This window comes from Pseudomonas sp. NPDC089758 (assembly GCF_044748705.1).
GTDB lineage: Bacteria > Pseudomonadota > Gammaproteobacteria > Pseudomonadales > Pseudomonadaceae > Aquipseudomonas > Aquipseudomonas putida_X.
The window spans coordinates 36,831-92,828 of record NZ_JBIVGN010000017.1 but is presented as its reverse complement, the minus strand read 5'-3'; the positions used below and the strand labels follow the sequence as shown (position 1 = coordinate 92,828).

Below are 55,998 nucleotides of genomic sequence, written 5' to 3'. Positions count from 1 at the left end.
CCTGTCCAAAGAGGACAGCGCCCTCCCCTGCAAACCGCTCAGCTCTGCGAGCAGCGGCGGCAACTCGCGCGACTGGCTGACGCCGCCGTCGAGTTTCTTCGCCAGTTTCTTGAGCGACCGCGTCACGTCACCCGACAACGGCAGGCCTTGCAGCTGCGTCACAAGCGCAGTCAGGGCATCGCTGACCTGGTTCATGCGGGTTTCGCGGCGCTGCTCGGAGTCGAGCACGGCCTTTTCAAGACGCGGGATCAACCCGGCAAGGCCGGCATCCATGTCGTCGCGGCGAATGACCTCACGCATTTCCTTCATGCACTGGTCCACTGCCTTGTCGCTGCCTTCAGCGGCCAAGGTACTGCGCACCAGGCCTCGACGCAGCAGGTCAAGCCGCGCGGCCCATCGCCGCTCCAGCTTCTCCTGCTGTTCGATGCTTTTAAGGTATTTTTCTTTCCAGCGCTCGGCTTCTTCGGTCATGCCTGGATCCGCAACGGGTGATGCATCGGTGGGCTGTGGTTACACGCTGTCGGCGCACGGCGGGAACTCTTGAATGCTCCATGGCCTTTTGCTGATCTAGCTCAGGACCGGAAGCGTATCCACAGTCAATGCATCAGGCAATCGGATCTCTACGGCGACCGGGAGATGGTCGGAAATAGGCTGGGCCAGTACCTCGACCCGCTCAAGGGTCAGGCTCGGGCTGAGCAGGATGTGGTCCAGGCAACGCTGCGGGCGCCAGCTGGGAAAGGTCGCTTCGACCTGCGGGGCGATCAGGCCCAGATCACGCAGGGGGGAATGGTCGAGCAAGTCATTGGCATGGGTGTTCATGTCGCCCATCAGAACCTGGTGGCGGTATCCACCGATCAGTTCACGGATGTAAGCGAGTTGGCGAGCGCGGGTCTTGGCACCCAGCGCAAGATGCATCATGACCACGATCAGGGCGTCCTCGCCTTCACCGAAGCGCACCAGGATCGCACCGCGACCGGAGGGGCCGGGCAGAGGATGATCTTCCAACAGGTGCGGCTTGAGGCGGCTGAGTACGCCATTGCTGTGCTGGGCGAAATGCCCAAGGTTACGGTTGAGCTGTTGGTACCAGTAAGGGAAGCCCCCCAACTGGGCCAGGTGCTCCACCTGGTTGACGTAACCGGACCGAAGGCTGCCGCCATCGACCTCCTGCAAAGCCACCAGGTCGAAATCGTTGAGCAGGTCGCCGATTTTCTGCAGATTGCCGGCGCGCCCGGTGTGCGGCAGCAGGTGCTGCCAGCTACGGGTCAGGTAATGCCGATAGCGCTCGGTACTAATGCCGACCTGGATATTGAAGCTGAGCAGCCGCAGGCGACCATCTTCCGGCAGGCCATTGGCCTGCAGATGATGCTCGTTGACCTGCGGCTGGTGCAGGCCAACACCACGCGCGGTTCTGAACCGGGGCATGGCTTCGCCGCTTACTTAGCGGCGCGCTCCTTGTCGATCAGCTGGTCGGCGACATTCAGCACGCCTTCCGGGCCTTTAGCGGTGCCGAGGTCAAAACGGTATTTGCCGTTCACCACCATGCTAGGTACGCCAGTGATTTCGTACTTTTTCGCCAGTTCCTTGGCCTGATTGACCTGGCCCTTGATGGCGAACGAGTTGAAGGTGGCGAGGAATTTATCCTTGTCGACGCCTTGGGTGGCGAGGAAGTCAGCCATGTCGTCGGGATCGGTCAGGCGCTTGTGCTGGTTCTGGATGGCATCGAACACCGCAGCGTGAACCTTGTGCTCCACGCCCATGGCTTCGAGGGTCAGGAACATCTGGCCGTGGGCATCCCATGGCCCGCCGAACATCGCCGGCACGCGTTTGAAGTTAACGTCCTTCGGCAGTTTTTCAACCCAAGGGTTGATCACCGGCTCGAAGTGGTAGCAATGAGGGCAGCCGTACCAGAACAGCTCGACCACTTCGATCTTGCCGGGAACGGACACCGGAACAGGGTTGCTCAGCTCGAGGTATTCCTTGCCGGCTGTGGCAGGCTCCGCAGCCTGAACGGCGGACATACCGAATACGCTGGCGGCGACCAGCGCAGCGCTGAGAATCAGTTTACGCATGCTTTACTCCTGAGCAGTCTTTGGTCGCCTCTACACGACCTGTATTGAGACAGGTCGGGACGGGCCCGAGTTCTGTAGTGTACCGGCTGCGGACCTAAAAAAGGGCGGTCCGCGCCGCCCTTTCATCTTTAGCGTTGCAGCATTAACCGAATGTTAATGCGCAGCTATCTCAGTGGAGGCCCTGGATATAACTGGCCAACGCTTCGATATCATGGTTGCTCAGCTTGCCGGCTATGGTCCGCATGGTCATGGCATCACCATCATTGGTGCGATTGCCCTCGCGGAAGTCGGTGAGCTGCTTCGTCACGTATTGCGAATGCTGGCCACTCAGGTGCGGGAAGCCGGCCAGCGCGATGCCTGCGCCATTGGGAGAGTGGCAACCGGTGCAGGCAGGCATGCCTTTTTCCAGATCGCCGCCATTGAACAGCGCCCGGCCACGCTCGACCAATTTGGGGTCGGCGGCGCCGACGCTGCCTTTCTGGCTGGCGAAGTAGGCGGCGATGTCGGCCAGGTCCTGATCGTTGAAGTTGGCCAGCATGCCGGTCATCTCCAGCACGGTACGCTTGCCGGACTTTATGTCATGCAACTGTTTTTCGAGATAGCGCTGGCCCTGGCCAGCCAGTTTGGGGAAGTTGGGCGCCAGGCTATTGCCGTCGGGGTTGTGGCAGGCACCACAGATGGCGGTCTTGGCCTGGCCGGCGGCGGCATCGCCTATGATAGGTTCTGCAGCAGTGGCCGCACCTGCGACACCCATGGTCAACAGCAGACTCACGACTAGTTTGTTCATCAGCTAATCCAACACGGCTAAGGGTGAAATGTTATGTATCGGGACTGCCACTCATCCAAAGGATGACCAAACGGTAGTCCTCGGCACTGCAGTCCATGCACAATCCACGCGGCGGCATAGCCTTGAAACCCTGAGTCACATGAGCCGTGAGCACCTCCATGCCTTGCGCCAGCCTTGGCTCCCAAGCTGCCCGGTCACCCTTCCTGGGCGCCTGTGGCAACTGCCCGGCGTGACAGGCCGCACACGTGCGGTTGTACAACGCCTCGGGATCCTGTGTAGCCTGTGCGCTGAAAAACGGCAGGAACATACCGACAGCTAGCAGCCATTTCGCCATGCGAAACGACCTGACAGGGTTGGGGGACGCGCTGCGTTCTGATGCGCGAGCTATTGTTCGACACCCCATGCCCGTTCTCCTTCGCTGGGAGAATGAGCACACAAATACTGGGGCATTATATACTTCCGCCATCCAAACGGAAACGACACCGCTTGCCGGCCTAGGCTTTGGCAACACCCACATCGGATATCCCATGCAAGTCAAGAACCCCATCCTCGGCCTCTGCCAGAAAGCCACCTTCGCCCTCAGCGCTGCCAAGGTCGAACAATGCCCGGACGACCAGGGTTACGAGGTGGCTTTCGCCGGCCGCTCCAACGCCGGCAAATCCAGCGCCCTCAATACCCTGACTCATGCCAGCCTGGCGCGAACCTCGAAAACCCCAGGGCGCACCCAGCTGTTGAATTTCTTCAGTCTGGACGATGAACGGCGTTTGGTCGACCTGCCCGGTTACGGATATGCAAAAGTCCCGATCCCACTCAAGCAGCACTGGCAGCGTCACCTGGAGGCCTACCTGGGCAGCCGCGAGTGCCTGCGCGGCGTCATCCTGATGATGGATGTGCGCCACCCGATGACCGACTTCGACAAGATGATGCTCGACTGGGCCCGGGCAAGCGGCATGCCGATGCACATCCTGCTGACCAAGGCCGACAAGCTGACCCACGGCGCAGGCAAGAACACACTGCTCAAGGTGCAGTCGGAGATCCGCAAAGGTTGGGGGGATGGCGTGACCATCCAACTGTTCTCGGCACCCAAGCGCCTGGGGCTGGAAGAGGCCTACAAAGTGCTGGCGGGCTGGATGGAGCTGGAAGACAAGCCGGTAGCCTGAGGCGACTTCATCGCCGGCAGGCCGGGTTGCTCACCCTGTGGGCGCCGGCTTCCTGGCGAAGGCCGGCATCCCCAGGGCAAATTCCGGGCAAAAAAAACCCCGGACTTCGTATGGGGAGGGGGAAGTTCGGGGTTCAAGTCTGGACCGCTAGGGCGGGGTCCAGGTATCTGCCAACACTTAACACAACATAGGAGCATCGAAGGGCTTCACCAGCCATTCAGTTACTCTGAGTCCCGCTTCACCGGTTTAGTTCCAGAGCCCTCAAAACTATTTGCGATAGTTTCATGAAACCGTGGTACTGATGGCATCGAGCCATGCCAGGATCCGCGTCACTGCAACCCGGATCCTACACAGGTTTCTCTGCTCAATCAGTGAGCTTCGTCCCAATTCGAACCAACGCCAACCTCGACCAGCAGCGGTACATCCAGTTGCGCGGCCTTGCTCATGTGCCCGCGAATTTCATCTTTCACCTGCTCGACCAGATCCTCGCGCACTTCAAGCACCAGTTCGTCGTGGACCTGCAGGATCACCCGCGCATCGAGGCCGCTTTCGCTGAGCCAGTTGTCCACGTTGACCATTGCCCGTTTGATGATGTCGGCGGCGGTACCCTGCATCGGTGCGTTGATCGCCGTGCGCTCGGCGCCCTTGCGCAGGGCCGGGTTCTTGGCGTTGATGTCCGGCAGGTAAAGCCTGCGGCCGAACAAGGTCTCGACGAAGCCTTGCTCGGCAGCCTGGGCCCGGGTGCGTTCCATGTAGGCCAGGACGCCCGGGTAGCGGGCGAAATAGCGGTCGATGTAATCCTGCGACTGCTTGCGGTCTACGCCGATCTGCTTGGCCAGGCCGAAGGCGCTCATACCGTAGATCAGGCCGAAGTTGATGGCTTTCGCGCTACGACGCTGATCGGTGGTCACCGCTTCCAGGGCCACGCCAAAAACTTCCGCCGCCGTGGCACGGTGCACATCCAGATTGTTGCGGAAGGCATGCAGCAGGCCTTCGTCCTTGGCCAGATGGGCCATGATGCGCAGTTCGATCTGCGAATAGTCCGCGGCCAGCAACTTGTAGCCCGGGCTGGCGATGAACGCCTGGCGGATACGCCGGCCTTCGGCGGTACGGATAGGGATATTCTGCAGGTTAGGGTCGCTGGACGACAGGCGCCCGGTGGCGGCCACGGCCTGCTGGTAGGACGTATGGATACGCCCGGTTCGCGGGTTGATCTGGCCCGGCAACTTGTCGGTGTAAGTGCTCTTGAGCTTGCTCAGGCTGCGGTACTGCATCAGTACCTCCGGCAACGGGTAGCCTTGCTCGGCCAACTCGTCCAGTACCGCTTCGGCCGTGGATGGCTGGCCCTTGGCGGTCTTGCTCAACACCGGCATGCCGAGCTTGTCATAGAGGATCGAGCCGAGCTGTTTGGGCGAACCGAGGTTGAACTCCTCACCCGCCAACTCATAGGCCCGACGCTCGAGGTCGGCCATTTTGACGCCCAACTCCCCGCTCTGAATCTGTAACAGGGCAGCATCGACCAGCGCGCCCTGGCGCTCGATCTTGGCCAGTACCGGCACAAGCGGCATCTCGATATCCATCAGCACCGGCTGCACGCTCGGGGTCTGCGCAAGGCGGGCCTGCAGCGCCTGATGCAGGCGCAGGGTAATGTCGGCGTCTTCGGCAGCGTAAGGGCCGGCCTTGTCCAGGTGGATCTGGTTGAAGGTCAGCTGTTTGGCGCCTTTGCCGGCGATGTCTTCGAAAGCGATGGTGGCGTGGTCGAGGTACTTCTGCGCCAGGCTGTCCATATCATGACGGGTCGCAGTGGAGTTGAGCACATACGATTCAAGCATGGTGTCATAGGCCACGCCCTGCATGTGGATCGCCGGCGAGCCATTGGCAAGGATGTTGATATCGTACTTGGCGTTCTGCCCTACCTTTGCCTTGGCCGGGTCTTGCAGAAGCGGCTGCAACGCCAGCAACACGGCTTCGCGATCCAGCTGCAGCGGCGCGCCTTCGTAGTCGTGAGCCAACGGTACGTAAGCCGCTTCATGGGGTTCGACAGCGAAGGACAGGCCGACCAGCTGTGCCTTTTGCGCATCGAGGCTGGTGGTCTCGGTGTCGAAGGCGAACAGCGGTGCCTGACGCAGCTTCTCCAGCCAGGCGTCGAAGCGAGCCTGATCGAGGATGGTTTCGTAGTTGGGCTCGACCTTGGCCGCAGGCGCCTGCACGGGTGCAACTTCATCGCCGGCCCTGGCCGCGTCCCGCTGCACGTCGGCGATCCAGCTCTTGAATTCCATCTCGGTATAAAGCGCCAGCAGTGCTTCACGGTCCGGCTCGCCGCACACTAGCGCATCTACCTCGATATCCAGCGGCACGTCGACTTTGATGGTCGCCAGTTCGTAGGACAGGAACGCCGCATCACGGTGCTCTTCGAGCTTGGCCGGCAGGGTCTTGGCGCCACGGATCGCCAGCGCCGGCACCTTGTCCAGGTTGGCGTACAGGTCGCTGAGGCCGCCACCGATGCCGGTCAGCAGCCCAACGGCGGTTTTTTCACCGACCCCAGGTACGCCCGGGATGTTGTCGACCTTATCGCCCATCAGGGCGAGGAAGTCGATGATGTGCTCCGGGCCGACGCCAAACTTCTCGTGCACGCCAGCTACATCCAGCACACTGCCGGTCATGGTGTTGACCAGGGTAACGTGGCCGTCTACCAGCTGCGCCATGTCCTTGTCACCGGTCGAGATGATCACTGGGCGCCCCTTTGCCGCACTGCTGCGCGCCAGCGTGCCGATCACGTCGTCGGCCTCGACCCCCTCGACGCACAGCAGCGGGTAACCCAAAGCCTTGACGCTGGCATGCAGCGGCTCCACCTGTACCCGCAGGTCGTCTGGCATGCTGGGGCGGTTGGCCTTGTACTCGGCGAACATGGCATCGCGGAAGGTACCGCCCTTGGCATCGAACACCACGGCGAACAGGCTGTCGGGGTATTGCTTGCGCAGGCTCTTGAGCATGTTCAGCACACCCTTGACCGCGCCGGTGGGCATGCCCTTGGAAGTGGTCAACGGCGGCAGCGCGTGGAAGGCGCGGTAAAGGTAGGAGGAACCGTCCACCAGGACGAGGGGCGCTTGGCTCATGAGCAGAATCAACCTTTTCGGCGGGTCCGGAGCTAGAATAGCCGGATCAATGACGACAAAGGGACAAGGTTATCATGCGTACACTCAATCGCCTGTTACTGCTCGGCCTGTTGGCAACCATGCCTGTCGTCACCCTGGCAGCGGATGACGCTCCCTCGGCAGATCCCGAGGTAACCATTCGCACCGAAGGCGATAAAACCATCCAGGAATACCGGCAAAACGGCTTCCTGTATGCGATCAAGATCACGCCGAAAAACGGCAAGCCTTATTTTCTGGTACGCGCCGATGGCTCTGATGGCAATTTCATTCGTTCCGACCAACCGGACATGCTGATCCCGTCCTGGAAGATCTTCGAGTGGTAATCTGACGCGTATCGTTCACATCAACCTGGCACTTCCCGGCGGAAGTGCCCGTATGGGCATTCTTTCATCATGTCAGTCTTCACCCCCGTGACCCGGCCTGAGCTGGAAACCTTTCTGGCGCCGTATCAGCTGGGCCGTCTGCTCGACTTCCAGGGCATTGCCGCCGGCACCGAAAACAGCAATTTCTTCGTCAGCCTCGAACAGGGGGAGTTCGTCCTGACGCTGATCGAGCGCGGCCCCAGCGAGGACATGCCGTTCTTCATCGAGCTGCTCGACACGCTGCACGCCGCCGATATGCCGGTGCCTTACGCCCTACGTGACCGTGACGGCAATGGCCTGCGCGAGCTGTGCGGCAAGCCGGCACTGCTGCAGCCGAGGCTGTCGGGCAAGCACATCAAGGCGCCGAACAACCAGCACTGCGCCCAGGTAGGTGAGCTGCTGGCGCACATCCACCTGGCCACCCGCGAGCACGTCATCGAGCGCAAGACCGATCGCGGCCTGGACTGGATGCTCGCCAACGGTGCCGAGCTGATGCCACGGCTCTCGGCAGACCAGGTTGCCTTGCTGCAGCCCGCGCTGGACGAAATCATCGCGCACAAAGCGCAGATCCTGGCATTGCCCCGGGCCAACCTGCATGCCGACCTGTTCCGCGACAACGTGATGTTCGAAGGCACCCACCTGACCGGCGTCATCGACTTCTACAATGCCTGCTCAGGGCCGATGCTGTACGACATCGCCATCACCGTGAATGACTGGTGCCTGGATGAAACCGGTGCGATCGATATGCCGCGTGCCCAGGCCCTGCTGGCGGCCTATGCCGCGCTACGGCCGTTCACGGCAGCCGAGGCCGAGCTCTGGCCGCAGATGTTGCGGGTAGGGTGCGTACGTTTCTGGCTGTCGCGTTTGATCGCGGCCGAGTCGTTTGCCGGGATGGATGTGATGATCCATGACCCTGCCGAGTTCGAGGTGCGTCTGGCGCAGCGCCAGCAAGTGGCCTTGCACCTGCCGTTCGCACTCTGATCTCAGTGCCCTGACGCTGGCAAGCCAGCCCCACAGGTGCCGCACAGCGCTTGAATGCCATGCGGTCGAAGTGGGGCTGGCTTGCCGACGACAGGCCAGTACAGGCGCTAGAGCTGCTCCAGGCACCCTGCCAGGTCACCGCCCAGCTTTTCCAGCAAACGCTCGTAGCCCTGGGCATCCACTGGGTCATTCCCGCCCAATGCATCCAGCTCCGCCAAGCGCACCGGCAGCCCGGCCGTCAGCGTTTCAGCCAAGCGCGGCCGCAGCGGCGGCTCACTGAACACGCAGGTTTTGCCCACTTCCTGCAGGCGCTTGCGCATGGCCGCGACATGCTGCGCGCCAGGCTGCACCTCGGCGGCCACACTGAACACACCCGTGTGCTTGAGCCCATAAGCAGACTCGAAGTAGTCAAAGGCTTCGTGGAACACGAAGTAGGGCTTGTCGGCAACACCCGCCACCCGCGCCTTGATGCGTGCATCCAGGCTATCGAGGCGCCCGGTGAAGGCTTTCAGGTTGCTCTGGTAGCGCGCAGCGTTGGCCGGGTCCGCAGACGCCAGGTCCGCTGCCATCTTCGCCGCAATCACCCTGGCGTTGACTGACGACAACCACAGATGCGCGTCCAGGCTGCCCGGACGATGATCATGGTCATGATCGTCATGCGCTGCTTCATCGTGTGAATGGCTGTCCTCGCCAAAGTGACGCAGGTGCATACCCGGTAACGACTGAACAGCGACGACAGGTTTGCTGCGGCTGCCCAGCACCCGCGGCAGGAAGCCTTCCATGTCGGGGCCGATCCAGTACAGCAGATCGGCATCGCCGACGCGGCGCACGTCGGATGGGCGCAGGGCGTAGTGGTGTGGCGAAGCACCCGGAGGCAGCAGCACTTCGGGGGTGCCTACCCCGTCCTGCACAGCGGCGGCAATCTGCTGCAACGGTTTGATACTGGTCAGCACACGGACGTCGGCTTGCGCCGAACAGGCGATAAAAGCGACAAAAAGCACAAGCAATCGGGGCACGGTGAATACTCGAATCGATAGAAACGGGTAACATAATAACGTCTCTGTCCAGAACCGTCGCTGCCCATGTCCATCACGCCGCTGGCCCACCGCCCCCACGATCACTCTCACTGCGTGCACAGCGCCCTGACCGAGGCTGAGGTGCTGTGCACGCGCCTGGGCCTGCGCCTGACCGCCCTGCGCCGGCGTGTGCTGGAGCTGGTGTGGCAGAGCCACAAGCCGCTGGGCGCCTACGACATCCTCGCCGTGCTCAGCGAACAGGATGGCCGTCGTGCTGCGCCACCTACCGTTTATCGGGCGCTGGATTTCCTGCTGGAAAACGGCCTGGTACACCGCATCGCCTCACTCAATGCCTTCATCGGTTGCAGCCACCCAGAGCACGTGCACCAAGGCCAGTTCCTGATCTGCCGCGAATGCCACATCGCCATCGAACTGGAGCAGGACAGCATCAGCGATGCGATCCTCGCCAGCGCCAAGGGCGTTGGCTTCAGCGTAGAAACGCAGACGGTAGAAATTGTCGGCCTGTGCGGCAATTGCCGGGGCGCGGCATGAGTGACGCGCTGATCCGCCTGGAGCAGGTTGGCGTCACGTTTGGCGGCGAGGCCGTGCTCGACAGCATCGACCTGTCGGTGGCGCCCGGCCAGATCGTTACGCTGATCGGGCCCAACGGCGCAGGCAAGACCACCCTGGTACGTGCTGTGCTCGGGCTGCTCAAGCCGCATCGCGGCACCGTCTGGCGCAAGCCGAAGCTGCGTATCGGCTACATGCCGCAAAAAATCCAGGTGGACGCGACCCTGCCGTTGTCAGTGCTGAGCTTTCTGCGCCTGGTACCCGGTGTTGGCCGGCAGGCCGCGTTGTCGGCACTGCAGGAAGTGGGCGCCGAACAGGTCATCGACAGCCCGATCCAGACCATCTCCGGCGGCGAGATGCAGCGTGTGCTGCTGGCCAGGGCGCTGCTGCGCGAGCCCCAGCTGCTGGTACTGGATGAGCCGGTACAAGGCGTGGACGTGGTCGGCCAGACCGAGTTGTACAACCTCATCACCCGCCTGCGCGACCGCCATGGTTGCGGCGTATTGATGGTCTCGCACGACTTGCACCTGGTCATGAGCGCCACCGACCAGGTGGTCTGCCTCAACCGCCATGTCTGCTGCTCCGGCCACCCAGAGCAGGTCAGCAACGACCCAGCCTTCGTCGAACTGTTCGGCCAGAACGCACCGAGCCTGGCCGTCTATCACCACCACCATGATCACAGCCACGACCTGCATGGCTCGGTGGTCGCCCCTGGCCCACATGTACACGGAGACCACTGCAAGCATGGCTGATTTTCTTCTTTACGCCCTGCTCGCGGGTCTTTCCCTGGCACTGGTGGCGGGCCCGCTGGGCTCTTTCGTGGTGTGGCGGCGCATGGCCTACTTCGGCGATACCTTGTCCCACGCAGCGCTGCTGGGCGTGGCCATGGGCTTCGTGTTGGACGTCAGCCCGGCGCTGGCGGTAACCGTGGGGTGCCTGTTGCTGGCGATCCTTCTGGTGACCTTGCAGCAACGCCAACCATTGGCCTCTGACACGCTGCTCGGCATTCTCGCCCCCAGTACGTTGTCGCTGGGCCTGGTGGTGCTGAGCTTCATGCACGATGTACGCATCGACCTGATGGCCTACCTGTTCGGCGACTTGCTGGCCATCAGTACCACTGACCTGGCCTGGATCCTGGCCGGCAGCGCGCTGGTGCTGGTGCTGCTGGCAGTCCTTTGGCGACCGTTGCTGGCGGTTACCGTTCACGAAGAGCTGGCGATGGTCGAAGGCCTGCCAGTCGCAGGCCTGCGCCTGGCGCTGATGCTGCTGATTGCCGTCGTCATCGCCGTCGCCATGAAGATCGTCGGCGTGCTGTTGATCACCTCTTTGCTGATCATCCCTGCCGCTGCGGCGCAGCGCCATGCGCGCTCGCCAGAGCAGATGGCATTGGGGGCCAGCCTGCTGGGCGTCACGGCCGTCTGCGGTGGCCTGGCCATGTCCTGGTTCAAGGACACACCGGCCGGCCCGTCGATCGTGGTCTGCGCGGCAGTGCTATTCTTGCTGAGCCTGGCCCTGCCCAAACGTTGAACTCCAGGGTGCGCCATGGCACACCCTGCAACCTTTTCGCGGGTAAAGGGTCTGTAAGACTTGTTTTCGAGCGTGCGCACCTGGGTGTAGACTTGCTCGCTTTTTGCGCAAATAGAGAGTCGCAGGAATGAAGCCGTTCGCATCCCGTTATCTGCTTGTTGCCGCGTTTTCCCTGTTCCTGGCCGCTTGTTCGAGCGCGCCGGTCGAGCAGACAGGTGCACCTGCCCAAGCCGATGCCTGGCAGCAGCTGCAGCAAAGCATCAACAGCAATGAATTGGCCACAGCCGAAGATCAGCTTGCCTCGCTGCAGGCTCAATCGCCAGACGATGGCCGCCTGGAGCACTACCAGCGGCAACTGGCTGAGGCTTACCTCAAACGCAGCCAGATCGTCCTTCAGAAGGGCGACGTAAACGCTGCCGCAACCGCTCTGGCACGCGCCCGCGCCCTGATGCCACAGGCCCCTGCCGTGACTGGCGGTGACGCGGTCTCGCAGGCACGCAAGGCTGAGCTGGAAAAAGCCGAGGCTGCCTTGAAAGCTGCCGAGGCCAGGCCCAAGGCGCGGGTGATTGACCCGGCTGCGCCCAGCACGGTCATTGCGCTGAATACCACGGACATCCGTGCCATGCGCCGACAGCTCGATGAGATTGCCACTGATGTGGTGAATTATCAGTGCGAAGTGGTGTTCCAGGTACCTCGCACCGAAGATGCACCTTGGTTGAAGACCTTGCTGGAAAAGCGGGTTCGCAAGATCGACAGCGGGTTCGAACTCCAGCAAAAACACGAGATTCAGCGCACGTTGCCCGCTCAGGTGGTGTTGGTACCCCATCAGCGTTGATACTTCAGGGCCCCATCGCCGGCAACCGGCGATGGGTATCGATGCGGCGCCCTACGCAGGAATCGCTTCTGCAGCGGCCTCCCGCTCCCAGACCCGATGCCCTTCCACGGCTTTGACGAAGGCATCCACTGTCTTCTGATCATCCCCTAGCAGCAGGCCCTTGTCCTCTTTCAGGCCCAAGCTGCCGACCAACGCTTTGGCCTCTTTGGCCAACACCATCGCCTTCAAATGCTTGTAACCCTCGAGCAGGAAGTGCTTGGCGACGCCACTGCCGCTCAAGGCATCGATTGAAGCCTTACCTCCCGGTACCACTATCGCGTCGAACATGACCGACGGCATACCCTCGATCGAAGCGTCCACCGGCAGTGGCTTGCCATCGGCGCTCTTCACCGGCGCCGAAGATGGCCCCAGGAGCATGGGCCGCGCGCTTTGGGCTTCGAGCGCTTTGACCAGTTTGTCGACGCTCGCGGAGTCCACGCCATCGGCGACCACAAGGGCAATCTTGCGTCCCTTGATGCCCACATCTCCAGGGTGGTTCATCTGGCTCAAGGCCTTGGACTGCGCAAGCTTGCTTGCTTTGACCTGAACCGTACCCTGCTTGGGCGCCGGCAAACCGAGGTTGGCCGCCACTGCCGCTGCCAGCTTCAAATCGATATTGGCCAGAATCTCATTGACCTCACGCGCGCGGATTGCTTCGCGCTCCACCTTGCCCAATTCGAAGCTGTAAGCCTTGATGATGTGCTGCTGCTCGGTCGGGCTCATGCTCTGGAAGAACAGCCGCGCCTGCGAAAAGTGATCGCCGAACGACTCGCTGCGCTGGCGGATCTTGTGTGCCTCGATGCGCTCCTGATAGCTCTCGAAGCCACCATCTTGCGCCGCCGGCGGCGTTTCCCGCGGCCAGCCGCCATCGATCGAGTTGGGCTCGTAGGAAGCACGGCCCTTGTCGATGGTCATGCGATGCATGGCATCACGCTGGCCACTGTGGTTCGGCGCTACCGGCCGGTTGATCGGGATCTCGTGGAAGTTAGGCCCGCCAAGGCGGCTGATCTGGGTGTCGGTATAGGAGAACAGGCGGCCCTGCAGCAGCGGGTCGTTGCTGAAGTCGATGCCCGGCACGATATGGCCAGGGCAGAACGCCACCTGCTCGGTCTCGGCGAAGAAGTTGTCCGGGTTGCGGTTGAGCACCATCTTGCCAAGCGGCGTCACCGGCACAAGCTCCTCGGGGATCAGCTTGGTCGGATCCAGCAGGTCGAAATCGAACTTGTGCTCATCAGCTTCCGGAACGATCTGCACACCCAGTTCCCACTCGGGGTAATCGCCCGTCTCGATCGCTTCCCACAGGTCACGGCGATGGTAGTCAGTGTCTTTGCCTGCCAGCTTCTGGGCTTCGTCCCACAGTACCGAATGCACGCCCTGGCGTGGCTTCCAGTGGAACTTGACGAAGCTGGCCACGCCTTGGGCATTGATCAGGCGGAAAGTATGCACGCCAAAGCCCTCCATCATCCGCAGGCTGCGCGGGATGGCGCGGTCGGACATGGCCCAGATGACCATGTGCGCCGACTCTGGTACCAGCGAGACAAAATCCCAGAACGTGTCGTGGGCCGAGCCGCCGGTGGGAATTTCGTTGTGCGGTTCAGGTTTGACCGCGTGTACGAAGTCGGGAAACTTGATGGCATCCTGAATGAAAAATACCGGCATGTTGTTGCCAACGAGGTCGAAATTGCCCTCATCGGTGTAAAACTTGACGGCGAAACCACGCACGTCGCGTACGGTGTCACCCGAGCCACGTGGCCCCTGCACGGTAGAGAACCGCACGAAGACCGGGGTGATCTTTTCCGGGTCCTGGAGGAAACCGGCCTTGGTCAGTTCGCTATGGTTGCCGTAGCTCTGGAAGTAACCGTGGGCACCGGTACCCCGGGCGTGGACGATACGCTCGGGAATGCGCTCGTGGTCGAAGTGGGTGATCTTCTCGCGCATGATGAAGTCTTCGAGCAGCGAGGGCCCGCGAGCACCAGCTTTCAGGCTGTTCTGGTTGTCGGCTACCTTCACACCCTGGTTGGTACGCAAGGCCTGGCCAGTGGCATCGCTGCGAAACGCCTCCAGGCTCTGCAGCTTGGCGTTGGTATTGGCGCGGTCGGGGGTCTGCGTGCCGGCGGCCTCACTGTGCTTGGGCGCGTCCGTTTTCTTGCTGGTCATGGTCGGCTTTCCTCATCAGTCTTCAGGCTTGCCCTGTTCGGGCTGGTTCAAGTAGTGACTAGAGGGCTTTGACGAGCGTTCAATCGGGATTACCAGTTGTCGCGTTATGCCTGATGGATTGGTCCATTACGAAATAAATGCTAAGAACACCTATTGGAAAAGGCTAAAATGCGCCACCCCAGCCAACCGCTGACCCAAATTCCATGCGCCCCACAAGGTTCGCTACGTGATCGAGTTCCAACATGTACACAAGACCTACCGCGTCGCCGGTAGGGAAATCCCCGCTCTGAACCCAACCACCCTGACCATCGAAGACGGCCAGGTGTTCGGCCTGATCGGCCACTCCGGCGCAGGCAAAAGCACCATGCTGCGCCTGATCAACCGGCTGGAAGAGCCCTCGGGCGGGAAGATCATCGTCGACGGTGAAGACGTCACCGCCTTCAACGCCACCCAGCTGCGCGGCTTCCGCCAGCAGGTCGGGATGATCTTCCAGCACTTCAACCTGCTGGCCTCCAAGACCGTCGCCGACAATGTCGCCCTGCCGCTGACGCTGGCGGGCGAGCTGTCGCGGGCCGAAATCGACAAGCGCGTCACGCAGCTGCTGGCCCGGGTGGGCCTGTCGGATCACGCCAAAAAGTACCCGGCACAGCTCTCCGGCGGGCAGAAGCAGCGCGTCGGCATCGCCCGCGCCCTGTCGACCAACCCCAAGATTCTGCTGTGCGACGAAGCCACCAGCGCCCTCGACCCGCAGACCACCGCATCGGTGCTGCAGTTGCTGGCCGAGATCAACCGTGAGCTGAAGCTGACCATCGTGCTGATCACCCACGAGATGGACGTGATCCGCCGGGTCTGCGACCGCGTCGCGGTCATGGATGCCGGCCACATAGTCGAGCAAGGCTCGGTGGCCGACGTGTTCCTGCACCCGCAGCACCCCACCACCAAACGCTTTGTCCAGGAAGACGAGCAGGTCGATGAAGGTGAACAGCGTGACGATTTTGCCCACGTCCCGGGCCGTATCGTGCGCCTGACCTTCCAGGGCGACGCCACCTACGCGCCGCTGCTGGGTACCGTGGCCCGCGAAACCGGCGTGGACTACAGCATCCTCGCCGGGCGTATCGACCGCATCAAGGATGTGCCCTATGGGCAGCTGACCCTGGCCGTCACCGGCGGCGACATGCAAGCCGCGTTCGACCGCTTCTCGGCAGCTGACGTACATATGGAGGTACTGCGTTGATGGACGCCCTGAATTTCTTCGCCAACGTCGACTGGGCCGAAATCTGGCTGGCCACCATCGACACCATGATCATGCTGTTCGGTTCGCTGTTCTTCACCGTGCTGCTGGGCCTGCCACTGGGCGTGCTGCTGTTCCTCTGCGGGCCGAAGCAGATGTTCGAACAGCGGGGTGTGTATGCGCTGCTGTCGCTGGTGGTCAACATTCTGCGCTCGCTGCCGTTCATCATCCTGCTGATCGTGATGATCCCGGTCACCGTGCTGATCACTGGCACCTCGCTGGGCGTTGCCGGCGCCATTCCCCCGCTGGTAGTGGGTGCCACGCCGTTCTTCGCCCGCCTGGTGGAAACCGCCCTGCGTGAAGTGGACCGCGGCATCATCGAGGCCACCCAGTCGATGGGCGCCACCACCCGCCAGATCATCACCAGTGCGTTGTTGCCAGAGGCCCGCCCGGGCATCTTCGCGGCTATTACCGTCACTGCCATCACCTTGGTGTCGTACACCGCCATGGCCGGCGTGGTCGGCGCTGGCGGCCTTGGCGACCTGGCCATCCGCTTCGGCTACCAGCGTTTCCAGACCGATGTAATGGTAGTCACCGTGGTACTGCTGCTGGTTCTGGTTCAAGTCCTGCAGAGCGTGGGCGACAAACTGGTCGTGCATTTTTCCCGTAAGTAACCCCAATGGGGTCGGCCTGGCCGACCCGTTCGGGGGCCGTCGCGGCCCTCACAAGGAGTGATTCATGAAGAAGCTGCTTGCTGTCGCTGCCGCTGTCGCGGCGTTTTCGGCCCACGCCGGTGACTTGACCGTCGCCGCTACCCCGGTGCCGCACGCCGAAATTCTCAACTTCGTCAAACCGCAGCTGGAGAAAGAGGGTGTAAACCTGAAGGTGAAAGAATTCACCGACTACATCCAGCCAAACGTACAAGTCGCCGAAAAGCGCCTGGATGCCAACTTCTTCCAGCACCAGCCGTACCTGGATGAGTTCAACAAAGCCAAGGGTACCGACCTGGTCAGCGTTGCCGGCGTGCACATCGAGCCGCTGGGCGTCTACTCGACCAAGATCAAGAAGCTCGACGAACTGCCTACCGGCGCCACCGTGGTCATCCCCAACGACGCCACCAATGGCGGCCGTGCCTTGCTGCTGCTGGACAAGGCCGGGGTCATCAAGCTCAAGGACAACAGCAATATCCTGTCGACCGTGAAGGACGTTGTCGGTAACCCGAAGAACGTGAAGTTCCGTGAGCTCGAAGCGGCCACCATCCCGCGTGTACTGACCCAGGTCGATGCTGCCCTGATCAATACCAACTACGCGCTGGAAGCCAAACTGAACCCGGAAAAAGACGCTCTGGCCATCGAAGGCAGCGACTCACCGTACGTGAACATCCTCGTTGCCCGCCCGGACAACAAGGATTCGCAAGACATGAAGAAACTGGCGGCTGCACTGCACTCGCCTGAGGTGAAGCAGTTCATCACCGAGAAATACAAAGGCGCTGTGGTTCCGGCGTTCTGATCAGCCCCCCGGGCCGCTTTGCGGCCGACGGCGTGAGCAGCATGCAACACTGCGAGGCCCGCTTTGCGGGCCGTTCGCGATTCCAGGCGGGGTTTATCTCCAAGCCTTGCGCAAGCGCCTCAACGCCTCGGCAATCTCCCCTTCTGGTACTGCCGCAAACCCAAGCACCAGCCCCGCACGTTTATCCACAGGCACCTCACTGTCCTCAAGCCAGTAACTGCTAAGTGGATTCACCTCCACACCCACCGCCTCGGCCTTGGCCACCAGCTCTTGCTCGCGCGCAAAGTTATCCACATCGACCTTCACATGCAGCCCCGCTGCAACGTCCGGCATCGCCGCCAGCCCCGACACATCACCAGGCCACCCGGCCTTCAGCACGTTGCGCCGGCTCAGCGCCGCACGGCGCATGCGGCGTACGTGCCGCTGAAAATGCCCCTGAGCCATGAACTCAGCCATCACGCACTGGGTTCCCACTTCTGAATGCCGCACTGCCAGCGCCCTGCCCTGGCTGAAAGCCTGCACCAACCGCTCCGGCAATACCAAGTAGCCAAGGCGCAGCGCTGGGAAAGCGATCTTGCCGAAGGTACCGACATACAGCACTCGCCCTTGCCGGTCCAAAGCCGCCAACGGGGCCAGCGGTGCCCCGTTGTAACGGTATTCACCGTCGTAGTCATCTTCGATGATCCAGCCATCCTGGCGCTCGGCCCAGGCCAGCAACGCCAAGCGGCGGGCAAGGCTCATGGTTACCCCCGTCGGATACTGGTGCGCTGGGGTGACGTAAACCAAGCGACAGTCGCCGGCGTGGGCTAGCCTGGCGCAGTCGAGGCCCTCTTCATCTACCGGCACGCCTCTCACCCGCCCGCCCGCCACGGCAAAGGCATGCCCGGCGGCACGATACCCGGGGTTTTCCACAGCCACCTCATCCCCCGGTTGCATCAACAGCTGTGCACAAAGGCTTATGGCCTCCTGCGCACCATTGGTGATCACAATTTGTCCAGCCGTGCACGACATGCCCCGTGACCGACGTAGATACGCAGCGATCAACTCACGCAACAATGGCTCGCCCGCCGGGTCGCCATAACCAAGCTGCGCTGGATCTGGGTTTCGCCAGAAGCCCGCTTGCAGCTTGGCCCAGACGTTGAAAGGGAACAGGTCGAACGCTGGAACACCTACTCGAAATGCCCGTGACGGGCCGGCTTTTGGGGATGGCAGATGGTTATTTTTCAGACGCTCCAGGCGCTCGCTGGAGCGTTCACACCTGGATAAATCCTCAGTGCTTTCCGGGCATTTTGTGGATAACCCTGTTGATAAGCCATGGGATAACCCTGTGGACAGTTGTGTGGATAGTTTTGGCAGATGACAAACGTAGGTGCCGTCTCCTACCCGGCTTTCTATGTAGCCCTCGGCGTAAAGCTGGTCATAGGCCCGTACCACGCTGTTGCGCGAGAGCGAGAGCATGCTTGCCAGGTCTCGTGTCGCCGGCAGGCGCGTGCCGCTGCTCAAGCGTCCATCCAGCACCCGAGCACGCAGCGCTTTATACAGCTGCTGACTCAACCCTCGGCGCTGGTCGAGGACGATCCCGGCAGGATCGAATGGCAATACCAAAGGGTGCTCGCTCATCGCATTGGACCTATCAAAATCATCGTGAATGGCTCTTAACCTGAACCAATAGCCTGCCTACGATGGAGCCAATCGACAAGGATCGGCCCATGTACAACAGCAAACCGCACCAGGAACACAACCTTGAGTGCCTGCATCAACAGATGCGCGAAACCCGCCTGGCCCTGCTCGTCACCCACGGCGAACCCGGCCTGCTGGCCAGTCACATACCCGTGTTGATCGATGCCAGCGAAGGTGAGTTGGGCACCGTTTACGGCCATCTGGCCCGTGCCAACCCTCAGTGGCAGGCCTTGGAGCAAGGTGTAGAAGCCTTGTTGGTATTCACCGGCCCAGACGCTTATGTCAGCCCCAGCTACTACCCGAGCAAGCTCGACAACCCCAAGGTGGTACCCACCTGGAACTACCTGGCGGTGCATGCCTACGGCGCCGCTGAGGTGGTGCAAGGCGGCCCCGGCCTGCTGGATATCGTCAGCCGCCTGACCGACCTGCACGAACAAGGGCGCAGCGCCCCATGGAAAGTCACCGATGCACCCAGCGATTACATCGAAGGCATGCTGCGCGCCATCGTCGGCTTCCGTCTGCCCATCGCACGGCTGCAGGGTGCACGCAAACTCAGCCAGAACCGCTCGACGCAGGACATGGAAGGTGTGCGCCAAGGCCTGGCCAGCAGTACCGACCCGCTCAACAATCAACTGGCAGCGCAGATGCGTACGCCCTGAAGGAACATCCCCATGCCGAACATCATCCTGCGCCCCGTCAGCGCCAACGACCATGCTGCATGGCTGCACCTGTGGCAGGCCTACCTGCGCTTTTATCAAACCGAACTGGCCGATGAAGTCAGCGCCGTGACATGGCAACGCATCCTCGACCCACAGGAGCCGACCCACTCGGCACTGGCCTGGCTCGATGGCAAGGCGGTAGGCATGGTCAACTGGATCTATCATCGAACCAACTGGAGCATTGGTAACGCCTGCTACCTGCAGGACCTGTACGTTGACAGCGAGCAGCGCGGCCTGGGCGTTGGTCGCCAACTGATCGAACGGGTCAACGCCAGTGCCAAAGCGGCCGGCTGCTGCAAGGTGCACTGGCTGACGCATGAAACCAACACGACCGCCATCGGCTTGTACGAGCAGGTCGCAGAGCGACCCGGCTTCATCCAATTTCGCCAAACGTTGTGAGACGGGAGCAACGCATGAGTCAACCAAGTAACTGGCAACCTGCAGCCCTGCCCCAGGCCGAGTCGCTTGAAGGGCGTTTCATCCGTCTGGAGAAGCTCGACCCGGCGCGGCATGCCGACGATCTCTGGGAAGTGCTGCAAGGTCCGCACTGCGATCCCGCACTGTGGGACTACCTGCCCTATGGCCCGTTCGCCGAGCGTGGTCCGTTCGATCAATGGCTTGCAGACAATGCTGCCAGCCGCGATCCGCTTTTTTACAGCGTCATCGACCGCAGCAGCGGCCAGGTACAAGGCATGCTCAGCCTGATGTCGATCGTGCCTGCCCATGGCCGCATCGAGATCGGGCATATCGCCTTCGGTGCAGCCATGCAACGCTCCCCCAAAGGCACCGAGGCGGTATACCTGCTGGGCAAGCTAGGGTTTGAACTGGGTAATCGCCGGCTGGAATGGAAGTGCAACAACGCCAATGCCCGCTCCAAGCGCGCAGCAGAGCGCTTTGGCTTCACCTACGAGGGTGTGTTCCGCAATCACATGGTGATCAAGGGCCAGAACCGCGACACGGCCTGGTACTCGATTATCGATGAGGAGTGGCCTGCCGTGGCGGCGGCTTTCGAGCGCTGGCTGAGTGCCGACAACCAGCGCCCCGAAGGTCAGTCGAAAACGCTGGAAGCCTGTCGCGAGCAGGGCTGAAGTTCAGCTCAGGTTACGCTTGAGCTCAGCGATGTGCTCTGGGCCGATGCCACAGCATCCGCCAAGCAGGCTGGCACCACGCTGGCGCCAGTCCTGGGCCCAGCTCAGGTAACCCGGCGGGTCGAGGTCTTCGCGCAACTCATCCAGGCCATCGTTGGCGGTGGCGTCCTTGGGTTGCGGCGGGAACGCGTTGGCATAGGCGCCGATGGCGATGTCCACACCCTGGCGCTCGAACACTTCGCGTGCAGCGTCGATGGCAGCACCGATCACTTCCGGCTGGCTGCAGTTGAACAGCATGGCTTTGACGCCCAGCGTTACCACCGCTTCGGCAGCTGCGCTCACAGTTTCACCAGAGCGCAGCATCGGTACGTCGCCGACCTCTTCATCCTGCAAGGTGAACGACACCCACAGCGGCTTGCCGTCTGCAGGCAGCTGGGCGGCAATTGCCTGCACTTCTGCGATCGCACTCTGGGTCTCGGCCAGCCACAGATCCACATACGGTGCCAAGCCCACCACCAATGGGAGCAGGACCTCGGCCACACGCTGCGGCTCGAACAGGTCAGGGCGGTAGGAGCCGAACAGCGGTGGCAATGAACCAGCGACTCGCACTGGCCGTGGGCTGGCATCCGCCGCCGTACGCGCCAGCTGACCAGCGGTGGCGGCCAGGGCGAAGCCTTCATCGGCGAAGCGGTCTTCACCAATGTGGAATGGCACCACTGCATAACTGTTGCTGGTGATCACCCCGGCACCGGCTTCGATATAAGCGGCATGCACCGCCACTACGGCGTCCGGCGCTTCGCTCAGTGCAAGTGCCGACCACTCCGGCTGGCGGAACGGCGCGCCTCGGCGCTGCAGCTCCCGACCCATACCGCCATCAAGAATTTCCAACGTCCAGTCGCCCATATAACTTCCGCTTATATTGATATGAATAATATTCACTGGTGGCTTTAAGCTTATAACTATTAAATATCGAAATCTGTTTTTTTAACAACTTTTTCAGGTGTCTTCATGCGTTTGCCCTCCTTGCTTTGCGCAGGCCTTCTGGCCCTCAGCGCCACCTCTGCAGCCTTTGCCGGTGCCACACTGGACCGCGTCGAGTCGCGCAAGGAAGTCGTCAACGTATTGATGGAGAGCTACCCACCGTTCTCCTTCCTCAATGACCAGAACCAGCTCGATGGTTTTGACGTCGATGTCGCCAAGGCGGTCGCGGCCAAGCTCGGCGTAAAGCTGCGGCTGGAAACGCCCTCCTGGGATGTCATTGCTGCGGGCCGCTGGAGTGGTCGCTACGACCTGTGCATCTGTTCGATGACGCCGAGCAAAGCCCGCGCCCAGGTGTTCGATTTCCCGGTCGAGTACTACGCTTCGCCTGCGGTGATCGTGGTCAATGCCAAGGATGAGCGGATTCACTCGGCCAAGGACCTCAACGGCCTCAAGGTCGGCCTGACCAGTGCCTCTAGCTACGAGAGCTACCTGAACAAGAACCTGGTGATCGAAGGCGCGGAAGACAAGAAAATCGAGTACCCCTTCGATTTTGTCCAGATTGCCCCCTATGACACCGACAACGTCGCCTTCCAGGACCTCGGCCTGGGAGCAGGCGTGCGCCTGGATGCGATCCTGACCAACCTGGTGACCGCGCAACCACGCCTGAATCAGGACAAGCGCTTCAAACTGGCAGGCGAGCCGCTGTACGAAGAGCCCAACGCGGTCGCCATCGAGAAAGGCGACCCGGAGTGGGACGCCAAGCTGCGCCAGGTGTTCGCCGAGCTGAAGGCCGATGGCACGCTGGCCAAGCTGTCGCAGAAGTGGATCGGCGCCGACATCAGTAAATGAGCGCCCATCAACCTGCCCCCAAACCCGTCGCCGCCTCGACGGGTTCAAGCCTTTTCGGCTTTCGCACCCGTCTGTACCTGACGTGGCTGGTGTTGCTGCTGCTGTTCGTGGGCTTCTTTCTCAGTTTTGATCTGAATTTCTCGATCATCGTCGAGAAATTCCCCAACCTGGCGGGCTTCAAGCTAGGGCCCAACGGGTTCCTCCAGGGCGCTGCGCTGACCCTGTTCCTGTGCTTGTGCTCCATGGTGATATCGGTGCTGCTGGGCTTTGCCGCCGCCCTGGCGCGGTTGTCAAACAGCGCGCTACTGTTCGGCGTGGCCAGCTTCTACACCTCGTTCTTCCGCGGCACGCCACTGCTGATCCAGATCCTGTTGATCTACCTCGGCTTGCCCCAAGTGGGCCTGGTGCCAGGTGCAATCGCAGCGGGCATCATCGCCCTGTCGCTCAACTATGGTGCTTACCTGAGCGAAATCTTCCGGGCCGGCATCATTGGCGTTGCCGTGGGCCAGCGCCAGGCAGCGCTCGCCCTGGGCATGCGCCCGGTGGCGATCTTCTGGCACATCACCCTGCCGCAGGCCATGCGCACCATCATCCCGCCGACCGCCAACCAGTTCATCTCGATGCTCAAGGACTCGTCGCTGATTTCGGTGATGGGTGTTTGGGAAGTGATGTTCCTGGCCCAGTCGTATGGCCGCTCAAGCTATCGCTACCTGGAGATGCTGACGACAGCTGCGGTGATCTACTGGGTGTTGTCGATCCTGCTCGAACTGGCCCAGGCCAGGCTGGAGCGGCATTTTGGCAAGGGCTATCAGCGCTAGGCCCAGCTGCGCCGAGTGATGCGTGAGCTGGCCTTCAGATCGAGCGCCGCGCGCTTCGCCAAGGGCCTGACAGCCACGCAAAAAAAGGGGAGCATCCGCTCCCCAGAGGTTAACCGCTTGTAGATGAGGGCTTATGTCAGCCCTCGATCTCGATCAGGATCTCGCCCGGCGTCACGCGATCGCCCTTGGCCACATGGATGGCTACGACCTTGCCGGCGATGGCCGCCTGCACTTCGGTTTCCATCTTCATCGCTTCGGTGATCAGCACCGCCTGGCCGGCCTTGACGGTGTCGCCTTCCTTGACCAGCACATCGACGATGTTGCCCGGCATGGTCGTGCTGACGTGGCCTGGCGCGCTGGCCTGCTTGCGCTTGCTGCTGCCGCCGCCGACAAATTCGTTGAGGGGCTCGAACACCACTTCTTCCGGCATGCCGTCGATCGACAGGTAGAAGTGGCGTTTGCCTTCTGCCTTGACGCCAACGCCAGTGATGTCGACGCGGTAGGTTTCACCGTGCACGTCGATGACGAACTCGGTCGGCACGCCTTCACCACCCGGGGCGGCGACTGCACCGGCTTCCGGGATCGGCAGCAGCGCTTCGGGCGTCAGGGTGCCGGCTTCACGCTCCTCGAGGAACTTACGGCCGATATCCGGGAACATGGCGAAGGTAAGCACATCTTCCTCGCTGCGCGCCAAGGCGCCGATATCGGCACGCAGTTTGGTCATTTCCGGCTTGAGAAGATCGGCCGGGCGCACATCGATCACGTCTTCGCTGCCGATCGCCTGGCGGCGCAGTTGCTCGTTGACCACACCCGGCGCTTTGCCATAACCGCCCTGCAGGTACAGCTTCACTTCGTTGGTGATGGTCTTGTAGCGTTCGCCGGCCAGTACGTTGAAGAACGCCTGGGTACCGACGATCTGCGAGGTCGGGGTCACCAGCGGTGGGAAGCCCAGGTCTTCCCGCACCCGTGGGATTTCGGCCAGCACTTCGTTCATGCGGTTGAGTGCGCCCTGCTCCTTGAGCTGGTTGGCAAGGTTGGAAATCATCCCGCCTGGCACCTGGTTGACCTGCACGCGGGTGTCCACCGCAGTGAACTCGCTTTCGAACTGGTGGTACTTCTTGCGCACGGCATAGAAGTACAGGCCGATTTCCTGCAGCAGTTCCAGGTCCAGACCGGTATCGAACTCGCTGCCCTTGAGCGCGGCGACCATCGATTCGGTACCCGGGTGGCTGGTGCCCCAGGCGAAGCTCGAAATGGCGGTGTCGATATGGTCTGCACCGTTTTCCACAGCCTTGAGCTGGCACATGGCGGCCAGGCCTGCAGTATCGTGGGAATGGATGAACACCGGCAGCGACTGCTCGGCCTTCAGCGCCTTGACCAGCTCGCCGGTGGCATACGGGGTCAGAAGGCCAGCCATGTCCTTGATCGCTACCGAGTCGCAACCCATGGCTTCCATCTGCTTGGCCTGGTTCACGAAGGCTTCGATGGTGTGCACGGGGCTGGTGGTGTAAGCGATGGTACCTTGGGCGTGCTTACCAGCAGCCTTGACCGCCTCGATGGCCACGCGCAGGTTGCGCACGTCGTTCATGGCATCGAAGATGCGGAACACATCGATACCGTTGACCGCCGCTTTGGCGACGAACGCCTTGACCACGTCATCGCTGTAGTGGCGGTAGCCCAGCAGGTTCTGCCCGCGCAGCAGCATCTGCAAGCGGGTGTTGGGCAGCGCATTGCGCAGTTTGCGCAGGCGCTCCCACGGGTCTTCCTTGAGGAAACGCACGCAGGCATCGAACGTGGCGCCGCCCCAGACTTCCAGCGACCAGTAGCCGACCTTGTCGAGCTTGTCGCAGATCGGCAGCATGTCTTCGGTACGCATGCGGGTAGCCAGCAGGGACTGGTGGGCGTCACGCAGGATTGTGTCGGTAACAAAGATCTTCTTGGACATTCTTATCTCCTCATGGCGGCAAGCTTCAAGCTACAGGCCGCAAGATGAAGCCGATTCGCTTCAACTTGCAGCGGGTCGCTCACAGCTTGCAGCTGCATTCATAGGCCTGCGTGGGCGGCGATGGCGGCGGCGATGGCCAGGGCCAGCTCTTCGGGTTTGCGCTTGATCGAGTAGTTGGTCAGTTCAGGGTGGCTTTCGACGAAGCTGGTGTTGAACTGGCCGCTACGGAATTCCGGATTGCGCAGGATTTCCTGGTAGTACGCGGCGGTGGTCTTCACCCCTTGCACGCGCATGTCGTCAAGGGCCCGCAGACCGCGATCCATGGCTTCTTCCCAGGTCAACGCCCATACCACCAGTTTCAGGCACATGGAGTCATAGAACGGTGGGATGGTGTAACCGGTGTAGATCGCTGTATCGGTGCGCACACCCGGGCCGCCTGGGGCGTAGTAGCGGGTGATCTTGCCGAAGCTGGGCAGAAAATTGTTCTTCGGATCTTCAGCGTTGATGCGGAACTGCAACGCGTAGCCGCGGTGCTGAATGTCTTCCTGCTTGACCGACAGCGGCAGGCCCGAGGCGATACGGATCTGCTCGCGAACCACATCGATACCGGTAATTTCTTCGGTAATGGTGTGCTCGACCTGCACGCGAGTGTTCATTTCCATGAAGTACACCTCGCCATCGGCGAGCAGGAACTCCACAGTACCGGCGTTCTCGTAGTTCACAGCCTTGGCTGCACGGACCGCCAGGTCACCGATGTAGGCACGTTGTTCGGGCGTGAGTTGAGGGCTTGGGGCAATTTCGATGAGCTTCTGGTTGCGGCGCTGGATCGAGCAATCACGCTCGAACAGGTGCACCACATTGCCGAAGCTGTCGCCCAGGATCTGCGCCTCGATGTGCTTGGGGTTGACGATGCACTTTTCCAGGAACACTTCCGCAGAACCAAAGGCCTTGGTAGCTTCGGAGATGACGCGGGGGAAGTTCTGCTCCAGCTCTTCACGGCTATTGCAACGGCGAATGCCCCGACCGCCACCGCCGGAGGTGGCCTTGAGCATCACCGGGTAACCGATACGCTCGCCTTCGCTCAGCGCTTCGTGTATGTCGGCAACGTTGCCTTCGGTGCCTGGGGTCACGGGCACGCCGGCCTGAATCATGGTGCGGCGCGCTTCTGTCTTGTCGCCCATCCGGCGAATGACTTCAGCGGCAGGGCCGATGAACTTGATACCGCGCTCGGCGCAGATCTCTGCCAGCTCCGCGTTTTCCGACAGGAAACCGTAGCCCGGGTGCAGGGCATCACAGCCGGTTTCCACAGCGAGGTTCACCAGCTTGCGCGGGTTCAGGTAGCCCGCCAGCGGCTCGGCACCAATGCTGTAGGCCTCGTCAGCGCGCTTGACGTGCAAAGCGTGACGGTCGGCGTCGGAATAGATCGCGACAGAGCGAATGCCCATCTCGGCGCAGGCACGCACGATGCGAACTGCGATTTCACCCCGGTTGGCGATCAGGATTTTTTTTATCACTGGAGTCTTCCCAAAGCCGTAGGAACAATCGAGCCGGTTCTACCGGTCGGCGCGTGACCAAGTGTCGTTGGCCAGTCGCATATTCACCCTAGCGCTGTAGGTCGATAAACAAAAATCAATATTTGTTAGGGACTGTATTAGCAAAAGCTTATAGTTAGGTAACAAGGTTTTACCGGAGCCCATAATAAAAATGCGTAAGTCCTTGATGCGTATGACATTACGTCAGCTACAGGTCTTCAATGAGGTGTGCGATTTGCGCTCGTACAGCCGCGCCGCCGAAGAAATGGCGCTGACGCAACCCGCCGTTAGTCTGCAAATTCGTCAGCTGGAAGAGCTGGTGGGCCAGCCGCTGTTCGAATACGTCGGCAAGAAGCTTTACCTGACCGAAGCCGCCGAGGCGCTGCAGCGCGCCAGTCGGGATATTTTCGGGCGCCTGGAAAGCCTCGACATGCAGCTTTCGGACATGCAGGGCTCACTGCAAGGGCAACTGAAACTGGCGATCGAATCCAGTGCCAAATACTTCGTTCCTCACCTGTTCGCCGCCTTCAAGCAACGTCACCCTGAGGTCAACCTGACCCTTACCGTCGTCAACCGCGCCCAAGCGATCCGGCGCCTTTCCGATAACCGTGACGACCTGATCATCATGTCTATGGTGCCGCAGGACATGGGCCTGGAGTTTCTGCCGTTTCTCAACAACCCGATCATCGCCGTGGCGCCGCCGGACCATGCGTTGTGCAAACTCGAGCACTTGCGCCTGCAGGACCTGGAGCCTCATACCCTGCTGGTCCGTGAACAGGGCTCAGGCACCCGCAAAGCCTGTGAAGAGTACTTCAAGGACAAGCGTGTGCACTTCACCCAGACGCTGGAGGTCGCCTCTGCCGATGCCCAGCGCGAATGCGTCATCGCCGGCCTAGGCATTGCCTTGCTGACCCGCCATGCCGTGAACATGGAACTGGCCATGGGCGTGCTGAAAGAGTTGCCGGTGGAGGAACTGCCGCTGTACCGCAGCTGGTGTGTGGTGCAGGCAAAGGCCAAGCGGCAGTCACCGGTAGCCTTGGCCTTTTTGGCATTCATCCGCAGCGAACGTGCGCTGATCAGCGCGCTTGTTGAGCGCTTTTCGGGGAACTTGCAGCTGAAGCCTGCCACACTGTAAGTACTTCCAACTCGGGGTAATCCGCCAAGTCGCGGAGAAGTTGTCGTTGGTCGCAATAGCTTTCGATCGCGCGGCGGTACTCCATGCGGCGCTGATCCTTTTCCTGCTGTTTACGGGCTTTGGCGTTAGGTTGGTACGAGCCATCGAAGTCACGAGCCATGTCTGTCTCCCTGATCGAGTGCGGGGAGCTTCAGACTGACGTCGTTTTTTTACTGTTTAGCGCAGAAAGCGTGACCAACGTGTGAACTTTTTACTGATACTCGGCACTTCCAGTGACTTGGCAAGCATTTCCAAATGCTTATCAAACAATCGTATTGAAATACTGAAGTTGCACAAAAGGTGCAACAACAGGAGAAACAAATGAACGACAACATCTCTTTTGAAGCCTTCCATGAAACTAACGCAGACGAGGCCAGCGTTCTATACATCGCGGGAGCGATTTCAGTGCTCAATGCCGCAGATTACCCGGTGATGGTGCCTCGAACAGCCCATAGTGAAGCCGATGTGCTGGAAGTGGACCTCATGATGGAAACCAGGGAATACCCGCAAAATACCAAGGGCTTGAGGAAACTCCTCAAATTGACGAAGGTGCCAGGGTATACCGGTGAACAAATTGCTGTGCAGCTTTACCTGCACAACGTGCTGGTCGCCACTGCCACCATTCGTCCTGGCATAGTCGCAACTATCGATAACTGACGATTAACCGCAATCGATACAAATGTCGGGGAAGAAGGCTCAGTCATCCATCGCCTTGATCGACTTGGGCGACAAGCGCAGGCTTCGCAAGCTGCGCTTCACGCTCTTGAGGTGGTTGACCAGGCTCGGGCCGCGGGCCATTGCTACACCCATGGCCAGCACGTCGATCACCACCAGGTGGGCGATACGAGAAGTCAGCGGGGTATAGATTTCCGTGTCTTCGTGCACATCGATCGCCAGGTTGACGGTCGAAAGCTCGGCCAGCGGGGTCTGGCTGGGGCACAGGGTGATCAGGTTGGCGCCGCTCTCACGCACGAGGTTGGCGGTGATCAAAAGGTCTTTGGAACGCCCGGACTGGGAAATGCACACCGCCACGTCACCCGGCTTGAGAGTCACCGCCGACATGGCCTGCATGTGCGGGTCGGAGTAGGCGGCGGCACTGAGCAACAGGCGGAAAAACTTGTGCTGCGCGTCGGCAGCAACCGCGCCGGATGCACCAAAACCATAGAACTCCACACGTTGCGCCTGCGCCATGGCACTCACTGCCTGCTGCAACGCGTGCGGGTCGAGGTGCTCTCGCACTTCCATCAGGGTGTGCAAGGTCGTGTCGAAAATCTTCAGGCTGTAATCGGCAACCGAGTCGTCCTCATGGATGGCGAACTGCCCGAAGCTGGCGCCGGCAGCCAGGCTCTGCGCCAGCTTGAGCTTGAGGTCCTGAAAACCTGAACAGCCGATCGCCCGGCAAAACCGCACGATGGTCGGCTCGCTGATACCCACGCTGTGTGCAAGGTCCGCCATCGAACTGTGCATGACGGCGGCCGGGTCCAGCAGCACGTGGTCGGCCACTTTCAGTTCCGATTTGCGCAGCAGGTGGCGCGATTGGGCGATATGTTGCAACAGATTCACGGGCTGGACTCGGTTATGATCGGCTGGCCGGGATGTAGCTTTCTTGTAGTTATACTACATGGACGCCAACCCGCCCAGTTAAACGAACGTGGAGAGTGGTGGTTTGACTATTCCTTGCGACATTCTGGTATTCGGTGGCACTGGCGATCTGGCCCTGCACAAACTGCTACCGGCGCTCTATCACCTGTATCGCGAGGCACGTCTGAACATTGCCGTGCGCATCATTGCCCTGGCCCGTCGCAACCTGTCGCGCAACGACTATTTGAAGCTCGCCGAACGCCATTGCCGGGCGCAGATCGCCCGGAGTGAGTTCGACGAAGAGGTGTGGCAACGCTTTTGCGCACGCCTTGACTACTTTCCCATGGACGCCGCGCAAAGCGCCGACTTCGGACGCCTGGCCCGCTACCTCGGCGAGCCCGGCGGGCTGACCCGCATCTATTACCTGGCCACAGCGCCCAATCTGTTCGTGCCGATTGCCAACCACCTGCGGGTGGCGGGGCTGGCCGACCACGAGGCACGCATCGTGCTGGAGAAGCCGATCGGCCATTCGCTTGAGTCAGCCACCGCCATCAACGAAGCGATCGGCGCGGTGTTCGAGGAATCGCAGGTGTTTCGCATCGATCACTACCTGGGCAAGGAGACCGTGCAGAATCTCATGGCCCTGCGGTTCGCCAACGCGTTGCTGGAGCCGGTATGGCGCAACGGTCAGGTCGATCATGTGCAGATCAGTGTGTGTGAAACCCTCGGTGTAGAAAACAGAGGCGGCTACTACGACCGGGCCGGTGCCACCCGCGACATGCTGCAGAACCACCTGTTGCAGCTGCTGTGCCTGGTAGCCATGGAGCCGCCCGCGCAGTTCGAGGCCGAGGCGGTCCGCGACGAGAAGGTCAAGATTCTGCGCGCTCTCAAGCCGATCAGCGGCCAGGACGTTCAGGACAAGACCGTGCGCGGTCAGTACGGTGCCGGGCACATCGGCGGCCAGGAGGTGCCCGCCTACTACTTCGAGAAGGACGTGGACAATGACAGCGACACTGAAACATTCGTCGCCGTCCACGCCCACATCGACAATTGGCGCTGGGCTGGCGTGCCTTTCTATCTGCGCACCGGTAAACGCATGGCACGGCGCTCGTCGCAGATCGTCATTCAGTTCAAGCCCGTGCCGCATGAGCTGTTCAGCGGTGGCCAGGTCAACCAGCTACTGATCCAGTTGCAGCCAGACGAGCGCATCAGCCTGCGCATGATGACCAAGAGCCCGGGCAAGGGCATGCGCCTGGAGCCGGTCGACCTCGACCTGAACCTGGCGCAGGTGTTCGGCCAGACCCGTCGCTGGGAGGCCTACGAGCGCTTGCTGCTGGATGTACTCGAGGGGGACTCTACCCTGTTCATGCGGCGCGACGAAGTTGAAGCGGCATGGGCCTGGATAGACCCGATCATCCAGGGTTGGGAGGATCATTTTCAAGCACCCCGCCACTATGCTGCAGGTAGCACAGGCCCGGATCAAGCCAACAGCCTGCTGGCACACCAGGGCAGAACCTGGCACAGCTGAAGCCATTGCCGATTTCACCCAAGCATGAAGGTGGCGGCAAATGTTGGCACAGAAGAACGCCGTCCCCGTTCAAATGCTCCCTTGTAGTGGAGAAAGTTGCATTGCGCCATTGGGCGCAAACTCAACTGACAAGGATCCATCATGAGCAAAATCGAAAACCTGCAAGCGTACAACATTGAAGCGCCAGGCCAACCAGCCTGCTTTGAAGTGCGGGGAACGGTGACCGTTGGCCACCCGGGTATTGTGCCTGTGCTGATAGAACCCAGGGTACGTCACCGAGGTGGCTGGGAAGTGCTTGAGCTGCATCTGGTGGACAACGGGGAGATCAACCTGCAGGTCCTTACCGAGAAACCAGTATTTTTCCGGCGCGAACGTGCGAGCTCGTGGACAAGGCTGGAAATCATCAAGGACGACGGTCCGCAAATGTTCGAGATCGGGCACCGTGTAGTCAACGACTGAGCCTGACAATGCCAGACCGCTGCGAGCGGTTTGGCATTGTGCTGTAGCCAGAACCCGATGAGCGACAGCCCTCGAAGGTGAATATTTATACAGTAGGCGTTTGCCCCGTAACCGGCCTGCCCCTAGAATGGCCGGATGCACACAGATGACCTCTCCCTCCTGCTGAACTCCCTCAACGATGCCCAACGCCAGGCCGTCGCGGCCTCGCTCGGGCGTCAGCTGGTGCTTGCTGGCGCCGGTTCCGGTAAAACCCGCGTGCTGGTGCATCGCATCGCCTGGCTGATCCAGGTCGAGCAGGCCTCACCGCACTCGATCCTGTCGGTGACCTTCACCAACAAGGCCGCCGCTGAAATGCGCCAGCGCATCGAGCAATTGCTGGGCATCAACCCGGCCGGCATGTGGGTGGGGACCTTCCACGGCCTGGCGCACCGCTTGTTGCGCGCCCATTGGCAGGAAGCGCGCCTGGTACAAAACTTCCAGATCCTCGACAGTGACGACCAGCAGCGCTTGGTCAAGCGGGTGATCCGCGAGCTGGGTCTGGACGAGCAGCGCTGGCCCGCGCGCCAGGCACAGTGGTTCATCAACGGGCAGAAGGACGAAGGCCTGCGGCCGCAGCATATCCAGGCCGGCGGCGATCTGTTCCTGGGGACCATGCGTAGCATCTATGAAGCCTACGAACAGGCCTGCGAACGCGCCGGGGTGATCGACTTCTCCGAACTGCTGCTGCGTGCCTTGGACTTGTGGCGCGACCACCCGAGCCTGCTCGAACACTACCAGCGGCGCTTCCGCCACCTGCTGGTGGACGAGTTCCAGGACACCAACGCCGTGCAGTACGCCTGGCTACGACTGCTGGCTGGCAAGGACGGCGGCAGCTTGATGGCGGTGGGCGACGACGACCAGTCGATTTACGGCTGGCGCGGCGCCAAGATTGAAAACATCCACCAGTACACGGCTGACTTCCCTGACGCCGAGATGATCCGCCTGGAGCAGAACTACCGCTCCACAGGGGGCATTCTCAAAGCTGCCAACGCGCTGATCGCAAACAACAGCGGCCGCTTGGGCAAAGAGCTGTGGACCGACCTGGGCGAGGGAGAGCCTCTGACCCTCTATGCGGCTTACAACGAGCATGACGAAGCGCGCTACGTGGTCGAGACCATCGAGAGCCTGATCAAGCAAGGCCATTCGCGTAGCGAGATCGCCATCCTGTATCGCTCCAACGCCCAGTCGCGGGTGCTGGAAGAAGCCCTGTTGCGCGAGCGCATCCCCTACCGCATCTACGGTGGCCAGCGCTTCTTCGAGCGCGCCGAGATCAAGAACGCCATGGCATACCTGCGCTTGATAGAAGGCCGTGGCAACGACGCCGCCCTCGAAAGGGTAATCAATGTGCCACCGCGTGGCATCGGCGAGAAAACTGTCGAGGCCATTCGTGAACATGCTCGCCACAGTCAACTGTCGATGTGGGGAGCCATGTGCCAACTGCTCGCCGCCAAGGCCCTCAAAGGCCGGGCGGCCAGTGCGCTGGGCGCGTTCATCGAGCTGATTGAAAGCCTGGCTGGAAAAGTCGCGGACATGCCCCTGCATACCATGACGCAGACAGTCGTCGAGCAGTCCGGTCTGATCATCTACCACCAGGAAGAAAAGGGTGAAAAGGGCCAGGCACGGGTAGAAAACCTTGAGGAGCTGGTAAGCGCCGCTCGCAACTTCGAAGCCACTGACGATGACGCCGACCTTTCGCCTCTGTCGGCCTTCCTCGGTCATGCTTCGCTTGAAGCCGGCGAGGCCCAGGCTGACGAGCACGAAGACAGCATTCAGCTGATGACATTGCACAGCGCCAAAGGCCTGGAGTTCCCCTACGTGTTCCTGGTGGGCATGGAAGAAGGCCTGTTCCCGCACAAGATGAGCCTGGAAGAGCCAGGCCGCCTGGAAGAAGAACGCCGCCTGGCGTACGTGGGCATTACCCGTGCCATGCGCCAGCTCTTCATGACCTATGCCGAAACGCGTCGGCTGTATGGCAGTGAGACCTACAACAAAGTGTCACGATTCGTCCGGGAGATTCCACCAGGCCTGGTTCAGGAAGTGCGTCTTTCGAACAGCGTCAGCCGCCCGTTCGGCGGTGCCAAGAGCACCAGCGCCAGCAGCATGTTCGCCAATGCCAACATTCCACAGACCGCTTTCAATCTAGGCCAGCGGGTACAGCATTCGGTATTCGGTGAAGGCGTTATCCTCAACTTCGAGGGTTCCGGCGCACAGGCCCGTGTGCAGGTGAACTTTGCCGAGGGCAGCAAGTGGCTGATGCTCGGCTATGCCAAGCTCGAAGCTATCTGAGGCCTTCAGGGCGCGCTGAAATATTTAGGCAAAAGCTGGAAACATTATGTCGCTGGTCATGTGCACAGGAACCTGTGCAACATGACGCGCGTGCAATCCACAACAGGGGAAATCCCATTTATGCAACGTTTTCTTAGCATCGCACTGGCGCTTTGCGTCGGCCTGACGCTGAGCCTGGACGCCAACGCCAAGCGCTTCGGCGGCGGCAAGAGCTCGGGCTCCGCGCCAATCCACCAGACCCGCCAGGCTACGCCAACCACGCCTGCCGCCGCACCGACCGCTCCTGGCCGTGCCCCGGCCGCCGCCAGCGGTGCTTCGCGCTGGCTGGGCCCATTGGCCGGCCTCGCCGCCGGTGGCCTGCTGGCCTCCATGTTCATGGGTGACGGCTTCGAGGGCCTGCAGATCATGGACTTCCTGATCGTCGCCCTGATCGCGTTCCTGGTGTTCCGCTTCATCGCCGCACGGCGCCGCCAGCAGCAGCCGCAAATGGCCGCTCCGGGCCATGCGCCGTTCCAGCGTGAAGCCCATGGCCAGCCTGCCCAGCCGTCGATCTTCGGTGGCTCGGCTGCACCTGCAGCGCCAGCCGCACCGGCCATCAATGGCCCGGCCTGGTTCAACGAGCAGAGCTTCCTGGCTGCAGCCCGTAGCCACTTCCAGGCGCTGCAGCAGCACTGGGATGCCAACGAGATGGACAAGATCGCCGAGTTCGTCACGCCGCAGATGCTGGAGTTCCTCAAGCGTGAGCGTGCTGACCTGGGTGATGGTTTCCAGGCGACCTACATCGATAACCTCGATGTGCAACTGGACGGTGTCGACGATCGCGCCGACCGTACCGACGCCACCCTGACCTTCCGTGGCGTGTCGAAGACCTCGCGCTTCGACCAGGGCGAACCGTTCAGCGAAAGCTGGCACATGGTTCGTGCCCAGGGCGAGAACCAGCCTTGGCTGGTCGCCGGTATCCGCCAAAACGGTTAACCGTCGCACGTTGCACAAAAAACCCCGGGCTAGCCCCGGGGTTTTTGCTTTTGCCAGACCGCCCTACTAGGGTATAACGCGCAGCGATGACATCAAGGTTGGAGGAAATGAACCGTGGAAGAAGTGATCGAACAACTCCGTGAAGCCAATGAACCGGTGCCGGTACCTTTGGAGCTTCCCGACGAGGACCAACTGGTCGAGATCGAGGAACAACTGTTCATCAACATTCCGTTCGTGTTCAAAGAGTTCCTCTTGACCGTCAGTGACGTGGTGTACGGCTCTCTGGAGCCGGTGACCGTCACCGATCCCCAGTCCCATACCTACCTGCCCGATGTGGCGGCCAATGCCTGGGACGCCGGCGTACCGCGGGACCTGATCCCGCTATGCCAGGACGGTGACAACTTCTACTGCGTCGAGGAAGACGGCACGGTAGTGCTGTGGGATGGCGACGAGGAAGGGGTTGGCGAAGACAGCTGGGAATCGGTCTGGCACTGGGCACGGGACGTCTGGCTGGAAAGCTGATCAGTCACACAGTCGCCAGGCTTCGTGGCCTGGCGACATCATTACCGCTCCTTTGCGCAGGTTGCCGCAATCCCGCGCACAGAGCCCTCAGTGCGTATTTTCCCGGCTGTTTTCCAGCGTCTCCAGCAAGGCGATCTGCATCCGCGAATGCACACGGATGAACCATCGCCACAGCACCGCCACTACCATCGCGGCCACCACGGCGATGATCAGCAGTAATTCACTGGTCGGCAGGATGCTTGCCGACAACGCCGACAGCAGCAGGAAGATGACCAGCAGTGACAGCAGCGGGATCACTTCGGCCACTACACGGCGAACGCGCTGGGTGTGGCGCCCTGCCATTTCCGGCTTGACGCCCATCTCCGCCAACAACATCGACAACGCCTTGAGCTTGCGATAGGCAGCGATAAGGAAGGGCAGCGACAACAACAGCGCGGCCCCCCAGATTAGCGCCTTTTGCTGGCTGACATCACTGACCCACTCATTGAGCCAGGCACCGATGCGTACGGCGAAATACCCGCCGCTGAAGAAAATCGCGATCACCAGTGCCAGGTTCACACCAACCTGCAGCAGGATGCGCCGGATCATCGCAGCCAGCATCGCGCTCTCACCTTGCGGCTGGATACTGCGCAGCCACTCGCCATACAGTGAAAGCACGCGTGACAGCCGGCTGGGCATGACGTTGCCAAGCTTCAGCGACAACGGGTCGGCCGCGCGGATCAGATACGGTGTAAGCAGCGTGGTGATGGCCGAAACCGCCACCGCAACCGGATAAAGGAAGTCGCTGGTAACTTGCAGCGTCATACCCAAGGCCGCAATGATGAAAGAGAACTCGCCGATCTGGGATAGCCCCATGCCCACCCGCAGCGAGGTACGGCCATCGTTGCCGGCAATGAACGCACCCATACCGCAAGAAAGCATCTTGCCCAGCACCACGGCAACGGTGATGACCATGATCGGCCAGGCATAGTCGAGCAGCACGTTCGGGTCGATCATCAGGCCGATGGCGACGAAGAAAATGGCGCTGAACAAATCACGCACCGGCTCTATCAGCCGTTCGATCTTCAGCAACTGGCGGGATTCGGCCATGATCGCACCGATCAGGAACGCCCCCAGCACCATGCTGTACTCGAGTTTGACCACCAGCAGGCAGAAGCCGAAACACAGGCCCAGCACGGTGATCAGAAGCATCTCGTTGCTCTCGAATTTCGCAACGTAGGCCAGTAATCGCGGCACCAGCAAAATGCCGATGACCAGCGCCACGATCATGAACAGCGAAAGCTTGCCGACGGTGGAAAAGACTTCCCCGGAACTGACCGTACCGCTGACCGCAATGCCAGACAGCAGGGCGATGATGCCGATGCCGAGAATATCCTCGACGATCAGCACGCCAAAGATGAGTTGGGCGAAACGCTCGTTTTTCATCTTCAGGTCATTGAGTGCCTTGACGATGATGGTGGTCGAGGAAATCGCCAGGATCGCGCCGAGGAACAGCGAATCCATGGTGCTCCACCCAAACCAGCGGCCGATCTCGAAACCGATCCAGATCATCAGGACGATTTCCAGGAACGCTGCAATGAACGCCGTGGCCCCCACCTTGAACAGCTTGCGCAGGCTGAACTCAAGGCCCAGGCAGAACATCAGGAAGATAACGCCCAGTTCGGCGAGGGTCTTGATGGTGTCTTCATCGTGAATCAGGCCGAACGGCGGGGTGTGTGGGCCGATGATGAAACCGGCGACGATGTAGCCCAGCACCACTGGCTGTTTGAAGCGATGAAAGAGAATCGTCACTACCCCGGCGACCAGCATGATCACTGCCAGATCCTGGATGAAGCTGATGGCATGCATGGCGCGATACTCCTTTTCGATGCCCGGGCAAACCGCCCCTCTGCCAAGGCATACCCGAGCGAGCGGCAAGTACACGCTGTATTGAATGCAGCAATGCCCATGTTGCATGGGCGTACTCAGGTTAACATCGCACCCCGCCGCATATTGCTGATGCAATATGTAGAAACAGATCGGCCGGTCAACGGCCGCTGATGGCATGATCGGCGTGACGACGGAGCGTCAGTCAACGTCCCGTATCAGGAAGGCAAACTTCAAGAGGGGAAACAGAAAGTGTCAGCAGATACCCGCCCCGATTCAGCGCAACCTCACCGTGAGCACACTATGGAACCTGGAAACGCCCAGCTGAGCATGACCGTACTGATGACCCCGGACATGGCCAACTTTTCGGGCAACGTACATGGCGGCACCTTGCTCAAGTATCTCGATGAAGTGGCCTACGCCTGCGCTAGCCGCTATGCCGGCAGCTATGTGGTAACCCTGTCGGTCGATCAGGTGATTTTCCGCGAGCCGGTGCACGTGGGCGAGCTCGTCACGTTCCTGGCATCGGTGAACTACACCGGCACTACCTCCATGGAGGTGGGCATCAAGGTCGTCACCGAGAACATTCGCGAACGCTCGGTGCGTCATTCCAACAGCTGTTTTTTCACCATGGTCGCGGTCGACGACAACCGCCGCCCGGTCCCGGTCCCTGCGCGTCAGCCGCAGTCCAGTGAAGAAAAGCGCCGCTTCCTCCAGGGCCAGCAACGCCGGCAGATCCGTCAGGAACTGGAAAAGCGTTACCAGGATTTGAAGACCGACGCCCTTTAAAGCGCCAGGCGTTGCGCCTCGAAGCGCACACGCGGGTGAGCGATGCGGTCCTGGGCCCGCACCAGCTGCAGTTCGTAACTGGCGCAGGCCTGGGTTTCCAGCAGCACCTCATGCACAGCTGCCGCTGTGTACTCAAAGGCTTGTACCCAGCTGTCGCCCAACAGCACTCGGGCCAGGAACAGCCCTGAGGTCAAGTCCCCCACCCCGACCGGCTGGCGAGGGAAAGCCAGCAGCGGGCGGCGCAGGTGCCAGCTGTGATCACGGGTGACCAACAACATTTCGAACGTGTCTGGGCAACGCCCCGGGTAGGCCAGGTGCTTGACCAGCACAGCCTGCGGGCCGCGCTCAAGAAGGCCGCGTGCCATGTGCACGCAATCTTCCAGGCTTTGCGCGCGCCGGCCACAAAAACTGTCCAGCTCCAGCTGGTTGGGGCACAGAATGTCAGCCTGGGCAACCGCATCGTCCAGCAGGAACTCGCTCACCTCCTGTGGCACGATGCACCCTTTCTCCGAATGCCCCATGACCGGGTCGCACAGATACAGCGCCTTTGGGTTGACGGCCTTGATCCGCTCGACACCCGCCAGTATCGCCCGCCCCTGCTCGGCGCTACCCAGATAGCCCGAGAGGACGGCATCGCAATGCCCCAGTTCACCGATGTTGGAAATGCCTTCCACCAACGCAGGAATTTGCGCTGGAGCAAGCACTTCGCCCGCCCACTGGCCATACTGAGTGTGGTTGGAGAACTGCACGGTATTGAGCGGCCAGACATTGACCCCGATACGCTGCATTGGAAACACCGCGGCGCTGTTGCCGGCGTGGCCGAACATCACGTGGGACTGAATGGCGAGCAGGTGCGGGGTACGTTTCATGCGGGCGTTTTCCAAAGCTGTTTCAGGGATTGTGCGTCGCGCAGTATGAACTCGATTGCCACCTGTACGACAGACCAGGGACGCAGTTAAGCTGGATCGACCTGTTTGGAGCATACGTAAATGTTGACCCTGGAGAATCTCTTCGTCCTGATGCTGGTGGCCACGGCAGGCGCTTGGTTATGGCACAACCACGGGCTACGCGAGAAAGCCTTGGAACGGGTCAAACAGCATTGTGCAAAGCTGGATCTGGAGCTGCTCGACGACGCCGTCGCGCTCAAGCGCATTGCATTTTTGCGCGATGCCAAGGGCAGAAAGCGCCTGGCCCGCGTGTATGCCTTCGAGTTCACAGTCACCGGCGAACAGCGCCACCCAGGCACGGTGACTCAGTTTGGCGCTCATAGCGTGCAGATCGAACTGGCGCCCTACCCGTTCGAGATCAATACGCCGCCACGGGCCGACAACGTGATCGAAATGAAGCAATGGCGCCAGGAACATAATCGCTGGCACAACTGATCATCTCAGCCGACAGCCCTCCAGCGCGGCCTGCAGCGCTGGCAGGTCTTGGGGCTGGTCGAAAATCAGTTCGATGCGCGTATCCTTGCGCCACTCACTCGGCTGCCAAGCCGGCAGGTTGCCGTCAAGGCCGTTGAAAGACTGCCAACCCTCCGGGCTGTGGATAACACCCTTGGCCCGGCGCCATGAATAAGCGTCGAGCATGCCACGCAAGGCTTGTGGATCGAATTGCTGGCTGGGGTGCCAACGCCAGCCGACACTCCAGCCACCTTCGCCTTGCTGTGCATGACAGATGGGTTGACGAGGGTCTACCCACAGGGTGCCGAGGGCCGGCTGGCGATTATCCACAATGGCCTTATCCACAGAACTCTCGCCCACTGCATCTATGGAGGAACGAGGAAGGCTCGATACAGCTAACAAGCCCTGCTCTGTCCAAACGCCCTGTTTCGCTGATATTTCCTTACTTATCAACAACCTGCGATTTTCATTCACAGCCGCGCTCTTGTTGAAAACCACCAGGCCGACAGCTTGCAGAGCCTGCAATTGAGCATCGGGTAACGGCTCACCTCGCGCCAGCGCTTGAGCATCCAAGACCATCACCATTGGCTGCAGCGCCAGAACCCCAACCCAAGGTGCCTGATTCAATTGGGTCATCAGCTGCAGGGGGTGACCAAGCCCAGAGGGTTCAATGAACAACCGGTCGGGTTGGGCCTTGCGCAATAGACGCCCCAGCCCGACCTGGAACGGTGTGCCATTGACGCAGCACAGGCACCCACCCGCCACTTCGGCAATGGCAACACCATCTTCATCACAGCTGAGCAGCGCTGCATCCAGGCCGACTTGGCCAAACTCGTTGACCAGCACCGCCCAACGCTCGTCGGCAGGGCGCTGAGCCATCAGCTGGCGGATGAGGCTGGTCTTGCCTGCACCCAAGGGGCCAGCGATGACGTGAGTAGGAATATTCTGCAGCATGCGCTTACTTCAGGTCGGAATTCACCCCACTATGCCCCGTCACGCCAACCAGTCAAGGCTGAGCAACAAGCGCGTGCCAGGGCCAGCGGGCGAGCGATGGATCAGGCCTGCTCCTTCGTTGCCTGACCATTTTTCGCCCTTCAGCAGCGCGACATCACCCGCTTGCAACCGCTGGATGTTATCCACAGGTGCCGGTGCGAGCTGCAACCCCGCTCGTTCGATGGCACCTTCGGGCAGCCATTCGCTGCCGCAGCCCACATAGGTCGTGAGCAGGCGCACAGGCACGTTATCCACATGGAAGCGCGGGCACATCGCATTGTGCAGCACCCGCAGGCGCAGACCGACGCGCCGGGCACCCACCAGACATGTATATGCCGAAACCAGCCAGCACACATCCGCAACGAAACTCTCATAGCCCTGCAGATCGGCCGCTTCCCGCAACAAATCTGGTAGCACTGGCGGCTCATGCTCATTCACATCGACGACCCGCTGGTCCGCGAACGGTTGGCCGAGGCTGACTACCAATGCCGCGAAGTCTTCAACCTGGGCAGGCAAGCGTCGCTGCCAGACTGCCAGGTTGACACCGTCTTGCAGAATGTCGGTGAGCACCCGAGGCGATTCACCATGGACTTGGCGGATATCCACACGCTGAGCCGCGGGCGTCATGCTGCCTCCTCGGCGTGCCAGGGCCCGAAGGGATCCGGCAAGTCCCGCCAGGCCGCCTGGCCCATTTCCATTTCATCATCGGTCAACAAACAGGCATCCAGGTCTGTGGATAACTGGACGAAGTCGATGTTCTGCCCAATGAACACCAGTTCCTGGCGGCAGTCGCCACTCTCAGGCACCCAGTGTTTGAGAATTTCTGCAGAGCTCTGTTCGTCCTGCGGCCAATGTTCTTTCGGCACGAATCGCCACCACCGGCCGGCCAACCCATAGCGCATCATGCCGCCAGCCTGCGACCAGCTGCCGGCCTCCTGAAACCTGCTGGCCAGCCAGAAAAAGCCTTTGGAGCGCAGTAGCCGGCCATTGGTCCATTGCTTGTGGATGAAATCAAAAAAGCGTTGCGGGTGCAGCGGCCTGCGAGCTTGCCAGGTGGTAGCGGCAATGCCGTATTCCTCGGTTTCTGGCACATGCTCACCGCGCAATTCCTGAAGCCATCCAGGTGCCTGCGCAGCCTGTTCGAAATCGAAAAGGCCGGTATCCAGGATCTGTGCCAGCGGCACTTGGCCCATGACCATCGGCAAAATCTTCGCTCGGGCATTGAGGCTGCGCAAAATCGCGATGAGCTCCTCGCGCTCATGCTGGCTGATCAGGTCGATCTTGCTCAGCAGCAGCACATCCGCGAACTCCACCTGTTCGATCAACAGGTCGCTGATGGAACGCTCATCGTCATCGCCCAAGGTTTCACCACGGCTGGCCAGGCTATCGGCGGCCTGGTAATCGCGCAGGAAGTTCAAGCCGTCGACAACCGTCACCATGGTGTCCAACCGTGCCATGTCGCTAAGGCTACGGCCCTGCTCATCGCGGAAGGTGAACGTCTCTGCAACGGGCAGCGGCTCGGAGATGCCCGTCGACTCGATCAGCAGATAATCGAACCGGCCTTCATCCGCCAACCGTGCGACTTCCTCCAACAGGTCCTCGCGCAGGGTGCAGCAGATGCAGCCGTTGCTCATCTCAACCAGCTTTTCTTCCGCCCGGTTTAGGCTGACATTACGCTGGACCTCACTGGCATCAATGTTGATTTCGCTCATGTCATTGACGATGACGGCGACACGCAGGTTGTCGCGATTACGCAGCACATGGTTGAGCAAGGTGCTTTTACCGGCACCCAAAAAGCCGGAAAGTACAGTGACAGGAAGTCGATTGGTCATGGCGGATCCTCTACAGGCGGACGCATTCGAAACGATGCATTGCACAACGTTATAAAGTAACAATACAATTTCGCCAAGCCGTTCTCGTCGGACGGTTACCCGGGAAGGAAAATGAACCTGTCACCCGCAGTACTGTTATTGCTGCTCGCTGCGCCAACACCGTTGCTTGCGATACCTCAGCAGAACGCGCAGGCGTCATGCACGAGGAGCGCGACGCTGGTGGCCTGTAAAGACGCCACTGGCAGTTACTACAGCGTGCGTACCGAGGGCAGCCACATCTACCTACGCGGCTTCGATAGTGCGACGCACCGCGTATGGGCGCAAACCAACAGCCGCTATGGAGCGCTGACATTCTTCACCGGCCTGGCCAGCGATGGTGAAGCCTGGGTTGGCTATAGCCGCCGAGTTGGTTGGACCTCCCTGACCCGCGTTTCCAGCTCCAACGGCGAACGTTTCAGTCTGCGTTGCAGCCTGGTCGGTGGCTGCCAGTGATCGTTCGTTTGCCTGACATTGACGCTGATCTAGCCCGACGCTAGCGATTTCCGCGCAGATACACATCGCGCCAATGGCCTGGGTGGGCATCATCGGTCTCTTATAGAGAAGGCAGGCGCTCCTCAGCCCACCATTCGCGGCATGAAGGGGTAAGCGATAAGCGTGGCTGCCAGGATTGGAATGGAATGTTCCACGTGGAACTATCAGTTCGCTTGGCTTATAGGCCGACCTGCTAGTGCTGAGGACAATTCACCGAACCCAGCCGGTACCGAACTGCGCGTGGTACATGCAGAAGCCTGCATGCCCACGACGCAGTAGCCGCCAAGGATTGGCAAGGGGCAGCCCGTCAGGTGCGCGGCTTTACTGTTCCACAGTCATTGCCCAACCATACCGCCCGGGTATTCATACTGCCGCGCTGTTGCACACCCGACGCATTGAATGTCCCGTTGACTTGGGTAGTGAACTCCTTGTCACTAAGGAAGGTTGCCTGGCCGGCACCTTGGGCTTTGGGGCAGCTGAACTGAAACTTCCAGACATTGCCGTTCCGCTCGGTAATCTTTTGCGTGCAGCCTGACTGAGGGTCCTGCAAGGGAATATCGTTGGTTTTCACCTGCTCCGGCGTCAGGCATGAACGCACGCCATTGCCTGCTACCGCGATGCCCTGCTTGGCCAGTGCCCCTTCCATCATGGCCCTCTGCTCGGGCGGCAGGTTCTTCAGTTGGCCGAGCATGAACTGCATATCCGGCAATGGCTTACCGTCGACCTGCATGTTGCTGGTGGTGAGCTCCCACAGGCCAGGCTGCAACATCTGCGCATGTACAAGTGGGCTGGCCAGGCCAAAAGCCAGGGCCAGCAGTGGCAGACGAATCTTCATGGACGAACGCTCCTCAAAAGAACCGACTCAATGGCCGGGCACAGGCTTAGACGGCAAATCCGCTTTCAGGTTGCAAGGCGGCCCTGGAAGTGTTCTGTTATCTGCTGTGTATTTGCCAAGCAGGATGCGTATGGATTACCACAGCCCCTACTTCTTCGGCTATGTGCTCGGGCTCGTTCACTTGCTTGGCATAATCGCCGCGCTGCATGCGGTGTTTACCGTGCGTACGGCCCAAGGGGCCATTGCCTGGGCCATGTCGCTGTTCTTCATTCCCTACTTCACACTCATTCCCTACCTGGTGTTCGGTGCCCGCTCCTTCAACGCCTACATCAAGGCTCGGCGCCAGGCCAACCAGGAAATGCACGTGGCCATGGCCAACCTCAACTGGCGGCCTTGGGTAGAGGAAGCGCTCACAGCTCGGGAGTCGCAGAGCTACACCGCCTTGCGTGCCATGCCAAAACTTGGGCGAATGCCGTGCCTGGCCAATAACCAAGTAAAGCTGCTGATCGATGGCCAAGCCACCTTCGACGCCATCTTCGCTGCTATCGAACAAGCACGAGAAGTGGTGTTGGTACAGTTCTTCATCATCCACAACGACACCATCGGCAAAGCGCTGCAGCAACTGTTGCTGCGCAAAGCGGCCGAGGGCGTGAAGGTGTTCGTGCTGTATGACAGGGTTGGCAGCCATGCCTTGCCCGCCAGCTATAGCCAGAGCCTCAGAGACGGTGGGGTGCAGACCCACGCCTTCGCCACCCGCCGCGGCTGGTTCAATCGCTTCCAGGTGAACTTCCGTAACCACCGCAAGATTGTCGTGGTCGATGGGGTTACCGGCTTCATCGGCGGGCACAACGTCGGTGATGAATACCTGGGCGGCAACCCTCACCTCTCGCCCTGGCGTGATACCCATGTACAGATCGGCGGCCCGGTGCTGGCTTGCCTACAGGAGTCCTTCGCCGAAGACTGGTACTGGGCAACGCGCCAGCTACCGCCACTGATCCTGCCCGACACCTATCCGGACAACGGTGTGCTTTGCCAGGCGCTGGCCAGCGGGCCGGCAGATCCGCAAGAGACCTGCGCGCTGTTTTTCATCGAAGCCATCCATTCCGCGACTCGCCGCGTGTGGATCACAAGCCCCTACTTCATTCCCGACGAGGCCGTGTTCGCCGCGCTGCGCCTGGCCGTGCTGCGCGGCGTGGATGTGCGCATCCTGATCCCAGCTCGTCCCGACCATCGGGTCGTTTACGCCGCCTCCAGTTTGTTCGCCTTCGAGGCGGTGCGGGCGGGGGTACGCATGTACCGCTATCAGCCAGGATTCCTTCATCAGAAGGTGGTGTTGGTGGACGATGAGGTCAGTGCTATTGGTAGTGCCAACCTGGACAACCGCTCATTCCGGCTGAACTTCGAAATCACCCTGCTGACAGTGGATCGGGATTTCGCCGATCAGGTAGAGAAGATGTTGACCACCGACTTCGAGCAGGCCAGGGAAATTACACCTGAGGACAGCAGCAAAACCCACCGTCTTCAACAGCTGGGGATGCGTGTAGCGCGGTTGATTTCACCGATCCTCTGATGGGTGACCGGGGCCGCCTGAAGCGCGCCCCGGGTGAATCAGCGATACAAGTCTTCACGTGTCCAGGGCAGGTCATGATGCCCATCGGCGTAAGGCTTGACGGCAAGGATCTGGTGCAGGTTTATCCAGCCCTTCTGGAATGCATAGGCGCAGCCAGCGAGATACAGGCGCCAAATGCGCAGGGTTTTTTCCGGTACCAGTGCAGCAGCCTTGTGCAGCTGGTTCTCCAGGTTATCGCTCCAATGGTGCAAGGTCTTGGCGTAATGCATGCGCAAGCTCTCGACATCGACGACCTCCAGCCCCGCAGCACACAGGCTCGCGCTGATCATCGACAGGTGCGGCAGCTCACCGTTGGGGAACACATAATGGTCGATGAATTCACCCGCCCCTCGCCCCACCGGACGACCATCGACGTGCTTGGCGGTGATGCCATGGTTCATCACCAGGCCACCCTCGCGCACAGCGCCGAACAGTTTCTGGCTGTACAGCGCCAGGTTGGCGTGCCCGACATGCTCGAACATGCCGACGCTGACGACCTTGTCGAAGCGGCCATCCTGAGGGAGGTCGCGGTAGTCGAGGATCTGCAGCTCGACCTTGTCAGCCAGGCCCTCTGCCTTGACGCGCTGCCGCGCCAGCTTGAGCTGTTCCTTGCTCAAGGTGATGCCGAACACCTTGGCACCGTACTCGCGTGCGGCGAAGCGTGACAGCCCACCCCAACCGCAGCCGACATCCAGCAGGTAGTCATCGGCCTGCAGCCGCAGCTTGCGGCACAGATGGTCAAACTTGTCCTGCTGTGCCTGATCGAGGGTATTGTCCGGCTCACGGAAGTAGGCACACGAATACGCCATGTCCTGATCGAGCCAGAGTTGATAGAACGCGTTGGACACGTCGTAGTGGTAGGAGATGGACTCGGCGTCTGTGCGCTTGTCGTGAGCCACACGTGGTGGCGGTGCCTTATCGTCCTCCGTCAGCAAGGCCTCGCTCAGCTCATCGCACACCCGAATGGCTTCCCCGATGTCGCCCTCCAACTCCAGCTTGCCTTCCACGAAAGCAGCACCCAGCTGGTGCATGCTTGGATGGGTCAGCTGGGCGATCAGCTGAGGCTCCTTGACCAGGATAGTGACCTGCGGACTGGGCCCCAGGTCGAACTGGTTGCCGTCCCACAGCTTCAGACGAAGTGGCAAGTGCAGGCTCTGCAGCGCCGGCGGAAGTTGCGCAAGCATGAACGACCCTCCTTCTGGGCTCGATACATGAAATTTCGAACACCACCGAAACAGGGTAGTTCAACCGTGCGAAATTTCCGCTGAACGAGACCAAGGTCTACAACTAACTGATCTATGAATATTTCAGATTGTATACAATTTGTCGTTCTCAGCTTAACCTTGTGTCCCTCTCGCGCTTCCTCATCTGGAGTAGAAACCCATGAAATCCTATGACGTGGTGATCATCGGCGGTGGCCCCGGCGGCTACAACGCGGCGATTCGTGCTGGGCAACTGGGCTTGAGTGTCGCCTGTGTGGAAGGCCGCTCGACCCTTGGCGGCACCTGCCTCAATGTGGGCTGCATGCCGTCCAAGGCATTGCTGCATGCCTCCGAATTGTATGAGGCCGCCAGCGGTGACGAGTTTGCCCACCTGGGCATCGAGGTGAAGCCAACCCTGAACCTCGCCCAGATGATGAAACAGAAGGACGAGAGCGTGACTGGCCTGACCAAGGGCATCGAGTACCTGTTTCGCAAGAACAAGGTCGAGTGGATCAAAGGCTGGGGCCGCCTGGATGGCGCCGGCAAGGTTATCGTCAAAGCCGAGGACGGCAGCGAGACCGCGTTGCAGGCCAAGGACATCGTCATCGCTACCGGCTCCGAGCCCACTCCCCTGCCCGGCGTGACTATCGATAACCAACGCATCATCGACTCCACGGGCGCCCTGGCCCTCCCCGAGGTGCCCAAGCACCTGATCGTGATCGGCGCTGGTGTGATCGGCCTGGAGCTGGGTTCGGTGTGGCGCCGCCTGGGCAGCCAGGTCACCGTCATCGAATACCTGGACCGCATCTGCCCCGGTACTGATGAGGAAACGGCAAAGACCCTGCAAAAGGCACTGGCCAAGCAAGGCATGGCCTTCAAGCTCGGCAGCAAGGTGACCCAAGCGACGGCCTCACCCGACGGCGTGAGCCTGACGCTGGAGCCCGCCGCAGGCGGTACTGCAGAAACGCTGCAAGCCGACTACGTGCTGGTTGCCATCGGCCGTCGTCCTTATACCCAAGGCCTGAATCTGGAAAGCGTCGGGCTGCGAACCGATAAACGCGGCATGCTCACCAACGAGCACCATCGCACCTCGGTGCCGGGGGTGTGGGTGATTGGCGACGTCACCTCCGGCCCGATGCTGGCGCACAAGGCCGAAGATGAAGCCGTCGCCTGCATCGAGCGCATCGCCGGCAAACCCCACGAGGTCAATTACAACCTGATCCCCGGGGTGATCTATACCCGCCCCGAGTTGGCCAGCGTCGGCAAGACCGAAGAGCAGCTCAAGGCAGAAGGCCGCGCCTACAAAGTGGGCAAGTTCCCCTTCACCGCCAACAGCCGCGCGAAGATCAACCATGAAACCGAAGGCTTCGCCAAAGTCATCGCCGATGCCAACACCGATGAGGTATTGGGCGTGCATCTGGTCGGCCCAAGCGTCAGCGAGATGATCGGCGAATTCTGCGTGGCAATGGAGTTCTCCGCCTCTGCTGAAGACATCGCCCTCACCTGCCACCCGCACCCCACCCGCTCCGAGGCCTTGCGCCAGGCGGCGATGAACGTGGATGGGATGGCGATGCAGATCTGAGGTTCGACACTCCGCAACAACCGCCTCCCCACTGGGGTTGCCACTGTGAATTCAGTGAACTGAAGAGTGTTTGCGGGAATTGGTGTAAATCATCAGGGGGCTGCCTAATACAGCATGACTGAGAATACTCATCAGGCTGAATCAGGAGCATGACGCTGAGGACGGGTGAGCCGCCGGTAGAGGGAGGTGGGCGTTTCCCTCTACCGGCGACAGTTTGAATCTTCGAAGACAGTTTTAACTCAACGGCAGTAAAAAATTGTCGGTCGCTGCCGCCCTCATTCCACCGTCACCGACTTAGCCAGGTTACGCGGTTGGTCGACATCCGTACCCTTGAGCACCGCCACGTAATACGACAGCAACTGCAGCGGGATGGTGTACAGGATCGGTGCCAGTGCGTCAGCGATGTGCGGCACCTTGATCACATGAGTACCTTCGCCGTTGCTCATACCGGCGTGCTCATCGGCGAACACCACCAGCTCACCACCCCGGGCGCGGACTTCCTGCAGGTTCGACTTGAGCTTCTCCAGCAGCTCGTTGTTCGGCGCCACAGTCACCACCGGCATGTCGTTATCCACAAGCGCCAGCGGGCCATGCTTGAGCTCACCTGCCGGGTACGCTTCGGCGTGGATGTAGGAAATCTCTTTGAGCTTGAGCGCACCCTCCATCGCTACCGGGTACTGCGCACCCCGGCCCAGGAACAGCGTGTGGTGCTTGTCGGCGAACAGCTCGGCGATCTTTTCGACGGTGTGGTCCATAGCCAGGGCTTCGCCCAGGCGTGCCGGGAGGCGACGCAGCTCTTCGACCAGCTCCGCTTCCACACCAGCCTCGAGGGTGCCACGCACCTGGCCCAGGGCCAGGGTCAGCAGCATCAGCGATACCAGCTGGGTCGTGAACGCCTTAGTCGATGCCACGCCGATTTCCGGGCCTGCCAGTGTCAGCAGGGTCAGGTCGGATTCGCGTACCAGCGAGCTGATACCCACGTTGCAGATGGCCAGGCTGCCGAGGAAGCCCAGTTCCTTGGCATTACGCAGGGCCGCGAGGGTGTCGGCAGTTTCGCCAGATTGGGAAATCGAAACGAACAGGGTGTCTGGCTGGACCACCACCTTGCGGTAGCGGAACTCACTGGCGACTTCGACCTGGCAAGGGATACCGGCCAGGCTTTCCAGCCAATAACGGGCAACCATACCGGCGTGGTAGCTGGTACCACAGGCTACGATCTGCACGTTGCGCACCTTGGCGAACAGCTCCGCGGCCTGTGGGCCAAAGGCCTGGACCAGCACATGGTCCTTGCCCAGGCGGCCTTCCAGCGTGCGCTGGACCACGCTTGGCTGCTCGTGAATCTCCTTGAGCATGAAGTGGCGGTATGCGCCCTTGTCGGCGGCTTCGGCGCCTTCGTGATACTGCACGGTTTCGCGCTGTACCGCGTTGCCGGCCTGGTCCCAGACCTTGACCTGGTCACGGCGGATCTCGGCGATGTCGCCCTCTTCCAGGTACATGAAGCGGTCAGTGACCTGGCGCAGCGCCAACTGGTCGGACGCCAGGAAATTCTCACCATGGCCGAGGCCAATTACCAAGGGGCTGCCACTGCGCGCAGCAACCAGGCGATCAGGTTGTTTCACGCTGATCAGTGCCAGGCCATAGGCCCCATGCAGGCGCTTGACCGCAGACTTCAGTGCATCCGCCAAGTCCGGGATGGCCTTGAGGGTGTGGTGGATCAGGTGGACGATGACCTCGGTATCGGTTTGCGAATTGAACACATAACCCAGGCCTTTGAGCTCCTCGCGCAGCTCTTCATGGTTCTCGATGATACCGTTGTGTACAACCGCCACTTCTTCACCCGAGAAATGCGGGTGGGCATTGCCTTCGGTCGGCGCGCCGTGGGTGGCCCAACGGGTGTGTGCAATGCCCAACTGGCCGATCAACGGGTCGGCAGTGTTGGCAGCTTCCAGTTCAGCCACTTTGCCGATGCGGCGTCGGCGCTGCAGTTCACCCTGCTGGGTATAAACAGCAAGGCCAGCGCTATCGTACCCGCGGTACTCAAGCCGCTTCAGGCCTTCGATGAGAATGGCGGTGATGTTGCGTTCGGCGACGGCGCCAACGATTCCACACATGATTATTTCTCCTGGCTGATCGCGGCGCAGATCAGGTTGACGCCGCGGGCTTGAATCTGTTCGCGTGCCACAGCTGGCAGGCGTTCGTCTGTAATGAGGGTGCTGACACTGCCCCAGGGCAGTTCAAGATTAGGGATCTTGCGCCCGACCTTGTCCGATTCGACCATCACGATCACCTCGCGGGCCACCTCGGCCATGACTCGGCTCAGGCCCAGCAGCTCATTGAACGTCGTGGTACCGCGGTTGAGGTCGATGCCATCGGCGCCGATGAACAACTGGTCGAAATCGTATGAGCGCAGTACCTGCTCGGCGACCTGGCCCTGGAAAGACTCGGAATGCGGGTCCCAGGTGCCGCCGGTCATCAGCAGCACCGGTTCATGCTCAAGCTCGCTGATGGCGCGGGCCACGTTCAACGAGTTGGTCATCACCACCAGGCCTGGCTGGCGACCGAGCTCCGGGATCATCGCGGCGGTGGTACTGCCACTGTCGATGATGATCCGAGCGTGTTCACGAATACGGCCGACGGCAGCACGGGCGATGGCTTTCTTATAAGCCGACACCGGCTGCGCAGTTTCACCAAGCATTTCCTGCGGAACCGGTACCGCGCCGCCGTAGCGACGCAGCAGCAAGCCATTGGCCTCAAGGGCAGCGAGGTCCTTGCGAATAGTGACTTCCGAGGTTTCAAAGCGCTTGGCCAATGCGTCCACACTGACCTCGCCTTGCTCACTGAGCATGGCCAGGATGTTGTGACGGCGCTGGGGGGTGTTTCGTTTCGACATGGGCGCTTAAGTTTCGATTCGAAAGATAATGATTGCAATCAAAACCTATCGAAGAGGATTCGTCAAGGCTGCCAATCCGAAAAAATACTGGCTTGTGGATAAATGATTGCGGCCTTGGTTTTCGAGCGCCGACCACCGCGCCCCCCTCTGATGTCATTTATGCAGCCACAAAAAAGCCGACTTATCCACATAAGTCGGCTTTTGATCGAAACAGCTGTGGATAATCAGCTCTTCTTAATCTTCTCCGGCCGCTTCCAGCCATCGATGTTGCGTTGACGCGCACGTCCCACGGCAAGTTGGCCAGCCTCGACGGTCTGGGTAATCGTCGAACCCGCCGCGGTCGTGGCCCCCGCCTTGATATCCACAGGCGCAACCAACGAGTTGTTGGAACCGATGAATACATCCTCGCCCATCACGGTCTTGAACTTGTTGGCGCCATCGTAGTTGCACGTGATGGTGCCGGCTCCGATGTTGGTTCGTGCACCGATCTCGGCATCACCCAGATAGCTCAAATGACCCGCCTTGGCGCTTTCACCCAGGTGGGCATTCTTAAGCTCGACAAAGTTACCCACATGGGCCTTGGCATCCAGCACGCTGCCTGGGCGCAGACGCGCGAACGGGCCAGCATCGCTACCCTCGCCCATCACGGCGCCTTCGATATGGCTGTTGGCCTTGACCACCACGCCTTTGCGCAGGGTGCTGTCCTTGATCACGCAGTTAGGGCCAATCTGAACATCGTCCTCGATCACGACCTTGCCTTCGAGGATGACGTTGATGTCGATCAGCACATCGCGGCCAACGGTCACTTCACCACGCACGTCGAAGCGAGCCGGGTCACGCAGGGTCACGCCCTGGGCCATCAGTCGACGGCCTTCGCGCAATTGATAGTGGCGCTCGAGTTCGGACAGCTGGCGCCGGTCGTTGGCACCTTGCACTTCCATGGGGTCGTGCGGTTGCTCGGTAGCCACCACGAGGCCATCAGCGACCGCCATGGCGATGACGTCGGTCAGGTAGTATTCGCCTTGGGCGTTGTTGTTCGACAACCGTCCCATCCAGTCGGCAAGACGAGCGGCTGGCAGGGCCAGAATACCGGTATTGCCTTCTTTGATCGCCTTCTGCGCATCGCTGGCGTCCTTGTGCTCGACGATCGCAGTCACCTTGCCTTGGGCATCACGCACAATGCGCCCGTAACCGGTCGGGTCTTGCAGGTTAACGGTGAGCAAGCCCAGCTGCTGGTCTGTGGCCTTCGCCAGCAGGCGTTGCAGGGTTTCCACTTCAATCAGCGGTACGTCCCCATACAACACCAGTACCGTGTCGGCTGTGATCGCCGGCAGGGCTTGGGCAACGGCATGCCCGGTACCCAGTTGCTTGTCCTGCATAACGAAATTCAGATCGTCGGCTGCCAGGCGCTCACGCACCTGCTCCGCACCATGGCCAATCACTACGTGAATGCCTTGAGGCTCAAGCTGCCGTGCGCTGTGGATAACATGACCGAGCATGGAGTTGCCGGCCACCGGATGCAGCACCTTGGGCAGCGCCGAGCGCATGCGGGTACCTTGGCCGGCGGCGAGAATAACGATATCGAGTGACATTGACTGGCTACCAATCCTGGGCGGTCAGAAAAATGACCGAGAGGGGAATTCGGAAAAAGAAAAAGGGTAGCCGAGGCTACCCTTTTACTCAATCGCAACAGCAGTGATCAGCCGGGGCCGATTACTTGCCTTTGCGCATTTGCTGGACGGTACGCAGCTGAGCTGCGGCCTCGGCCAGACGTGCGGCGGCGGCGCCGTAATCGAAGTCCGCGCCTTTCAGACTCAGGGCATTCTCGGCAGCCTTGAGGGCTTCCTGTGCCTGAGCTTCATCCAGGTCTGTAGCACGTTGCACGGTATCGGCAAGCACCTTGACCATGTTCGGCTGAACCTCGAGGAAACCACCAGAGATGTAATACACCTCTTGGGCGCCACCCTGCTTGGTCAGCGTGATCGGACCTGGCTTCAGATTGGTGATCAGCGGCGCGTGGCCTGGAGCGATACCAAGATCACCCAGGTTACCGTGCGCAACCACCATCTCGACCAGACCGGAGAAAATCTCTCCTTCCGCGCTGACGATATCGCAATGGACTGTCATAGCCATCTGCTTGCCTCAACCTGATTAGCGCCCCTCTCGGGGCGCCGGGATTACAGTTTCTTGGCTTTCTCGACGGCTTCTTCGATGCTGCCGACCATGTAGAACGCTTGTTCTGGCAGGTGGTCGTAGTCACCTTTGAGGATGCCGCTGAAGCCAGCAATGGTGTCTTTCAGGGAAACGTATTTACCTGGGGAACCAGTGAAGACTTCTGCCACGAAGAACGGCTGGGACAGGAAGCGCTGAATCTTACGAGCGCGGGATACCAGCTGCTTGTCGGATTCGGACAGTTCGTCCATACCCAGGATCGCAATGATGTCCTTCAGCTCTTTGTAACGCTGCAGCACGTACTGAACACCGCGAGCGGTTTCGTAGTGCTCGTTGCCGATGACGTTCGGGTCCAGCTGGCGCGAAGTCGAGTCCAGTGGGTCGACCGCTGGGTAGATACCCAGGGAGGCGATGTCACGGGACAGAACGACGGTGGCGTCCAAGTGGGCGAAGGTGGTCGCTGGCGACGGGTCGGTCAAGTCGTCCGCAGGTACGTATACGGCCTGGATCGAGGTGATCGAACCTTCCTTGGTGGAGGTGATGCGCTCTTGCAGAACGCCCATCTCTTCAGCCAGGGTCGGCTGGTAACCTACTGCCGAAGGCATACGGCCCAGCAGTGCGGATACTTCGGTACCGGCCAGGGTGTAACGATAGATGTTGTCGACGAACAGCAGAACGTCGTTACCTTCGTCACGGAACTTCTCAGCCATGGTCAGGCCGGTCAGCGCTACGCGCAGACGGTTTCCTGGTGGCTCGTTCATCTGACCGTAGACCAAGGCTACTTTGTCGAGAACGTTGGAGTCCTTCATCTCGTGGTAGAAGTCGTTACCCTCACGAGTACGCTCACCCACACCAGCGAACACGGAATAACCGCTGTGCTCGATGGCGATGTTACGGATCAGTTCCATCATGTTTACGGTCTTGCCGACGCCGGCACCACCGAACAGACCCACCTTACCACCCTTGGCGAACGGGCAAACCAGGTCGATAACCTTGATGCCGGTTTCCAGCAGGTCGTTGCCGCCTGCCTGGTCAGCGAAGGAAGGTGCGTCGCGGTGAATGCCCCAACGCTCTTCTTCACCGATCGGGCCAGCTTCGTCGATCGGGTTGCCGAGCACGTCCATGATACGGCCCAGGGTCGCTTTACCGACCGGGACGGAAATGGCCGCGCCGCTGTCGATGACGTTCAGACCGCGCTTCAAGCCTTCGGTCGAGCCCATCGCAATAGTACGAACCACGCCGTCGCCCAGCTGCTGCTGAACTTCCAGAGTGGTTTCCGCGCCTTCCACTTTCAGCGCGTTGTAAACACTCGGTACGCCGTCACGTGGGAATTCCACGTCGATGACGGCGCCGATGATTTGCACGATACGTCCGCTACTCATAGCTGGATCCTCTGAATATTTGAACCGTTAAACCGCGGCAGCGCCGCCGACGATTTCCGAGATCTCCTGGGTGATCGCAGCCTGACGCGCCTTGTTGTAGATCAGCTGGAGTTCGCTGATCAGGTCACCGGCGTTGTCTGTGGCGTTCTTCATGGCGATCATCCGGGCTGCTTGTTCAGCAGCGTTGTTCTCGACCACCGCCTGGTACACCTGCGACTCCACGTAACGCACCATCAAGCCGTCCAGCAGCTCTTTGGCGTCGGGTTCGTACAGGTAATCCCAGTGGTGCTTGAGTTCCTGATCCGGGGTTGCCACCAACGGTACCAACTGCTCGACCGTCGGAGTTTGGGTCATGGTATTGACGAACTTGTTCGACACCACGGAGAGGCGATCGATACGGCCGTCCAGGTAGGCGTCCAGCATCACTTTGACGGAGCCGATCAGATCATTGATCGATGGCTCTTCGCCCAGGTGGCTGATCGCTGCTACGACGTTGCCGCCAAAGATGCGGAAGAAAGTCGCACCTTTGCTGCCGATCACGCACAGGTCGATTTCCACGCCCTGTTCGCGGTTGACGTTCATGTCCTTGACCAAGGCCTTGAACAGGTTGGTGTTCAAGCCACCGCACAGACCACGGTCACTGCTCACCACGATATAACCGGCACGCTTTACAGGGCGCTCGATCATGAAGGGGTGGCGGTACTCCGGGTTGGCGTTGGCCAGATGACCGATCACCTGGCGGATACGCTCCGCATAAGGACGGCTAGCAGCCATGCGCATTTGAGCCTTGCGCATTTTGCTGACCGCCACTTTTTCCATGGCGCTGGTAATCTTTTGCGTGCTTTTGATGCTCGCAATCTTACTGCGAATCTCTTTTGCGCCTGCCATGTATCACCTATCAGGTTAGCAAGCGGGGGCCAAAGCCCCCGCCGCGGCTTACCAGGTTTGGGTGGCCTTGAACTTCTCGATACCGGCTTTGATACCAGCGTCGATTTCGTCGTTGAAGTCACCCTTCACATTGATCTTGGCCATCAGTTCGGCGTGATCACGGTTGAAGTAGGCAATCAGCGCTTGTTCGAAGCTACCGATCTTGGCGATTTCAATGTCGGTCAGGAACCCACGCTCAGCGGCATACAGCGACAGCGCCATGTCCGCGATGGACATCGGAGCGTATTGCTTCTGCTTCATCAACTCGGTAACACGTTGACCGTGCTCGAGCTGCTTACGGGTGGCTTCGTCCAGGTCAGAAGCGAACTGGGCGAATGCCGCCAGTTCACGGTACTGAGCCAGAGCGGTACGGATACCACCGGAGAGCTTCTTGATGATCTTGGTCTGAGCGGC

At 60.6% G+C, this 55,998-nt stretch carries 54 protein-coding genes and 1 pseudogene (1 of these 55 cut by a window edge); 27 read left to right on the top strand and 28 right to left on the bottom strand.

Annotated features, from left to right (window positions below; genetic code table 11):
- The 5 genes from ACIPZH_RS21135 to ACIPZH_RS21115 all read right to left on the bottom strand — a co-directional run.
- Positions 1-471 carry the beginning of a GGDEF domain-containing protein gene (locus ACIPZH_RS21135; protein ID WP_400637688.1) on the bottom strand. Its footprint begins 1,497 nt before the window's first position, so the window shows 471 of its 1,968 coding nt (coding positions 1-471); its start codon is at positions 469-471; the stop codon falls past the left edge of the window.
- A 96-nt stretch (positions 472-567) separates the two neighbouring features.
- Positions 568-1,422, bottom strand: a complete 855-nt coding sequence (locus ACIPZH_RS21130; protein ID WP_241806795.1) for an endonuclease/exonuclease/phosphatase family protein — start codon at positions 1,420-1,422, stop codon at positions 568-570.
- Between the two features lie 11 nt (positions 1,423-1,433).
- Positions 1,434-2,069: a thiol:disulfide interchange protein DsbA gene (dsbA, locus tag ACIPZH_RS21125; RefSeq protein WP_267819666.1), complete on the bottom strand. Its 636-nt coding sequence runs from the start codon at positions 2,067-2,069 to the stop codon at positions 1,434-1,436.
- A 169-nt stretch (positions 2,070-2,238) separates the two neighbouring features.
- On the bottom strand, positions 2,239-2,856 hold the full coding sequence (locus ACIPZH_RS21120; protein WP_400623954.1) for a c-type cytochrome: 618 nt from the start codon (positions 2,854-2,856) through the stop codon (positions 2,239-2,241).
- 31 nt (positions 2,857-2,887) lie between these two features.
- The gene (locus ACIPZH_RS21115; RefSeq protein WP_241806799.1) at positions 2,888-3,190 is read right to left on the bottom strand and encodes a cytochrome c5 family protein; all 303 of its coding nucleotides are present in this window, start codon (positions 3,188-3,190) and stop codon (positions 2,888-2,890) included.
- Between the two features lie 193 nt (positions 3,191-3,383).
- On the opposite strand from ACIPZH_RS21115, the gene yihA reads away from it, so the two are divergent.
- Positions 3,384-4,016, top strand: a complete 633-nt coding sequence (gene yihA, locus ACIPZH_RS21110; RefSeq protein WP_012316856.1) for a ribosome biogenesis GTP-binding protein YihA/YsxC — start codon at positions 3,384-3,386, stop codon at positions 4,014-4,016.
- A gap of 368 nt (positions 4,017-4,384) precedes the next feature.
- On the opposite strand, the gene polA is transcribed toward yihA, so the two are convergent.
- Complete coding sequence (gene polA / locus ACIPZH_RS21105) at positions 4,385-7,132, bottom strand: DNA polymerase I (RefSeq protein WP_400637687.1); 2,748 nt, start codon at positions 7,130-7,132, stop codon at positions 4,385-4,387.
- A gap of 74 nt (positions 7,133-7,206) precedes the next feature.
- On the opposite strand from polA, the gene ACIPZH_RS21100 reads away from it, so the two are divergent.
- The gene (locus ACIPZH_RS21100) at positions 7,207-7,494 is read left to right on the top strand and encodes a DUF2782 domain-containing protein (protein ID WP_013970316.1); all 288 of its coding nucleotides are present in this window, start codon (positions 7,207-7,209) and stop codon (positions 7,492-7,494) included.
- A 69-nt stretch (positions 7,495-7,563) separates the two neighbouring features.
- Positions 7,564-8,514, top strand: a complete 951-nt coding sequence (locus ACIPZH_RS21095) for a homoserine kinase (RefSeq protein WP_241806803.1) — start codon at positions 7,564-7,566, stop codon at positions 8,512-8,514.
- A 107-nt stretch (positions 8,515-8,621) separates the two neighbouring features.
- Here ACIPZH_RS21095 and ACIPZH_RS21090 read toward each other — a convergent pair whose 3' ends face one another.
- A complete protein-coding gene (locus tag ACIPZH_RS21090; RefSeq protein WP_400637686.1) occupies positions 8,622-9,530 on the bottom strand; it encodes a zinc ABC transporter substrate-binding protein in 909 nt (302 codons plus the stop codon).
- Positions 9,531-9,596: 66 nt separating this feature from the next.
- Here ACIPZH_RS21090 and zur point away from each other — a divergent pair, with 66 nt between their 5' ends.
- The 4 genes from zur to ACIPZH_RS21070 all read left to right on the top strand — a co-directional run bounded on the left by zur (position 9,597) and on the right by ACIPZH_RS21070 (position 12,462).
- The gene (gene zur / locus ACIPZH_RS21085) at positions 9,597-10,082 is read left to right on the top strand and encodes a zinc uptake transcriptional repressor Zur (protein WP_400637685.1); all 486 of its coding nucleotides are present in this window, start codon (positions 9,597-9,599) and stop codon (positions 10,080-10,082) included.
- Complete coding sequence (znuC, locus tag ACIPZH_RS21080; protein WP_400637683.1) at positions 10,079-10,852, top strand: zinc ABC transporter ATP-binding protein ZnuC; 774 nt, start codon at positions 10,079-10,081, stop codon at positions 10,850-10,852. Before zur ends, znuC begins: the two co-directional genes overlap by 4 nt.
- Positions 10,845-11,627, top strand: a complete 783-nt coding sequence (gene znuB, locus ACIPZH_RS21075; protein WP_241806811.1) for a zinc ABC transporter permease subunit ZnuB — start codon at positions 10,845-10,847, stop codon at positions 11,625-11,627. The genes znuC and znuB overlap by 8 nt, the downstream gene beginning before the upstream one ends.
- A gap of 127 nt (positions 11,628-11,754) precedes the next feature.
- On the top strand, positions 11,755-12,462 hold the full coding sequence (locus ACIPZH_RS21070) for a PA5502 family lipoprotein (protein ID WP_400637682.1): 708 nt from the start codon (positions 11,755-11,757) through the stop codon (positions 12,460-12,462).
- Between the two features lie 51 nt (positions 12,463-12,513).
- Here the strand turns inward: ACIPZH_RS21070 and katE are convergent, their stop codons facing one another.
- Positions 12,514-14,658: a catalase HPII gene (gene katE / locus ACIPZH_RS21065; RefSeq protein WP_349975545.1), complete on the bottom strand. Its 2,145-nt coding sequence runs from the start codon at positions 14,656-14,658 to the stop codon at positions 12,514-12,516.
- A 226-nt stretch (positions 14,659-14,884) separates the two neighbouring features.
- Here katE and ACIPZH_RS21060 point away from each other — a divergent pair, with 226 nt between their 5' ends.
- The 3 genes from ACIPZH_RS21060 to ACIPZH_RS21050 all read left to right on the top strand — a co-directional run bounded on the left by ACIPZH_RS21060 (position 14,885) and on the right by ACIPZH_RS21050 (position 17,398).
- Positions 14,885-15,892 carry a methionine ABC transporter ATP-binding protein gene (locus ACIPZH_RS21060; protein WP_241806815.1) on the top strand — a complete coding sequence of 336 codons (1,008 nt, stop codon included), beginning with the start codon at positions 14,885-14,887 and terminating at the stop codon, positions 15,890-15,892.
- Complete coding sequence (locus ACIPZH_RS21055) at positions 15,892-16,563, top strand: methionine ABC transporter permease (protein WP_400623975.1); 672 nt, start codon at positions 15,892-15,894, stop codon at positions 16,561-16,563. The genes ACIPZH_RS21060 and ACIPZH_RS21055 overlap by 1 nt, the downstream gene beginning before the upstream one ends.
- Positions 16,564-16,627: 64 nt before the next feature.
- The gene (locus ACIPZH_RS21050; RefSeq protein WP_241806817.1) at positions 16,628-17,398 is read left to right on the top strand and encodes a MetQ/NlpA family ABC transporter substrate-binding protein; all 771 of its coding nucleotides are present in this window, start codon (positions 16,628-16,630) and stop codon (positions 17,396-17,398) included.
- Between the two features lie 93 nt (positions 17,399-17,491).
- Here ACIPZH_RS21050 and ACIPZH_RS21045 read toward each other — a convergent pair whose 3' ends face one another.
- Positions 17,492-19,018 carry a PLP-dependent aminotransferase family protein gene (locus ACIPZH_RS21045; RefSeq protein WP_400637681.1) on the bottom strand — a complete coding sequence of 509 codons (1,527 nt, stop codon included), beginning with the start codon at positions 19,016-19,018 and terminating at the stop codon, positions 17,492-17,494.
- Between the two features lie 89 nt (positions 19,019-19,107).
- Between ACIPZH_RS21045 and ACIPZH_RS21040 the strand changes: the two genes are divergently transcribed.
- The 3 genes from ACIPZH_RS21040 to ACIPZH_RS21030 are packed head-to-tail and all read left to right on the top strand — an operon-like array spanning position 19,108 to position 20,885.
- Complete coding sequence (locus ACIPZH_RS21040; RefSeq protein ID WP_400637679.1) at positions 19,108-19,737, top strand: FMN-binding negative transcriptional regulator; 630 nt, start codon at positions 19,108-19,110, stop codon at positions 19,735-19,737.
- A gap of 12 nt (positions 19,738-19,749) precedes the next feature.
- A complete protein-coding gene (locus ACIPZH_RS21035) occupies positions 19,750-20,196 on the top strand; it encodes a GNAT family N-acetyltransferase (protein WP_241806820.1) in 447 nt (148 codons plus the stop codon).
- A gap of 14 nt (positions 20,197-20,210) precedes the next feature.
- Complete coding sequence (locus tag ACIPZH_RS21030) at positions 20,211-20,885, top strand: GNAT family N-acetyltransferase (protein ID WP_400637678.1); 675 nt, start codon at positions 20,211-20,213, stop codon at positions 20,883-20,885.
- Between the two features lie 3 nt (positions 20,886-20,888).
- On the opposite strand, the gene ACIPZH_RS21025 is transcribed toward ACIPZH_RS21030, so the two are convergent.
- The gene (locus ACIPZH_RS21025) at positions 20,889-21,788 is read right to left on the bottom strand and encodes a homocysteine S-methyltransferase family protein (protein WP_400637676.1); all 900 of its coding nucleotides are present in this window, start codon (positions 21,786-21,788) and stop codon (positions 20,889-20,891) included.
- A gap of 105 nt (positions 21,789-21,893) precedes the next feature.
- On the opposite strand from ACIPZH_RS21025, the gene ACIPZH_RS21020 reads away from it, so the two are divergent.
- Entirely contained in the window at positions 21,894-22,715 is an 822-nt protein-coding gene (locus ACIPZH_RS21020) for an ABC transporter substrate-binding protein (RefSeq protein WP_400637675.1), read from the top strand.
- Positions 22,712-23,533 carry an amino acid ABC transporter permease gene (locus tag ACIPZH_RS21015; protein ID WP_400637674.1) on the top strand — a complete coding sequence of 274 codons (822 nt, stop codon included), beginning with the start codon at positions 22,712-22,714 and terminating at the stop codon, positions 23,531-23,533. Before ACIPZH_RS21020 ends, ACIPZH_RS21015 begins: the two co-directional genes overlap by 4 nt.
- A 136-nt stretch (positions 23,534-23,669) precedes the next feature.
- On the opposite strand, the gene oadA is transcribed toward ACIPZH_RS21015, so the two are convergent.
- Both oadA and ACIPZH_RS21005 read right to left on the bottom strand, forming a co-directional pair.
- On the bottom strand, positions 23,670-25,478 hold the full coding sequence (gene oadA / locus ACIPZH_RS21010) for a sodium-extruding oxaloacetate decarboxylase subunit alpha (RefSeq protein WP_241806826.1): 1,809 nt from the start codon (positions 25,476-25,478) through the stop codon (positions 23,670-23,672).
- Positions 25,479-25,576: 98 nt separating this feature from the next.
- Positions 25,577-26,992, bottom strand: coding sequence for an acetyl-CoA carboxylase biotin carboxylase subunit (locus ACIPZH_RS21005; protein ID WP_012316877.1), 1,416 nt, complete (start codon positions 26,990-26,992; stop codon positions 25,577-25,579).
- A 205-nt stretch (positions 26,993-27,197) separates the two neighbouring features.
- Between ACIPZH_RS21005 and ACIPZH_RS21000 the strand changes: the two genes are divergently transcribed.
- On the top strand, positions 27,198-28,145 hold the full coding sequence (locus ACIPZH_RS21000) for a LysR family transcriptional regulator (RefSeq protein ID WP_400637705.1): 948 nt from the start codon (positions 27,198-27,200) through the stop codon (positions 28,143-28,145).
- Here ACIPZH_RS21000 and ACIPZH_RS20995 read toward each other — a convergent pair.
- Positions 28,087-28,305 (bottom strand): PA3496 family putative envelope integrity protein, encoded by a 219-nt coding sequence (locus tag ACIPZH_RS20995; RefSeq protein WP_400637672.1) that lies wholly within the window; start codon positions 28,303-28,305, stop codon positions 28,087-28,089. The genes ACIPZH_RS21000 and ACIPZH_RS20995 overlap by 59 nt on opposite strands.
- 200 nt (positions 28,306-28,505) lie before the next feature.
- On the opposite strand from ACIPZH_RS20995, the gene ACIPZH_RS20990 reads away from it, so the two are divergent.
- On the top strand, positions 28,506-28,841 hold the full coding sequence (locus ACIPZH_RS20990; RefSeq protein WP_400637670.1) for a hypothetical protein: 336 nt from the start codon (positions 28,506-28,508) through the stop codon (positions 28,839-28,841).
- A gap of 39 nt (positions 28,842-28,880) precedes the next feature.
- On the opposite strand, the gene hexR is transcribed toward ACIPZH_RS20990, so the two are convergent.
- The gene (gene hexR, locus ACIPZH_RS20985; protein ID WP_012316879.1) at positions 28,881-29,747 is read right to left on the bottom strand and encodes a transcriptional regulator HexR; all 867 of its coding nucleotides are present in this window, start codon (positions 29,745-29,747) and stop codon (positions 28,881-28,883) included.
- A gap of 103 nt (positions 29,748-29,850) precedes the next feature.
- On the opposite strand from hexR, the gene zwf reads away from it, so the two are divergent.
- The 5 genes from zwf to ACIPZH_RS20960 all read left to right on the top strand — a co-directional run bounded on the left by zwf (position 29,851) and on the right by ACIPZH_RS20960 (position 35,574).
- On the top strand, positions 29,851-31,293 hold the full coding sequence (gene zwf, locus ACIPZH_RS20980; RefSeq protein WP_400623993.1) for a glucose-6-phosphate dehydrogenase: 1,443 nt from the start codon (positions 29,851-29,853) through the stop codon (positions 31,291-31,293).
- Between the two features lie 141 nt (positions 31,294-31,434).
- Positions 31,435-31,752, top strand: coding sequence for a hypothetical protein (locus tag ACIPZH_RS20975; protein WP_267819708.1), 318 nt, complete (start codon positions 31,435-31,437; stop codon positions 31,750-31,752).
- A 135-nt stretch (positions 31,753-31,887) separates the two neighbouring features.
- Positions 31,888-34,077 carry a DNA helicase II gene (gene uvrD / locus ACIPZH_RS20970; RefSeq protein ID WP_267819710.1) on the top strand — a complete coding sequence of 730 codons (2,190 nt, stop codon included), beginning with the start codon at positions 31,888-31,890 and terminating at the stop codon, positions 34,075-34,077.
- Between the two features lie 120 nt (positions 34,078-34,197).
- On the top strand, positions 34,198-35,052 hold the full coding sequence (locus ACIPZH_RS20965) for a Tim44 domain-containing protein (protein ID WP_400637669.1): 855 nt from the start codon (positions 34,198-34,200) through the stop codon (positions 35,050-35,052).
- Positions 35,053-35,166: 114 nt separating this feature from the next.
- Entirely contained in the window at positions 35,167-35,574 is a 408-nt protein-coding gene (locus tag ACIPZH_RS20960) for an SMI1/KNR4 family protein (RefSeq protein ID WP_012316884.1), read from the top strand.
- A gap of 87 nt (positions 35,575-35,661) precedes the next feature.
- On the opposite strand, the gene ACIPZH_RS20955 is transcribed toward ACIPZH_RS20960, so the two are convergent.
- Positions 35,662-37,422: a cation:proton antiporter gene (locus ACIPZH_RS20955; protein ID WP_349975552.1), complete on the bottom strand. Its 1,761-nt coding sequence runs from the start codon at positions 37,420-37,422 to the stop codon at positions 35,662-35,664.
- A gap of 321 nt (positions 37,423-37,743) precedes the next feature.
- On the opposite strand from ACIPZH_RS20955, the gene ACIPZH_RS20950 reads away from it, so the two are divergent.
- Positions 37,744-38,229 carry an acyl-CoA thioesterase gene (locus tag ACIPZH_RS20950; protein ID WP_241806836.1) on the top strand — a complete coding sequence of 162 codons (486 nt, stop codon included), beginning with the start codon at positions 37,744-37,746 and terminating at the stop codon, positions 38,227-38,229.
- Here ACIPZH_RS20950 and pdxY read toward each other — a convergent pair.
- A complete protein-coding gene (gene pdxY / locus ACIPZH_RS20945; RefSeq protein WP_400637667.1) occupies positions 38,226-39,098 on the bottom strand; it encodes a pyridoxal kinase PdxY in 873 nt (290 codons plus the stop codon). The genes ACIPZH_RS20950 and pdxY overlap by 4 nt on opposite strands.
- Before the next feature lie 120 nt (positions 39,099-39,218).
- On the opposite strand from pdxY, the gene ACIPZH_RS20940 reads away from it, so the two are divergent.
- Positions 39,219-39,611 (top strand): DUF3301 domain-containing protein, encoded by a 393-nt coding sequence (locus ACIPZH_RS20940; protein ID WP_241806838.1) that lies wholly within the window; start codon positions 39,219-39,221, stop codon positions 39,609-39,611.
- On the opposite strand, the gene ACIPZH_RS20935 is transcribed toward ACIPZH_RS20940, so the two are convergent.
- From ACIPZH_RS20935 to zigA, 3 genes are read right to left on the bottom strand one after another with little or no spacing between them, the layout of a single operon-like run.
- The gene (locus ACIPZH_RS20935) at positions 39,612-40,583 is read right to left on the bottom strand and encodes a CobW family GTP-binding protein (protein ID WP_400637665.1); all 972 of its coding nucleotides are present in this window, start codon (positions 40,581-40,583) and stop codon (positions 39,612-39,614) included.
- A gap of 39 nt (positions 40,584-40,622) precedes the next feature.
- A complete protein-coding gene (locus tag ACIPZH_RS20930; protein ID WP_400637663.1) occupies positions 40,623-41,249 on the bottom strand; it encodes a DUF1826 domain-containing protein in 627 nt (208 codons plus the stop codon).
- A complete protein-coding gene (zigA, locus tag ACIPZH_RS20925) occupies positions 41,246-42,454 on the bottom strand; it encodes a zinc metallochaperone GTPase ZigA (protein WP_267819724.1) in 1,209 nt (402 codons plus the stop codon). The genes ACIPZH_RS20930 and zigA overlap by 4 nt, the downstream gene beginning before the upstream one ends.
- A gap of 111 nt (positions 42,455-42,565) precedes the next feature.
- Between zigA and ACIPZH_RS20920 the strand changes: the two genes are divergently transcribed.
- Positions 42,566-42,946: a glutamine synthetase gene (locus ACIPZH_RS20920; RefSeq protein WP_349975555.1), complete on the top strand. Its 381-nt coding sequence runs from the start codon at positions 42,566-42,568 to the stop codon at positions 42,944-42,946.
- A 346-nt stretch (positions 42,947-43,292) separates the two neighbouring features.
- Here ACIPZH_RS20920 and ACIPZH_RS20915 read toward each other — a convergent pair whose 3' ends face one another.
- On the bottom strand, positions 43,293-43,820 hold the full coding sequence (locus tag ACIPZH_RS20915; protein WP_400637662.1) for a DUF3617 domain-containing protein: 528 nt from the start codon (positions 43,818-43,820) through the stop codon (positions 43,293-43,295).
- Positions 43,821-43,950: 130 nt separating this feature from the next.
- On the opposite strand from ACIPZH_RS20915, the gene cls reads away from it, so the two are divergent.
- On the top strand, positions 43,951-45,390 hold the full coding sequence (gene cls / locus ACIPZH_RS20910) for a cardiolipin synthase (RefSeq protein ID WP_349975557.1): 1,440 nt from the start codon (positions 43,951-43,953) through the stop codon (positions 45,388-45,390).
- Between the two features lie 38 nt (positions 45,391-45,428).
- On the opposite strand, the gene cfaB is transcribed toward cls, so the two are convergent.
- Positions 45,429-46,613, bottom strand: a complete 1,185-nt coding sequence (gene cfaB / locus ACIPZH_RS20905) for a C17 cyclopropane fatty acid synthase CfaB (RefSeq protein WP_400637660.1) — start codon at positions 46,611-46,613, stop codon at positions 45,429-45,431.
- Between the two features lie 199 nt (positions 46,614-46,812).
- Between cfaB and lpdA the strand changes: the two genes are divergently transcribed.
- Positions 46,813-48,213: a dihydrolipoyl dehydrogenase gene (gene lpdA, locus ACIPZH_RS20900; protein WP_400637658.1), complete on the top strand. Its 1,401-nt coding sequence runs from the start codon at positions 46,813-46,815 to the stop codon at positions 48,211-48,213.
- A gap of 275 nt (positions 48,214-48,488) precedes the next feature.
- Here lpdA and glmS read toward each other — a convergent pair whose 3' ends face one another.
- The 7 genes and pseudogenes from glmS to ACIPZH_RS20865 form a co-directional block, all read right to left on the bottom strand.
- Positions 48,489-50,324, bottom strand: a complete 1,836-nt coding sequence (gene glmS, locus ACIPZH_RS20895) for a glutamine--fructose-6-phosphate transaminase (isomerizing) (RefSeq protein WP_349975562.1) — start codon at positions 50,322-50,324, stop codon at positions 48,489-48,491.
- Positions 50,325-50,326: 2 nt separating this feature from the next.
- A complete protein-coding gene (locus tag ACIPZH_RS20890; protein WP_241806852.1) occupies positions 50,327-51,103 on the bottom strand; it encodes a DeoR/GlpR family DNA-binding transcription regulator in 777 nt (258 codons plus the stop codon).
- Between the two features lie 224 nt (positions 51,104-51,327).
- The gene (gene glmU, locus ACIPZH_RS20885) at positions 51,328-52,695 is read right to left on the bottom strand and encodes a bifunctional UDP-N-acetylglucosamine diphosphorylase/glucosamine-1-phosphate N-acetyltransferase GlmU (protein WP_400637656.1); all 1,368 of its coding nucleotides are present in this window, start codon (positions 52,693-52,695) and stop codon (positions 51,328-51,330) included.
- A gap of 121 nt (positions 52,696-52,816) precedes the next feature.
- The gene (locus tag ACIPZH_RS20880; protein ID WP_012316945.1) at positions 52,817-53,236 is read right to left on the bottom strand and encodes a F0F1 ATP synthase subunit epsilon; all 420 of its coding nucleotides are present in this window, start codon (positions 53,234-53,236) and stop codon (positions 52,817-52,819) included.
- Positions 53,237-53,280: 44 nt separating this feature from the next.
- Entirely contained in the window at positions 53,281-54,657 is a 1,377-nt protein-coding gene (gene atpD, locus ACIPZH_RS20875) for a F0F1 ATP synthase subunit beta (RefSeq protein WP_012316946.1), read from the bottom strand.
- Positions 54,658-54,684: 27 nt separating this feature from the next.
- The gene (gene atpG / locus ACIPZH_RS20870) at positions 54,685-55,545 is read right to left on the bottom strand and encodes a F0F1 ATP synthase subunit gamma (protein WP_012316947.1); all 861 of its coding nucleotides are present in this window, start codon (positions 55,543-55,545) and stop codon (positions 54,685-54,687) included.
- Positions 55,546-55,593: 48 nt separating this feature from the next.
- Positions 55,594-55,998 (bottom strand): annotated as a pseudogene (locus tag ACIPZH_RS20865) (F0F1 ATP synthase subunit alpha); the annotation flags it as partial.

Coding starts and splice junctions, on each gene's coding strand:
- ACIPZH_RS21130 (WP_241806795.1), bottom strand. CDS start 1,422: ATGCCCCGGTTCAGAACCGCGCGTGGTGTTGGCCTGCACCAGCCGCAG.
- dsbA (WP_267819666.1), bottom strand. CDS start 2,069: ATGCGTAAACTGATTCTCAGCGCTGCGCTGGTCGCCGCCAGCGTATTC.
- ACIPZH_RS21120 (WP_400623954.1), bottom strand. CDS start 2,856: ATGAACAAACTAGTCGTGAGTCTGCTGTTGACCATGGGTGTCGCAGGT.
- ACIPZH_RS21115 (WP_241806799.1), bottom strand. CDS start 3,190: ATGGCGAAATGGCTGCTAGCTGTCGGTATGTTCCTGCCGTTTTTCAGC.
- yihA (WP_012316856.1), top strand. CDS start 3,384: ATGCAAGTCAAGAACCCCATCCTCGGCCTCTGCCAGAAAGCCACCTTC.
- polA (WP_400637687.1), bottom strand. CDS start 7,132: ATGAGCCAAGCGCCCCTCGTCCTGGTGGACGGTTCCTCCTACCTTTAC.
- ACIPZH_RS21100 (WP_013970316.1), top strand. CDS start 7,207: ATGCGTACACTCAATCGCCTGTTACTGCTCGGCCTGTTGGCAACCATG.
- ACIPZH_RS21095 (WP_241806803.1), top strand. CDS start 7,564: ATGTCAGTCTTCACCCCCGTGACCCGGCCTGAGCTGGAAACCTTTCTG.
- zur (WP_400637685.1), top strand. CDS start 9,597: ATGTCCATCACGCCGCTGGCCCACCGCCCCCACGATCACTCTCACTGC.
- znuC (WP_400637683.1), top strand. CDS start 10,079: ATGAGTGACGCGCTGATCCGCCTGGAGCAGGTTGGCGTCACGTTTGGC.
- znuB (WP_241806811.1), top strand. CDS start 10,845: ATGGCTGATTTTCTTCTTTACGCCCTGCTCGCGGGTCTTTCCCTGGCA.
- ACIPZH_RS21070 (WP_400637682.1), top strand. CDS start 11,755: ATGAAGCCGTTCGCATCCCGTTATCTGCTTGTTGCCGCGTTTTCCCTG.
- katE (WP_349975545.1), bottom strand. CDS start 14,658: ATGACCAGCAAGAAAACGGACGCGCCCAAGCACAGTGAGGCCGCCGGC.
- ACIPZH_RS21055 (WP_400623975.1), top strand. CDS start 15,892: ATGGACGCCCTGAATTTCTTCGCCAACGTCGACTGGGCCGAAATCTGG.
- ACIPZH_RS21050 (WP_241806817.1), top strand. CDS start 16,628: ATGAAGAAGCTGCTTGCTGTCGCTGCCGCTGTCGCGGCGTTTTCGGCC.
- ACIPZH_RS21045 (WP_400637681.1), bottom strand. CDS start 19,018: ATGAGCGAGCACCCTTTGGTATTGCCATTCGATCCTGCCGGGATCGTC.
- ACIPZH_RS21040 (WP_400637679.1), top strand. CDS start 19,108: ATGTACAACAGCAAACCGCACCAGGAACACAACCTTGAGTGCCTGCAT.
- ACIPZH_RS21035 (WP_241806820.1), top strand. CDS start 19,750: ATGCCGAACATCATCCTGCGCCCCGTCAGCGCCAACGACCATGCTGCA.
- ACIPZH_RS21030 (WP_400637678.1), top strand. CDS start 20,211: ATGAGTCAACCAAGTAACTGGCAACCTGCAGCCCTGCCCCAGGCCGAG.
- ACIPZH_RS21025 (WP_400637676.1), bottom strand. CDS start 21,788: ATGGGCGACTGGACGTTGGAAATTCTTGATGGCGGTATGGGTCGGGAG.
- ACIPZH_RS21020 (WP_400637675.1), top strand. CDS start 21,894: ATGCGTTTGCCCTCCTTGCTTTGCGCAGGCCTTCTGGCCCTCAGCGCC.
- ACIPZH_RS21015 (WP_400637674.1), top strand. CDS start 22,712: ATGAGCGCCCATCAACCTGCCCCCAAACCCGTCGCCGCCTCGACGGGT.
- oadA (WP_241806826.1), bottom strand. CDS start 25,478: ATGTCCAAGAAGATCTTTGTTACCGACACAATCCTGCGTGACGCCCAC.
- ACIPZH_RS21000 (WP_400637705.1), top strand. CDS start 27,198: ATGCGTATGACATTACGTCAGCTACAGGTCTTCAATGAGGTGTGCGAT.
- ACIPZH_RS20995 (WP_400637672.1), bottom strand. CDS start 28,305: ATGGCTCGTGACTTCGATGGCTCGTACCAACCTAACGCCAAAGCCCGT.
- ACIPZH_RS20990 (WP_400637670.1), top strand. CDS start 28,506: ATGAACGACAACATCTCTTTTGAAGCCTTCCATGAAACTAACGCAGAC.
- ACIPZH_RS20975 (WP_267819708.1), top strand. CDS start 31,435: ATGAGCAAAATCGAAAACCTGCAAGCGTACAACATTGAAGCGCCAGGC.
- uvrD (WP_267819710.1), top strand. CDS start 31,888: ATGCACACAGATGACCTCTCCCTCCTGCTGAACTCCCTCAACGATGCC.
- ACIPZH_RS20965 (WP_400637669.1), top strand. CDS start 34,198: ATGCAACGTTTTCTTAGCATCGCACTGGCGCTTTGCGTCGGCCTGACG.
- ACIPZH_RS20955 (WP_349975552.1), bottom strand. CDS start 37,422: ATGCATGCCATCAGCTTCATCCAGGATCTGGCAGTGATCATGCTGGTC.
- ACIPZH_RS20950 (WP_241806836.1), top strand. CDS start 37,744: ATGGAACCTGGAAACGCCCAGCTGAGCATGACCGTACTGATGACCCCG.
- pdxY (WP_400637667.1), bottom strand. CDS start 39,098: ATGAAACGTACCCCGCACCTGCTCGCCATTCAGTCCCACGTGATGTTC.
- ACIPZH_RS20940 (WP_241806838.1), top strand. CDS start 39,219: ATGTTGACCCTGGAGAATCTCTTCGTCCTGATGCTGGTGGCCACGGCA.
- ACIPZH_RS20935 (WP_400637665.1), bottom strand. CDS start 40,583: ATGCTGCAGAATATTCCTACTCACGTCATCGCTGGCCCCTTGGGTGCA.
- ACIPZH_RS20930 (WP_400637663.1), bottom strand. CDS start 41,249: ATGACGCCCGCGGCTCAGCGTGTGGATATCCGCCAAGTCCATGGTGAA.
- zigA (WP_267819724.1), bottom strand. CDS start 42,454: ATGACCAATCGACTTCCTGTCACTGTACTTTCCGGCTTTTTGGGTGCC.
- ACIPZH_RS20920 (WP_349975555.1), top strand. CDS start 42,566: ATGAACCTGTCACCCGCAGTACTGTTATTGCTGCTCGCTGCGCCAACA.
- ACIPZH_RS20915 (WP_400637662.1), bottom strand. CDS start 43,820: ATGAAGATTCGTCTGCCACTGCTGGCCCTGGCTTTTGGCCTGGCCAGC.
- cls (WP_349975557.1), top strand. CDS start 43,951: ATGGATTACCACAGCCCCTACTTCTTCGGCTATGTGCTCGGGCTCGTT.
- cfaB (WP_400637660.1), bottom strand. CDS start 46,613: ATGCTTGCGCAACTTCCGCCGGCGCTGCAGAGCCTGCACTTGCCACTT.
- lpdA (WP_400637658.1), top strand. CDS start 46,813: ATGAAATCCTATGACGTGGTGATCATCGGCGGTGGCCCCGGCGGCTAC.
- glmS (WP_349975562.1), bottom strand. CDS start 50,324: ATGTGTGGAATCGTTGGCGCCGTCGCCGAACGCAACATCACCGCCATT.
- ACIPZH_RS20890 (WP_241806852.1), bottom strand. CDS start 51,103: ATGTCGAAACGAAACACCCCCCAGCGCCGTCACAACATCCTGGCCATG.
- glmU (WP_400637656.1), bottom strand. CDS start 52,695: ATGTCACTCGATATCGTTATTCTCGCCGCCGGCCAAGGTACCCGCATG.
- ACIPZH_RS20880 (WP_012316945.1), bottom strand. CDS start 53,236: ATGGCTATGACAGTCCATTGCGATATCGTCAGCGCGGAAGGAGAGATT.
- atpD (WP_012316946.1), bottom strand. CDS start 54,657: ATGAGTAGCGGACGTATCGTGCAAATCATCGGCGCCGTCATCGACGTG.
- atpG (WP_012316947.1), bottom strand. CDS start 55,545: ATGGCAGGCGCAAAAGAGATTCGCAGTAAGATTGCGAGCATCAAAAGC.